General features: G+C 61.5%; 44 protein-coding genes and 15 pseudogenes (1 of these 59 only partly in view). 33 read left to right on the top strand and 26 right to left on the bottom strand.

Annotated elements, in window-relative coordinates; all coding sequences use genetic code 11:
• Positions 1-1,261 precede the first annotated feature (1,261 nt).
• Positions 1,262-2,179: a winged helix-turn-helix domain-containing protein gene (locus ACVWW1_RS00570; protein ID WP_456654447.1), complete on the top strand. Its 918-nt coding sequence runs from the start codon at positions 1,262-1,264 to the stop codon at positions 2,177-2,179.
• A gap of 660 nt (positions 2,180-2,839) precedes the next feature.
• Positions 2,840-3,268 carry a cytochrome family protein gene (locus ACVWW1_RS00565; protein WP_456654446.1) on the top strand — a complete coding sequence of 143 codons (429 nt, stop codon included), beginning with the start codon at positions 2,840-2,842 and terminating at the stop codon, positions 3,266-3,268.
• A gap of 24 nt (positions 3,269-3,292) precedes the next feature.
• Here ACVWW1_RS00565 and ACVWW1_RS00560 read toward each other — a convergent pair whose 3' ends face one another.
• Both ACVWW1_RS00560 and ACVWW1_RS00555 read right to left on the bottom strand, forming a co-directional pair.
• Positions 3,293-4,660 (bottom strand): sensor histidine kinase, encoded by a 1,368-nt coding sequence (locus tag ACVWW1_RS00560; protein WP_456654445.1) that lies wholly within the window; start codon positions 4,658-4,660, stop codon positions 3,293-3,295.
• A gap of 80 nt (positions 4,661-4,740) precedes the next feature.
• Positions 4,741-5,419 (bottom strand): annotated as a pseudogene (locus ACVWW1_RS00555) (response regulator transcription factor).
• A 379-nt stretch (positions 5,420-5,798) separates the two neighbouring features.
• Here ACVWW1_RS00555 and ACVWW1_RS00550 point away from each other — a divergent pair.
• From ACVWW1_RS00550 to ACVWW1_RS00515, 8 genes and pseudogenes are all read left to right on the top strand, one after another.
• Positions 5,799-6,734 (top strand): NAD(P)-dependent oxidoreductase, encoded by a 936-nt coding sequence (locus tag ACVWW1_RS00550; RefSeq protein WP_456654444.1) that lies wholly within the window; start codon positions 5,799-5,801, stop codon positions 6,732-6,734.
• A gap of 288 nt (positions 6,735-7,022) precedes the next feature.
• A complete protein-coding gene (locus ACVWW1_RS00545) occupies positions 7,023-7,268 on the top strand; it encodes a hypothetical protein (protein WP_456654443.1) in 246 nt (81 codons plus the stop codon).
• A 326-nt stretch (positions 7,269-7,594) separates the two neighbouring features.
• The gene (locus ACVWW1_RS00540; protein ID WP_456654442.1) at positions 7,595-8,071 is read left to right on the top strand and encodes a hypothetical protein; all 477 of its coding nucleotides are present in this window, start codon (positions 7,595-7,597) and stop codon (positions 8,069-8,071) included.
• 29 nt (positions 8,072-8,100) lie between these two features.
• Complete coding sequence (locus tag ACVWW1_RS00535; RefSeq protein WP_456654441.1) at positions 8,101-9,369, top strand: aldo/keto reductase; 1,269 nt, start codon at positions 8,101-8,103, stop codon at positions 9,367-9,369.
• Positions 9,366-9,773, top strand: coding sequence for a cupin domain-containing protein (locus tag ACVWW1_RS00530; RefSeq protein WP_456654440.1), 408 nt, complete (start codon positions 9,366-9,368; stop codon positions 9,771-9,773). The genes ACVWW1_RS00535 and ACVWW1_RS00530 overlap by 4 nt, the downstream gene beginning before the upstream one ends.
• A gap of 53 nt (positions 9,774-9,826) precedes the next feature.
• Positions 9,827-10,479 (top strand): annotated as a pseudogene (locus tag ACVWW1_RS00525) (2Fe-2S iron-sulfur cluster-binding protein).
• The gene (locus ACVWW1_RS00520) at positions 10,476-11,456 is read left to right on the top strand and encodes an FAD binding domain-containing protein (protein WP_456654439.1); all 981 of its coding nucleotides are present in this window, start codon (positions 10,476-10,478) and stop codon (positions 11,454-11,456) included. Before ACVWW1_RS00525 ends, ACVWW1_RS00520 begins: the two are co-directional and overlap by 4 nt.
• A gap of 12 nt (positions 11,457-11,468) precedes the next feature.
• A pseudogene (locus ACVWW1_RS00515) lies at positions 11,469-13,671 on the top strand (molybdopterin cofactor-binding domain-containing protein).
• A 482-nt stretch (positions 13,672-14,153) separates the two neighbouring features.
• Here ACVWW1_RS00515 and ACVWW1_RS00510 read toward each other — a convergent pair.
• Positions 14,154-14,339, bottom strand: coding sequence for a hypothetical protein (locus tag ACVWW1_RS00510; protein ID WP_456654438.1), 186 nt, complete (start codon positions 14,337-14,339; stop codon positions 14,154-14,156).
• Between the two features lie 307 nt (positions 14,340-14,646).
• On the opposite strand from ACVWW1_RS00510, the gene ACVWW1_RS00505 reads away from it, so the two are divergent.
• The 6 genes and pseudogenes from ACVWW1_RS00505 (at position 14,647) to ACVWW1_RS00480 (ending at position 22,023) form a co-directional block, all read left to right on the top strand.
• Positions 14,647-15,831 carry an efflux RND transporter periplasmic adaptor subunit gene (locus tag ACVWW1_RS00505; RefSeq protein ID WP_456654437.1) on the top strand — a complete coding sequence of 395 codons (1,185 nt, stop codon included), beginning with the start codon at positions 14,647-14,649 and terminating at the stop codon, positions 15,829-15,831.
• A pseudogene (locus ACVWW1_RS00500) lies at positions 15,828-18,949 on the top strand (efflux RND transporter permease subunit). The gene ACVWW1_RS00505 and the pseudogene ACVWW1_RS00500 overlap by 4 nt, the downstream one beginning before the upstream one ends.
• 165 nt (positions 18,950-19,114) lie before the next feature.
• Positions 19,115-19,897 (top strand): thiosulfate dehydrogenase, encoded by a 783-nt coding sequence (gene tetH / locus ACVWW1_RS00495; RefSeq protein ID WP_456654436.1) that lies wholly within the window; start codon positions 19,115-19,117, stop codon positions 19,895-19,897.
• 9 nt (positions 19,898-19,906) lie between these two features.
• A complete protein-coding gene (locus ACVWW1_RS00490) occupies positions 19,907-20,887 on the top strand; it encodes a substrate-binding domain-containing protein (protein WP_456654435.1) in 981 nt (326 codons plus the stop codon).
• Positions 20,888-20,906: 19 nt separating this feature from the next.
• Entirely contained in the window at positions 20,907-21,665 is a 759-nt protein-coding gene (locus tag ACVWW1_RS00485) for a TQO small subunit DoxD (RefSeq protein ID WP_456654434.1), read from the top strand.
• On the top strand, positions 21,568-22,023 hold the full coding sequence (locus tag ACVWW1_RS00480) for a TQO small subunit DoxA domain-containing protein (protein WP_456654433.1): 456 nt from the start codon (positions 21,568-21,570) through the stop codon (positions 22,021-22,023). The genes ACVWW1_RS00485 and ACVWW1_RS00480 overlap by 98 nt, the downstream gene beginning before the upstream one ends.
• 230 nt (positions 22,024-22,253) lie before the next feature.
• On the opposite strand, the gene ACVWW1_RS00475 is transcribed toward ACVWW1_RS00480, so the two are convergent.
• Positions 22,254-22,466, bottom strand: coding sequence for a hypothetical protein (locus tag ACVWW1_RS00475; RefSeq protein ID WP_456654432.1), 213 nt, complete (start codon positions 22,464-22,466; stop codon positions 22,254-22,256).
• A 362-nt stretch (positions 22,467-22,828) separates the two neighbouring features.
• Between ACVWW1_RS00475 and ACVWW1_RS00470 the strand changes: the two genes are divergently transcribed.
• On the top strand, positions 22,829-23,593 hold the full coding sequence (locus tag ACVWW1_RS00470; RefSeq protein ID WP_456654431.1) for an outer membrane protein: 765 nt from the start codon (positions 22,829-22,831) through the stop codon (positions 23,591-23,593).
• Positions 23,594-24,039: 446 nt separating this feature from the next.
• Here the strand turns inward: ACVWW1_RS00470 and ACVWW1_RS00465 are convergent.
• The 4 genes and pseudogenes from ACVWW1_RS00465 to ACVWW1_RS00450 form a co-directional block, all read right to left on the bottom strand.
• Positions 24,040-25,384: pseudogene (locus ACVWW1_RS00465) on the bottom strand (IS1380 family transposase).
• Between the two features lie 336 nt (positions 25,385-25,720).
• Complete coding sequence (locus ACVWW1_RS00460) at positions 25,721-26,794, bottom strand: DUF262 domain-containing protein (RefSeq protein ID WP_456654430.1); 1,074 nt, start codon at positions 26,792-26,794, stop codon at positions 25,721-25,723.
• A 46-nt stretch (positions 26,795-26,840) separates the two neighbouring features.
• Positions 26,841-27,548 (bottom strand): FRG domain-containing protein, encoded by a 708-nt coding sequence (locus ACVWW1_RS00455; RefSeq protein ID WP_456656580.1) that lies wholly within the window; start codon positions 27,546-27,548, stop codon positions 26,841-26,843.
• A gap of 279 nt (positions 27,549-27,827) precedes the next feature.
• A complete protein-coding gene (locus ACVWW1_RS00450) occupies positions 27,828-28,547 on the bottom strand; it encodes a DNA cytosine methyltransferase (RefSeq protein WP_456656579.1) in 720 nt (239 codons plus the stop codon).
• A 106-nt stretch (positions 28,548-28,653) separates the two neighbouring features.
• On the opposite strand from ACVWW1_RS00450, the gene ACVWW1_RS00445 reads away from it, so the two are divergent.
• The gene (locus ACVWW1_RS00445; RefSeq protein ID WP_456654429.1) at positions 28,654-28,791 is read left to right on the top strand and encodes a hypothetical protein; all 138 of its coding nucleotides are present in this window, start codon (positions 28,654-28,656) and stop codon (positions 28,789-28,791) included.
• Between the two features lie 298 nt (positions 28,792-29,089).
• On the opposite strand, the gene ACVWW1_RS00440 is transcribed toward ACVWW1_RS00445, so the two are convergent.
• Complete coding sequence (locus ACVWW1_RS00440; RefSeq protein WP_456656578.1) at positions 29,090-29,272, bottom strand: hypothetical protein; 183 nt, start codon at positions 29,270-29,272, stop codon at positions 29,090-29,092.
• A gap of 145 nt (positions 29,273-29,417) precedes the next feature.
• Here ACVWW1_RS00440 and ACVWW1_RS00435 point away from each other — a divergent pair, with 145 nt between their 5' ends.
• Both ACVWW1_RS00435 and ACVWW1_RS00430 read left to right on the top strand, forming a co-directional pair.
• Entirely contained in the window at positions 29,418-29,867 is a 450-nt protein-coding gene (locus tag ACVWW1_RS00435) for a hypothetical protein (protein WP_456656577.1), read from the top strand.
• Between the two features lie 3 nt (positions 29,868-29,870).
• The gene (locus ACVWW1_RS00430; RefSeq protein ID WP_456654428.1) at positions 29,871-30,596 is read left to right on the top strand and encodes an SOS response-associated peptidase; all 726 of its coding nucleotides are present in this window, start codon (positions 29,871-29,873) and stop codon (positions 30,594-30,596) included.
• A 52-nt stretch (positions 30,597-30,648) separates the two neighbouring features.
• On the opposite strand, the gene ACVWW1_RS00425 is transcribed toward ACVWW1_RS00430, so the two are convergent.
• Positions 30,649-31,101, bottom strand: coding sequence for a VOC family protein (locus ACVWW1_RS00425; protein ID WP_456654427.1), 453 nt, complete (start codon positions 31,099-31,101; stop codon positions 30,649-30,651).
• An 18-nt stretch (positions 31,102-31,119) separates the two neighbouring features.
• Entirely contained in the window at positions 31,120-32,208 is a 1,089-nt protein-coding gene (locus ACVWW1_RS00420) for a 2Fe-2S iron-sulfur cluster-binding protein (protein ID WP_456656576.1), read from the bottom strand.
• Here ACVWW1_RS00420 and ACVWW1_RS00415 point away from each other — a divergent pair.
• The 3 genes and pseudogenes from ACVWW1_RS00415 to ACVWW1_RS00405 all read left to right on the top strand — a co-directional run.
• Positions 32,188-32,370: pseudogene (locus ACVWW1_RS00415) on the top strand (ATP-binding protein); the annotation flags it as partial. The gene ACVWW1_RS00420 and the pseudogene ACVWW1_RS00415 overlap by 21 nt on opposite strands.
• A gap of 330 nt (positions 32,371-32,700) precedes the next feature.
• Entirely contained in the window at positions 32,701-32,964 is a 264-nt protein-coding gene (locus tag ACVWW1_RS00410) for a hypothetical protein (RefSeq protein WP_456654426.1), read from the top strand.
• 145 nt (positions 32,965-33,109) lie between these two features.
• Entirely contained in the window at positions 33,110-33,616 is a 507-nt protein-coding gene (locus tag ACVWW1_RS00405) for a universal stress protein (protein WP_456654425.1), read from the top strand.
• 370 nt (positions 33,617-33,986) lie between these two features.
• Here the strand turns inward: ACVWW1_RS00405 and ACVWW1_RS00400 are convergent, their stop codons facing one another.
• On the bottom strand, positions 33,987-35,222 hold the full coding sequence (locus tag ACVWW1_RS00400; RefSeq protein WP_456654424.1) for an NAD(P)/FAD-dependent oxidoreductase: 1,236 nt from the start codon (positions 35,220-35,222) through the stop codon (positions 33,987-33,989).
• A 310-nt stretch (positions 35,223-35,532) separates the two neighbouring features.
• Between ACVWW1_RS00400 and ACVWW1_RS00395 the strand changes: the two are divergent.
• A pseudogene (locus ACVWW1_RS00395) lies at positions 35,533-36,550 on the top strand (IS1182 family transposase); the annotation flags it as partial.
• Positions 36,551-36,553: 3 nt separating this feature from the next.
• Here the strand turns inward: ACVWW1_RS00395 and ACVWW1_RS00390 are convergent.
• Positions 36,554-36,670, bottom strand: a pseudogene (locus ACVWW1_RS00390) (branched-chain amino acid ABC transporter permease); the annotation flags it as partial.
• Between the two features lie 154 nt (positions 36,671-36,824).
• Here ACVWW1_RS00390 and ACVWW1_RS00385 point away from each other — a divergent pair.
• Positions 36,825-37,124, top strand: a pseudogene (locus tag ACVWW1_RS00385) (transposase); the annotation flags it as partial.
• Positions 37,118-37,288, top strand: a pseudogene (locus ACVWW1_RS00380) (DUF3363 domain-containing protein); the annotation flags it as partial. The pseudogenes ACVWW1_RS00385 and ACVWW1_RS00380, both read left to right, overlap by 7 nt.
• Here the strand turns inward: ACVWW1_RS00380 and ACVWW1_RS00375 are convergent.
• Positions 37,274-37,411: pseudogene (locus tag ACVWW1_RS00375) on the bottom strand (type IV secretory system conjugative DNA transfer family protein); the annotation flags it as partial. The pseudogenes ACVWW1_RS00380 and ACVWW1_RS00375 overlap by 15 nt on opposite strands.
• Before the next feature lie 141 nt (positions 37,412-37,552).
• Here ACVWW1_RS00375 and ACVWW1_RS00370 point away from each other — a divergent pair.
• On the top strand, positions 37,553-37,762 hold the full coding sequence (locus ACVWW1_RS00370) for a RidA family protein (RefSeq protein WP_456654423.1): 210 nt from the start codon (positions 37,553-37,555) through the stop codon (positions 37,760-37,762).
• Between the two features lie 100 nt (positions 37,763-37,862).
• Here ACVWW1_RS00370 and ACVWW1_RS00365 read toward each other — a convergent pair whose 3' ends face one another.
• Both ACVWW1_RS00365 and ACVWW1_RS00360 read right to left on the bottom strand, forming a co-directional pair.
• A complete protein-coding gene (locus ACVWW1_RS00365) occupies positions 37,863-38,033 on the bottom strand; it encodes a substrate-binding domain-containing protein (protein WP_456654422.1) in 171 nt (56 codons plus the stop codon).
• A 114-nt stretch (positions 38,034-38,147) separates the two neighbouring features.
• Positions 38,148-38,444 carry a hypothetical protein gene (locus ACVWW1_RS00360; RefSeq protein ID WP_456654421.1) on the bottom strand — a complete coding sequence of 99 codons (297 nt, stop codon included), beginning with the start codon at positions 38,442-38,444 and terminating at the stop codon, positions 38,148-38,150.
• 1,086 nt (positions 38,445-39,530) lie between these two features.
• On the opposite strand from ACVWW1_RS00360, the gene ACVWW1_RS00355 reads away from it, so the two are divergent.
• From ACVWW1_RS00355 to ACVWW1_RS00340, 4 genes and pseudogenes are all read left to right on the top strand, one after another.
• Positions 39,531-41,600 (top strand): FAD-dependent oxidoreductase, encoded by a 2,070-nt coding sequence (locus ACVWW1_RS00355; RefSeq protein ID WP_456654420.1) that lies wholly within the window; start codon positions 39,531-39,533, stop codon positions 41,598-41,600.
• Between the two features lie 2 nt (positions 41,601-41,602).
• Complete coding sequence (locus ACVWW1_RS00350; protein ID WP_456654419.1) at positions 41,603-42,565, top strand: hypothetical protein; 963 nt, start codon at positions 41,603-41,605, stop codon at positions 42,563-42,565.
• Positions 42,553-42,795 (top strand): annotated as a pseudogene (locus ACVWW1_RS00345) (NAD(P)-binding protein); the annotation flags it as partial. The gene ACVWW1_RS00350 and the pseudogene ACVWW1_RS00345, both read left to right, overlap by 13 nt.
• Positions 42,796-42,888: 93 nt before the next feature.
• Positions 42,889-44,658, top strand: a complete 1,770-nt coding sequence (locus ACVWW1_RS00340) for a hypothetical protein (RefSeq protein ID WP_456656693.1) — start codon at positions 42,889-42,891, stop codon at positions 44,656-44,658.
• 33 nt (positions 44,659-44,691) lie between these two features.
• On the opposite strand, the gene ACVWW1_RS00335 is transcribed toward ACVWW1_RS00340, so the two are convergent.
• Positions 44,692-48,660: an AAA family ATPase gene (locus ACVWW1_RS00335; protein ID WP_456654418.1), complete on the bottom strand. Its 3,969-nt coding sequence runs from the start codon at positions 48,658-48,660 to the stop codon at positions 44,692-44,694.
• A gap of 552 nt (positions 48,661-49,212) precedes the next feature.
• Complete coding sequence (locus ACVWW1_RS00330) at positions 49,213-49,503, bottom strand: helix-turn-helix transcriptional regulator (RefSeq protein ID WP_456654417.1); 291 nt, start codon at positions 49,501-49,503, stop codon at positions 49,213-49,215.
• Positions 49,504-49,565: 62 nt separating this feature from the next.
• On the opposite strand from ACVWW1_RS00330, the pseudogene ACVWW1_RS00325 reads away from it, so the two are divergent.
• Positions 49,566-49,805, top strand: a pseudogene (locus tag ACVWW1_RS00325) (IS30 family transposase); the annotation flags it as partial.
• Between the two features lie 885 nt (positions 49,806-50,690).
• Positions 50,691-51,866: an LLM class flavin-dependent oxidoreductase gene (locus ACVWW1_RS00320; protein ID WP_092117496.1), complete on the top strand. Its 1,176-nt coding sequence runs from the start codon at positions 50,691-50,693 to the stop codon at positions 51,864-51,866.
• A 299-nt stretch (positions 51,867-52,165) separates the two neighbouring features.
• Here ACVWW1_RS00320 and ACVWW1_RS00315 read toward each other — a convergent pair whose 3' ends face one another.
• From ACVWW1_RS00315 to ACVWW1_RS00280, 8 genes and pseudogenes are all read right to left on the bottom strand, one after another.
• A complete protein-coding gene (locus tag ACVWW1_RS00315; RefSeq protein ID WP_456654416.1) occupies positions 52,166-52,831 on the bottom strand; it encodes a trimeric intracellular cation channel family protein in 666 nt (221 codons plus the stop codon).
• Between the two features lie 200 nt (positions 52,832-53,031).
• The gene (locus ACVWW1_RS00310) at positions 53,032-54,150 is read right to left on the bottom strand and encodes an amidohydrolase (protein WP_456654415.1); all 1,119 of its coding nucleotides are present in this window, start codon (positions 54,148-54,150) and stop codon (positions 53,032-53,034) included.
• A gap of 14 nt (positions 54,151-54,164) precedes the next feature.
• Positions 54,165-54,260, bottom strand: coding sequence for a CDGSH iron-sulfur domain-containing protein (locus tag ACVWW1_RS00305; RefSeq protein ID WP_456654414.1), 96 nt, complete (start codon positions 54,258-54,260; stop codon positions 54,165-54,167).
• Positions 54,261-54,857 carry a CDGSH iron-sulfur domain-containing protein gene (locus ACVWW1_RS00300; protein WP_456654413.1) on the bottom strand — a complete coding sequence of 199 codons (597 nt, stop codon included), beginning with the start codon at positions 54,855-54,857 and terminating at the stop codon, positions 54,261-54,263.
• 710 nt (positions 54,858-55,567) lie between these two features.
• The gene (locus ACVWW1_RS00295) at positions 55,568-55,744 is read right to left on the bottom strand and encodes a DUF2934 domain-containing protein (protein ID WP_456654412.1); all 177 of its coding nucleotides are present in this window, start codon (positions 55,742-55,744) and stop codon (positions 55,568-55,570) included.
• 69 nt (positions 55,745-55,813) lie between these two features.
• A pseudogene (locus ACVWW1_RS00290) lies at positions 55,814-56,000 on the bottom strand (CsbD family protein).
• A 113-nt stretch (positions 56,001-56,113) separates the two neighbouring features.
• Positions 56,114-56,317: a cold-shock protein gene (locus tag ACVWW1_RS00285; RefSeq protein WP_456654411.1), complete on the bottom strand. Its 204-nt coding sequence runs from the start codon at positions 56,315-56,317 to the stop codon at positions 56,114-56,116.
• Between the two features lie 566 nt (positions 56,318-56,883).
• Positions 56,884-57,248 (bottom strand): annotated as a pseudogene (locus ACVWW1_RS00280) (VirB4 family type IV secretion/conjugal transfer ATPase); its annotated part runs 318 nt beyond the window's last position; the annotation flags it as partial.

Genomic DNA, 57,248 nt, shown 5'->3' with positions numbered 1-57,248 from the left:
CCAGCAAGCCAACATTAGTCCATTTTATGGAAGGAGTCCGGCCAAATTCGGCCACGATCCAGGCTCGATCCCGAAGCGCGGAAGTCGTCCATAGCCCATATGGAACGACGTCGAACCAAACACCGCGGTTCACCCGCAAGCCGCCTCTCCTGAAAGCTTGTACATCGATCGCAACCATGCGCAGTGGACGCTAGGTACCGGCAGCGTAACCAAGCGGTGGAGATCAAGCCGACCCGCGGGTTGGCACAGCTAAACCTCTGTTTAATTGAAATGCAGGTTGACCGCGCCCAGTCTTATCTCAAGCAGCATGGCCGCGCTTTCCTCCCTGGTGCGTACGCCTGTCTGCCAAACGGACGGTTTCACGCCCCCTCCCCGCCTCGGCGGGAAACCGTCCGCCCCTTCGCCAGTTGGCGGAGCCATTATTGCGAGCCTTCGGATTCTCTTCCTGCATCCTGCTCACCCGTCGCGGCCGGGCAAATCACGCGCGACAACCAAACGATCACGGGGCTTCTCCGCGCGCTACATCGAGCTCTCTCCGGCGTTCGGCAGCACCATCGGCTCCGCAACGCCATACGCGAGCCTTCGGCAAGCCAACTCATCGGCGGGCGCAAAGAGTTGGAGATTTTAAACCTGCGTATAATTCCTCCGACCCTTTTTGAATATCGAGCGCTTACCCGCGCACGATTGAGGCCACAATCCTTCCCGCATAGCCTCGCCATCCATCGATCGCCCGCACCGAACACCGACGGCGAACGAGCCAAGGCAACCGAGATCCACGCGACACGAAGAGGCACAGATGCACAACAATTCTCAACATCGCCGTGAGACCGCCACCGTGCGCTGCCCGATCTGCGATGGCAGATTTGGCCTTTTGCGGCACTATTGCTGGAAGACAGCGTTTTGTTCCGAACGGTGTGTTGGCCGCTTCAAGGCGCGCCAGAGTGACGATCGCAAATGGCTATCCTGCCCTTCGGGCGGCTCAAGAGCTCCCATCATTCACTTCAACTCAGGGAGAGGCGCGTGAGGTTCATCCTGGTCAATGGTCGAGTGCCCTGCACTCAGCCCATCTGCGTGATGTGCGAGAATCCGATCTCCCCAGGCTATCTGCGAGAAATCGGAACACGCCTCACCTACTGCAATCATGAATGCTACGCAGAGCATTGCAATACCGCCATTCGGCTGCTCGAAAGCCGAGCAGTGGTATCGTGAAATTTACTCGCCAACCGGCGGCGGAAGAGGACATCGCATGAGAGCTTGCACCATGACCCGCAACAAGCCCGGCTACGAGGACTCGGCACTTGCTGCTATCAAGCCAGGTATCCTGCAGTTGAAGTCAGGACATTTTCCAACTTCACGCCGGCGGCATCGGAGCTTTGCCTCGAGCGCCCAGACCGCGCCAAAGCTGCGGAATGAAGGCGCGCAGATTCCGACTGATTTCGACGGCCTGTCTGTGCCGGCACGCCTTCTCATCGCGGAGATAGCCGGAGAATTGCAATCCCGTGTTGTCTCCAATGAAGCAGGCATTCGTTCGCTCCTGTCGACTGCGGTGGTGAAACTGATTGATGCGATAGGTGCGCTGCCGCAGCAACGCTACGCCCCCTCGGAACAGGCGCTCGCAACTGCCGGATCGGCATCGAGCACGGAGTCTTCGGCTCGGCGTCCGCCACCCAATGACACCGTGCTGCGAGTTGGACCGCTTGAGCTCGACCTCCTTGACCGCACTGCGAAACGCGGCGACCGCCGGATCGAACTGAGACCGCGGGAATTTCAGTTGCTCAAGTACATGATGCAACGCAGCGACATGGTGCTTACGCGGGCGACCCTCTTGACGGAGGTTTGGAGCTACAGGTTCGTGCCGGAGACCAATCTCGTCGACGTCTACATGAGCAAGTTGCGCCGCAAGGTTGACGGCACGAATGAGGCCGCTCTCATTCGGAACGTGCGCGGCGCCGGCTTTGTACTGAGTGCAACGCCCTTTCGAGAACACTTAACAGCGACGATTTTCGAGGATGCGACGATCTCGTTGGACGAGGCTTCGCGAATGGAGCAACGGCGGTGCAATTGTGAACGTCTACGCCGGGCGTGCGGCACAGCGCCCGCAGCCACCAAGCTTGCGAGTTCGAAGAGCCTCCAAATCGGCGACGGCATCGTGCCATCGCGAAAGGCTGCAGCTTCTTGAAAGTTCAATTCCAGTTCTCCAGCAATGGCAATCCGCGAGATGAGCAAATGATTCTCCTGCCTCTTATGACCGTCTGGGTGTGGTTCCAGATCTTGACGGCGTCAGCGCTGCCCGCGCCAGCTTTGCAATCATGCCATGCGCACGGCTCACGGACAGTTCATTGGCAGACTCTGGTCAGCTGACCGGCCGTTTGTGCCATTCGCTGCCGTGCACCAAGCAGAACCGTCGTGGGCGAGGCGTTCAGATGGACGCTGGAGCCAACCGCTTCTGGCAAGCATCACGATGGCAATAAACGACGGACTTCTCGCGCTTACCGGCGGGATTTTCGTCGAACGCGCTCTGCACTTTTGGACAGAACTGCGCGAGCTTTCAATCCCTGAACGAGGTGGAGTGGATAGAATGGACACCGTGCGAACTCGAAAGATTATTGTGCGAGCGGCGACTACAACGTCAGAAGCCTAGCGCGCAACTAGGTCCGGTCGGACCGGTCCTCCCATCCGTCGATGACCCAACTCGCTTTCAATTGGCCTGCCCCGTTCGGAACGATCGCCATGGAACTCGGTCCGTCTTCTGCCATATCGAAGGGCACGGTGGTGCTTGGCCTGCTGTCGGCCTGCATTGTCGTTCTGACAACCGCCTTTGTGCGCCTGCCCGGAGCGCATGCCGGCGCGGCATGGTATCTCCTCCACGCAGCCGGCGGCGTATCTGCCGAGCATCAGCGATCTGATGATTGGCACGATTCAACCCAGGCACGAGCGGATGTGGCGAGCCGAACAGGCCGGCGACTGGGATTTCGCCGCCTACGAGTTAGGCAATCTCCGCGGTGCGTTCGGCCGGCTCGGACGCGCGCATCCAATGGAAGAGGACACCCCGTTTGCCGACATGATCGAGTCCGTTACGAAGAAACCGCTCGAGGGTCTGAAGAACGCGATCGATCGGAGAGACGACGCTGATTTTGGCAAGTCCTATGACGGCCTCAGCGAAGCCTGCAACTCCTGTCACCAGGCGCTGAATCACGGTACGATCCAGATCGGCCGACCCGCCGGCGCGCCCCAATCAGACCTGATTTTCGGGAAAGCTGGACGGTAGCACCAGATCTGTCCGGAGCACCGATCATTTTTGCGGCAAGTTCGATCCATTTGCCTTGTCAGGACAAACGATCTCGATTCGCCCTCCGGGACCGGGATTGATGACCAGCCGGAAGCCATGCAGTTTGATGATGGCCGCCACCAAGCTGAGCCCGAGCCCGACACCCGGCGTGTTGCGCATCTTGTCGGAGCGATAGAATCGCCGTAGCACAGCTTCACGCTCCTGTTCGCTGATACCCGGTCCCGTGTCGGTCACACGCACGATGGCTTCCTTCTCACCCCGCAAAAGCTGCAAGCCGACCCTCCCGCCAGCCGGCGTAAACTTGATCGCATTGTCGACGAGATTCGCCACAGCCTCGAAGAGGAGATCCCGGTCACCCCAAACGTACAGCTTGCGGTCGATATCCACGCCAAGCTCGATGCTCTTGTCCTCGGCGATTGGCTCGTAGACGTCACATACCTCTCGCAAGATTTCATGAAACGCAACATTGCCGAAGCCGGCCGAGCGCCGGCTGTTCTCAATCTCCGTCAGTCGCAGGAGAGCGGTGATGATCGCGAGTGACTGATCGATCCCTCCGATCGCCTTGTCCGTGACTGTCTGAAGCTGCTCCAAGGTGGTTGCATGTGTCCGCCCGCGCTCCAGAGACAATCGGGCGCGGGTCAGCGGAGTTCGCAGATCATGCGCGATATCGTTGCCAACGCCAGCGAGCGCGTTGATCATCGTTTCCATTTCATCGAGCATGCCGTTCACGATCACGGCCAGTCTCGAGAAGGGGTCGTTGACGTTATGATGCGGGAGGCGCTCGCGGAGATCACCGGCGACGATGCGCTGGACGCGCTCATTGACCTCCTCTACGCGTCGCTGCGCGCGCACGCTCAGCCAAGCTCCGGCCAGCAAGCAAAGGCAGAGCGCCGGCAAGAGCCCAAGCGCGAGGGCCTGCCCCACGACGCTGGATATCTCACGGGTCTCGTCGACGTTCCGCCCCATGACGAGGACTTCACCGCTTTCGAGACGTCTGCCTACCGCCCGAATCAGCGGATCACCACCCGGCGATCGGCCGAATGGAGCTACCCGCGCAGCCTGCGCAGTTCCATCGACACTGAAGTCATGCGGCAGCGCTTTGAGGTTGCCGGCAAGCCTATTGCCGGCAGCATCGAACATTCCCGCATACTGAACGCCTCGGGAATCCTGGCCAAGATGGTCCGCGATTGCATCGGCGCGGCGATCCCGCGGCAGGGCCGCCATGAAATTGAGTTGTTGAGCGATCATGCGATCGGATCGCGCAATCAGGTAGTCGTCGATCTTCCAATAGATGAAACCGAACAGCGCGATCATGAACACGGCGAACACGGCAGCCACCGCCGAGGCCCACCGGAAGGTGTTCGTGCGCATGAGTTGGAGCTGGCGCACCGATCTCGCTGGTTGTTGTTCGGGCCTCATTTCGATCGCCATACCTGCACCGGCGGCGCCTATTATTGCGCCCGCAGGATAAACCCTGAGCCGCGGACATTGTGGATCATCTGTGCTTCCCCGGGACCATCGACCTTATGCCGCAATCGGCCCATATGCACATCGACCAGATTGGGTCGTCGCCGGAACGAACTTGTAATTCCAGACCTCTTCCAGCAACATCGCGCGAGTCAGCAACTGATCACTACGCCGCATCATATATTCGAGCAGGCGAAATTCGCGCGGCAAAAGATCGATCACCCGTTCGCCGCGCCGGGCGGTACGCTCAATCAGATCGAGCTCAAGAGGGCCGACCCGCAAGGTTGTCCCTCGGCTATCCGTGGGACGACGGAGAAGCGCTTCTATTCTTGCTATGAGCTCCACTACTGCAAAGGGCTTCGTGAGGTAGTCATCTCCACCGCTTCGCAAGCCCCGCACCCGATCGTCGACGGCGCCGAGCGCGCTCAGCACCAGGACCGGGGTGCCAACCTGCTCCCTGCGCAATGCCTCGATAATCGTAAGCCCGTCCATGCCGGGCAGCATGCGATCGACGATCAAGACGTCGGGATGGAGCGCTCGGGCCTTGTCGAGGCCGTCAATTCCATTTGACGCCCACTCGACCTCAAACCCAAGCTCGCTCAGCTCGGCCACGATCTCCTCGGCCGTTCCGCCGTCGTCCTCGATCAGAAGAACCTTCATCATCAGCTCGATCTCAGATGTGCCAAAGTACCCGGCCAGCTGGCGCGAAATCATATGCTCGCTCGTTGGCAAAGTCATAAGCCACCGTCCAAATTGCCGGATTAGAATAGGCCGGGCCGCGCTATCCAACGACCTGGCTTAGCGCCGCCCGCCTCCGTCTAGCATGCCGCCCTGGCAAAGCACGGCAGAGGCTCGGAAAAAGACATAAACCCTCGGCCGAGGCCACGCCATTAAATAGCAATTTAACGAGCCGAGCGGATCGGGACCACCGACCAACGCGGCTCCGCCGCCGCGCTTCCGGCAACACTGAAATCGATTTTAGACGATATCCTCCGGCCGGCTGCCTACGTTCCCGGGTACACGATCAAGAGAACGAGCCACCATGCTGGACGACGTCGACGACGAACGAAACGCGAATGGACATCCGGGGGTGGACCCGCGGATGTCCGCCAAAATTGGATTTATCGGGCTCGGCCTGATGGGCACAGCCATGGCAGCCAATCTCGCGGCCGACGGGCGCAACGTATGCGCCTATGTACGCCGGCCAGAGCGCACCGGCGACCTCCAGGCGCTCGGCGTCGCGGCCACGACGCGTCGATCGGACTTGTTCGACAGTGACATCATCATCACCATGCTACCCGACGATGCTGCCGTGCGGAATGTCTTCTTCGGACCATTTGGGATCTCGGAGTCGTTGCGGCCCGGCGTGATCCATCTGTCGATGAGCACCATCAGCACCGAGGCCTCGACCGCGCTGCTGCTCGAGCACGAGCGTCGCGGTCAGAGCTACGTTGCAGCCCCCGTGTTCGGTAACCCCGACGCAGCCAGAGCGCGCCAGCTAGCCGTCATCGTGGCAGGCAACCCGGCGTCCTGTGATCGTTGCCGACCGGTGATGGCTTCGCTCGGACAGACGTTCGTCATTGGGACCGATCCCGCGCAGGCCAATCTGATCAAGCTGCTTGGCAACATGATGACGGCAACGACTCTCGAGGTGCTCGGAGAAGTCGTGACCGTGCTGCGGAAGCGTGGACAGGACCCTCAGCAGTTCGTGGACATCATGACTGGGACGATGTTCAACAGCCGCGTCCACAAGAACTATGGCAGCCGGCTCATTGCCGGCAGTTACAAGCCCGGGTTGACAATGCCGTTGGCGCTCAAAGACGTGCGCCTGGCGCTCGCCGAGGCAGAACTGGCCGGAGCTCCGATGCCATCAGTCGGTGTCGTTCGCGATCGGCTGATCACGGGCATTGCTCGCGGCCATGGCGGACTTGACTGGACGGCGCTCGGAATGGTCGCCTCGGAAGAAGCGGGACTATAGGCTCGCCGGTCCGCACGGCGTGAAGGCATCTCCGTCAAAGAACTGCCTCGCTCCAGCTTCGCGCCGCGCCGAGCGGACGACGAGCTCCGCTATCCTGCATTTTGCCTAGTTTGCGCCGACGCGCGATTCCTCGTGCGCGCCGCGAATTGTTTCCGCTTCTCCAATTCCTGAGTCACGCTCCATTGAACGCATGTGAGCGTTTCGTGTGTTTGGCTGATCCGTGATCCGTCCCACCTGCTCGGACAGGCCACTCGTTCACCGGCCTGCTGTCTTCAACGGAGAAGCTCAATGACGAATCTCAAGCTGCTGTCGACTGGACTGATTGCTGTGGCAATGCTGGCAACGCCTGCCATGGCGCGCGAAAACGCCCACCTTGCCCGGCGGACCGCTGTGGAAGCCAATGTTGCCGCAGCAGACGCGCCGTTCTACTCGGCTGACCACGCCTGCGTTCCGGCGCCGCGCGTCGGCGCGTTCGCGACGGCGCCGTGGACCGGCAACAACGTTCCCTGCGAACCGGGCACCGGCGCGTTCTGATCGCATACCGCGGTTTCGGCTTGTTCGACCGTTCCGCTTGCGCCTTGGCGCTTGTAGATCCTCGTCGATCGGCCCACCGACAAAAGCGGGATGGACACCGTTCCAGCCCGCTTTTTATTGATCACTCTCGCATCAACCGACCGTTTGTTTGAGCTCGACATTTCTCAACTTGCCGCGAGTGGACGTCGCTCCGGTCCTTGTGAAGCCAATTTTAGTGGGTGCGGCTGCCGCGAGTCCCTACTCTTCAAGCATCGCGAAAGCCAGGCCTTGCAGCCGCGTACCAACGCTGCGCGACCGGCGAAAATCCAAACACAAGGAGTATCCCAATGAAACGAATGATATTGATTTTGGCGACTGCCGCGCTTGCCTCCGCACTGGCTGTCGGCGCGGCCGATGCACGCGGCGGCGGAGGTGGTGGTGGCGGTCACGGCGGAGGTTTCGGCGGCGGCATGGGCGGTGGCGGGCACATGGGCGGCTTCGGAGGAGGCGCGCACATCGGCGGCATCGGCGGTGGAATGGGCGGCGCTCATCTCGGTGGCCTTGACGGCGGGGCGCATGTGGGCGGCTTCGGTGGAGGCGTTCATCCCGGCGGCATCGCAATGCGCGGCGACGTCGGCCGAAGCGGCGGCGATCATCTCGGCCTCGGCGATGGCGGCCATCCGGATGGCGCGGGCATCCACGACCACGGCATGCACCACTACGGCAGATACTCGCGGGGCTACGGCTACTATTACAGCGATCCCGACTGCTACGACTGGTACTCCCTGCATCCCGATCAGCCGCTGCCGCTGAGTTGCGGCTAGTCTGCAGCCTTGTCTTCGGTCCGGCTGGCTTGCCGTCCGGATCGAGGCCTTCCGAAACTCAATTCAAAGCGACGCTCTGTAGTCCAATCTGCCGGTGTCGCGTCGCCAGCGGTCATGCCTCGGGATTGGCAGGTCAATCCATACCGCGCCGCCAATGTGCCGCTCCGCTCTCGATCTCCAGAGACCGGCACGCAACACAACGAGGCATCGGTATCCGTTCGCGCGGCGATCCCGAATGTCGCCTCGAGCAATCAATTGGACGCAGAGCAAAGGAACAACCAATGAACACCGTCCCGAACAACAACATGGAATTCATCGATATTCCCGGCGCATCCATCCGCGCATCTCGCATTGCACTCGGGACGTGGGCGATCGGCGGCTGGATGTGGGGTGGGACCGATGAAAGCGATGCCGTCAAGACAATCCGGGAAGCGCTCGATCGCGGAATCAATCTCATCGACACCGCGCCCGTCTATGGATTCGGTCGCTCCGAGGAGATCGTCGGAGAGGCCCTTTCCGGCGGTCGCCGCAGGATGGCGGTAATCGCCACAAAGGCGGGACTTGACTGGAAGAACGGCAAGCCGTTCCGCAACGCGCGCAAGGCCCGCATTGTCGAAGAGGTCGAGAATTCGCTGAAGCGGCTCCGGACGGATGTCATCGATCTCTACCAAGTGCACTGGCCGGATCCGCGCATTCCGATGGCGGAAACCGCCGAAGCCATCAGCACATTGCATCGCGATGGGAAGATTCGGGCAGTCGGCGTCAGCAATTTCAGCCCGGCACAGATGGATGAATTCCGCAAGGTTGCGCCGCTTCATGCAGCCCAGCCGCCCTACAATTTGTTCGAACGCGCCATCGAGCAGGACGTTCTTCCCTACTGCCAAGAGAAGAATATCGCTCTCCTTGCTTATGGCTCGCTGTGCCGCGGCCTCTTGTCCGGCAGCATGACCAATTCGAGCCAATTCACCGGCGACGACCTGCGAAAGGGCGATCCGAAGTTTCGATCACCACGCTTTCAGCAATATCTTGACGCCGTCAGGCGGCTCGATCAGCTCGCGCGGGAACGCTTTGGCAAGCGAGTCATCCATCTGGCAGTGCGCTGGGTGCTCGATCGTGGTGAATTGAACATAGCATTGTGGGGTGCCCGGCGCGCCGATCAGCTTTCGCCGATCACCGACGTGCTCGGGTGGCGGATCGATGCGGAAGCAATGGCCGAAATTGATCGCATTCTCAAGGAGACAATCAAGGATCCCATCGGTCCCGAATTCATGGCGCCTCCGGATCGGGGGGCGGCATGATGGACACACGAGCCACAATCCAAATCGTAAGCCACGACCGGTTCGACGCGACGACGGCCCAAACATCGGGCTCCCGGCGCTTTGCTGCGATCGGACCGTCGCTCGGCATCAGTTCGACGATCTGGGGCGGCCTCTTCGAGGTTGAACCGGGCGCACGAACCGGAATCCACCATCATGGCGAACAAGACACGATCGCATTCGTGCTGTCAGGCCAGTGCGAAGTTCGCTGGGGCGACAAGGGTGAGTTCTCCGCACGCGCGAAGGTTGGCGACTTCATTCACATTCCTGCGTTTCTTCCGCACATGGAGATCAATCCGTCGCGTCTCCAGCCTTTTCGATGGGTCGTGGTACGCAGCACACCTCTGCCTATCGTTGTCAATCTGCCGGACGCGATCTGGCCATGAGCCGGGCCACCTTGCCCGACACCTTTGATCTACCCTGCAAATACGGGACACACATGGAAGATACACAAGGCATTTTTCCGACCATGGAGATCACGCGGCGTACCGTCATCGAAACCGGCACCACCGCGCTTCTGCTGAGCAGCCTTCCGCGGGGCGTGCTTGCCGCCGGGATCGATCAGGCTGACGCCTCCCCCATGACGATCGAGCTTAAGGTCAACGGCCACCTGCACAATCTTACGCTCGACCCCCGCACAACCTTGCTGGACGCCTTGCGCGAGCATTTGGCGTTGACCGGCTCGAAGAAGGGATGCGATCACGGCCAGTGCGGCGCCTGCACCGTTCTGGTGGAGGGACGCCGCATCAATTCGTGCCTTGCGCTTGCGGTCATGCACCACGGCCAATCGATAACCACCGTTGAGGGACTTGCGTTCGGCGAGGACCTGCATCCTATGCAGGCCGCGTTCGTCGAACACGACGGGTTTCAGTGCGGCTACTGCACGTCGGGCCAGATCTGCTCGGCGGTGGGCATGCTGGCGGAAAGCCGCGACGGAGTGCCGAGCTATGTGACCGAGGATCTCACATCCGGCCGGCCGTGGAGCTGAGCGATGAAGAAATTCGTGAGCGGATGAGCGGCAACATCTGCCGGTGCGCGGCCTACCCGAATATCGTCGCGGCGATCAAGCAGGCAATGGGAGAACAGACGTGAAGGCATTCTCCTACGGGCGCGTGCGATCCGTCGCAGATGCAGCTGCCGCGGCGAGCAAGCCCGGTGTCAAGATCATCGCCGGCGGCACTAACCTGCTCGATCTCATGAAGTTGCAGGTGGAGACACCAACGACCCTGGTCGACATCAACCGTCTGCCGCTCGACAAGATCGAAGAGACCTCGGAAGGCGGCTTGCGCATCGGCGCGTTGGTCCGCAACAGCGATCTCGCAGCAGATGTGCGGGTGCGGCAGCAATACGGCGTGCTAAGCCGCGCCCTGCTCGCCGGTGCGAGCGCCCAATTGCGCAACAAAGCCACGACGGCAGGCAATCTGCTCCAACGGACGCGCTGCTACTACTTCTACGACGTCACGAAGCCCTGCAATAAGCGTGTACCCGGCTCGGGTTGTTCGGCGCTCGCGGGCTTCAACCGCATCCATGCGATCATGGGCGGCAGCGAGTCGTGCATCGCGACCCATCCATCGGATATGGCCGTTGCCATGCGCGCACTCGATGCAAGGATCGAGACGATCGATCGCGAAGGCAGATCCCGCACGATCCCGATCGCCGACTTCCACCGGCTCCCAGGCCGCACGCCGGAAATCGAGTCGGCCCTGGGATCGGGCGAAATCGTCACCGCTGTGACGCTGCCTCCGCCGCCGCCCGGCGCCCAGGTCTACCGAAAGGTGCGCGACCGCGCCTCCTACGCCTTTGCGCTGGTTTCAGTGGCCGCCATCGTCGACAGCGTGCGCGGTCGAATCCGCTCGGCGCGGCTCGCCTTCGGCGGTCTCGCCCCCAAGCCGTGGTGCATCGCCGCCGCCGAACAAGGTCTCACGAATGCAGTTGCCGGAGCCAAATCGTTCGATGCAGCCGCGGACGCGATTCTCGAGGGCGCGCATGGAGCCGGCTCCAACGATTTCAAGATTCCGCTGACCCGCCGCACCCTGCATGCGGTGCTCGGCGACGTCACCCGCATCTGAAGGAACATCGAAATGGACATGGATGCACCAGTCGGGGCGAATGCGCTGGATGCCGAGAAGATTGTCGGCAAGCCACTCGATCGTGTCGACGGGCGACTGAAGGTCACCGGCGGCGCACGCTACGCTTACGAGATGCAACAGGACGCACTCTACGGGTTTGTCGTTGAAGCTTCGATCGCAAAGGGGCGGATCGCCTCGATCGAAACGGTCGCGGCCGAGCGGGCACCTGGCGTCAAACTCGTGCTCACCTATCGCAACGCTCCCAAGCAGGGCACCGGCAATCATCGAGAAGCGCATCCTGTGCTCACAGGCCCTGTCGTGTCCCGCTACGGCGAACCGGTCGCGTTCGTCGTTGCCGAAACGTTCGAGCAGGCCAGGGCTGCCGCCTTTCTGGTCAAGGCGACGTACGATCGGGAGGCGGGACAATACGCCCTGCCTCATCATCTCACGCTGGCCCGCGTCCCGCACCAGCCGGACGGCGCGCCGGCCGACAGCGAAGTCGGGGACTTCTCGGACGCATACGCCAACGCTCCCGTGCAGCTCGATCTGTCCTACAGCACACCGCTGCAGAGCCACGCGATGATGGAGCCGCATGCGACACTCGCGAGTTGGGATGGCGACAAGCTGATCCTGCATACCGCGAACCAGATGCTGAATCAGGGCCGGAAGGCCATCGCCCGGACGTTGAACATCTCGGTCGGAAACGTCCGGCTGGTCAGCCCCTTCATCGGCGGCGGCTTCGGCGGCAAACTATGGTTGAACGCCGATGCCATTCTTGCCGCAATCGCAGCACGATACCTCAAGCAACCCGTCAAGGTCGCGCTCACCAGACAGCAGATCTTCCATGTGACGACGCATCGCTCGGACACCATCCAGCGTATCCGCCTCGGTACCGACCGCGAGGGCCGGATCATCGCAATCGGCCACGACGTGTTCTCCGGCAACTTTCCGTCCGAACAGGTCTACGAGGCTGCCGCGCTTCAAACCCGTTCGCTCTATGCCGGCCCCAATCGGCTGACGCGGCATCGTTTGGTGCCGCTCGACATTCCTGTTGCATCTTCCATGCGCGCCCCTGGCGAGGCAGTCGGCCTGCTCGCGCTGGAGTGCGCCATGGACGAGCTTGCGGAAAAGCTGGAGCTCGATCCGATCGAGTTGCGAGTCCGGAACGAGCCTGCCGAGGACCCCGAAGAGCACATCCCCTACTCCAGTCGCAATTTGGTTGCCTGCATGCGGGAGGGCGCACGCCAGTTTGGCTGGGACGACCGCAATTCGATCCCCGGTCAGGTGAGGGACGGACGGTGGTTGGTCGGAATGGGCATGTCCGCCGGAACCCGAGGCAATCCTCTCCGGTTCTCGAGAGCCAATGTACGGCTCGATTCCGATGGAGTGGCTACCGTGAAGATGGCAATGACCGATATCGGCACGGGGACCTACACGATCCTGGCACAGATCGCCGCCGAGATGCTGGGATTGCCGATCGAAAGAATACGGGTCGATCTCGGCGATACGAACTTTCCGGAAGCGGCTGGCTCAGGCGGCTCGTTCGGCGCGGCGAGCTCCGGATCGGCGCTGTTCGAGGCGTGCCAGGCCTTGCGCGAGAAACTGGCAGTACGGGCCGGCATGAATCCCGATACCGCGCGTTTTGGCGACGGCCACATCGCAACGGCGGGGCGCTCTGTCGACCTCACGGAGATTGTCGGCTCCGGAATTGAAGCCGAGGGCGAAATCAGCCCAGGCCGCAACAATCAGGACTTCTCTCAGCAATCCTATGGCGCACATTTTGCGGAGGTTGGCGTTGACCGGGATACCGGAGAAGTGCGCGTACGGCGAATGCTCGGCGTATTTGCGGCCGGTCGCGTGCTGAACGCAAAGACGGCGCGCTCACAGGCCATTGGCGGAAATGGTATTCGGCGTAGGCGCGGCCCTGCACGAGGACCTGGTGCTCGATCCTCGCTTTGGCTACTTCGTCAACCACGACCTGGCCGAGTACCACGTGCCGGTGCATGCGGATATACCGCTCGACATAGACGCCATCTTCCTTCCGGAGCTGGACGAACGGTCGAATCCGCTGAAGAGCAAGGGAATCGGCGAGCTCGGAATTTGCGGTGCCGGGGCTGCGATCGCCAACGCGATCTACAACGCCTGCGGCGCGAGGATCAGGAACTATCCGATCACACTCGACAAGATCCTCACCAATTTGCCGAAGCAAGCCTGAGCATTGCTGCGCGCCCATTGAGCTGGCCGCTGCTGAAGGACGAGCGGGTCCGCCTCGGCTGGTCCTTCCGCTTGTTCCCTTTGGGATTGTCGCTGACGGAGCTCCTGCGATTTCCGTGCAAAGCCGCAAGGGCATCGGTCTGGCGATCGTCAGGTTCAGTGCATCGCTTCCCTGCAATGGAGCACACCCGTGAGATATCGCTTGATCGCCGCCTGCCTTGCCTTCCTCGCGGATGGCGGAGCGCTCGCACAGGTGACAGGAATGGCGCTTCCGACTCCCGTGGTGGGGGCAACTTCTCCACTCGGCAGCAGTACAGCGTCCCCGATTTCACCCCTTGGGATCGGCCTTGGGGCGACTGAAGTTCCCTCGCCCGGCATCAGCCCGGCCCCTATGGTCACCGGCAGCATCGCCGCTCCGTCCACCGGCACCGCATGCTCAACCCTCGGTCTCTCGCCGAACGGGATGTACGGCTCGACGTCGACCTATGACGGCGGCGGCATGGCGATGGCTGGATCGACACCAGTCACCGGCGGCGCAGCTGGGAACACAGCAACATCGTCACTGTCGACGACGTCGGAAATGACGCAAAGCTCCGGGATGTCGACCACATCGGGCACGCTCGATACCGCAGGTATGTCGAGCATGTGCGGCTCCGGCTCGAGCAGCATTGCCGCATCTTCGAGCCCCCGAGTTCGACGGCGCCGACAACGCCCGGCGGCAGTGCCAGGACCGGCATTCCTCTCGGCTCGACGGAGATTAGCAATCTCGGTGTCAGCTCCGCGGCCCTGCTTCCGACGCCGGCAGCACCGCTCGTGACAGGCAGCATCGCGCCAATCGTACCGACAGCGCCGACTGTAACCGCGCCCTCCATGGCGCCCGCTTCGATCGCCTCATCTGGATGCTCGTCCCTCGGCATGTCCGCATCCACGGCTTTACCAGGCAGCTGCTGAGCCGCTGTCTTCCGGAGCAACGTCCATGAAAATGAAGATCGCCGTCTCTGCCGCCGTATTGGCCGCACTCGCCGCGGGTGCCGGCCTGCTGCACTTTACCCATCTCTACCCGATCCAGAAGGCAGCCGCTGCGTCTGCTCCAGTGCCACCCGTTCCGATCGTTGCCGGCACTGTAACCCAGCATGATGTTCCGATCTATCTGACGGGCGTCGGCACAGTGATTGCTTACAATACGGACATTGTCCGGGCCCAGATTCAAGGGCAGATCACCAGCATCAACTTTACCGAGGGTCAGCAGGTCCATGCGGGCGATCTGCTCGCACAGATCGACCCGCGGCCCTATCAGGCCTTGATCGATCAATATGCCGCCAATCTGGAACGCGATCAGGCGCAGCTCGCAAATGCGCGGGCCAATCAAGTCCGTTACAACCAGCTCGGCGACAAAGGCTGGGCCACGCCTCAGTTGATTGAAACGCAAAATGCGCAAGTCAGCCAGCTGCAGGCGGCGATCAAGGCTGACCAGGCCCTGATCGATGCTGCAAAGGTGCGGCTTAGCTTCACGCGGCTTACGTCTCCAATCAACGGGGTGGTTGGCATTCGCCAGATCGACGTGGGCAACATTATCAGTCCGTCGAGCACGAACGGCCTCTGTGTCGTGACCCAGTTGGACCCGATCTCGTTGATCTTTACCCTGCCAGAGACCGTTCTTCCGCAGATCCAGCAGCAGCAGCGGAAATCGAAGACGCCTCTTTCCGTTCTGGCCTACAACCAGGACAACACGATTCGGCTTGGCGAGGGGCAGCTCGGACTCGTCAATAACGAGATCCTGCAGACCACCGGCTCGATCCAGCTCAAGGCGAACTTTCCCAACAAGGAGAGCAGCCTCTGGCCCGGCGAGCTCGTCAATGCAAGACTGCTGCTCGATACGCGGCACAACGGCCTGACGGTCCCGGCCGCCGTCGTCCAGCAAGGACCGACCGGGCCATATGCCTACGCCGTCAATCCGGACGACACGGTCTCCATCCGTCAAATCAAGGTAGCGCAGGTCAGCGACGGACAGGCGCTGATTGATTCCGGTCTCGAAGCCAACGAGCAAGTCGTGGTTGACGGACAGTACAAGCTGCGTCCGGGAACGCACGTGGTCCTGCTCCATGGCAAGGCCGCCCAGGAAGCCGCCGCTCAGGACGCATTGCAGGCACCCATCCCATGAACATCTCCGCGCCCTTTATCCGGCGACCGATCGCGACCGCGTTGCTGATGATCGGATTGTTGGCTGCCGGACTTGTGGCCTATCCGTTGTTGCCAGTGGCTGCACTGCCGAACGTCAACTATCCGACGCTAACCGTCACCGCACAGATGCCCGGCGCCGACCCGCAAACGATGGCCTCTTCGGTCGCCTCGCCGCTCGAGCTCCAATTCGGGGAAATACCCGGTCTCACGCAGATGACGTCGGCGAGCGCACTCGGCTACACCCAGGTCACGTTGCAGTTCGACTTGAACCGCCAGATCGACGGCGCCGTAAGCGATACGCTTTCGGCCATCAACGCGGCAAGCCCGTATCTGCCCACCGGCATGCCCTATCCGCCGACGATCCGGAAGGTCAATCCGGCCGACACACCGATCCTCGTGTTGGGTCTCACCTCGGACAGCCTGCCGCTTACCACAGTCGACGCGTATGCCGAGAACATCCTGCTGCAGAAGATTTCACAGATTCAGGGCGTGGGCCTTGTCGGCATCTCCGGCGGCCAGCAGAAGGCCGCGGTGCGTGTCCAGGTCGATCCGCAGGCGCTGGCCGCACGCGGCATCAACCTGGAGGACGTTCGTACTGTCCTTGGCCAGGCCAATGTCGATTTGGCCAAGGGAACGCTCAACAGCCCACGCCAGACTTATACGCTCAGTACCAACGATCAGTTGTTCCATCCGGATCAATATGCCGATCTGGTCATTGCCTATCGCAACGGGTCGCCGGTTCGCATTCGCGATATCGGACGCGCCGTTAGCGCTGGTGAAAACGATCTGATCGCGGGCTGGTACAACAACAAGCGCGCCATCATTCTCGCCGTGCAGCGTCAACCCGGGGCCAACGTCATCGAGACGGTCCAGCGGATCAAGGCAACGATGCCGACCCTCCAGGCGTCGATCCCAGCCGCCATCAAGATAAACGTCGTTTCAGACCGCACTCAGACGATCCGCGCTTCGGTTGCGGACGTGCAGTTCACGCTACTCCTGACGATCGCACTCGTCGTCATGGTGATCTTCATATTTCTTCGCAGCTTCTGGGCAACCATTATTCCAGCCGTCACGGTACCGCTCTCGCTGATCGGCACTTTCGCGATCCTCTACGAGATGGGCTATAGCCTCGACAATCTGTCGCTGATGGCGCTGTCCATCGCCGTCGGGTTCGTGGTCGATGACGCCGTCGTCGAGATCGAGAATATCACGCGGCACATCGAGGAGGGTTTGTCCCCGTACGATGCCGCGATGAAGGGATCCGGCGAGATCGGCTTCACGGTCATGGCGATCACTTTCTCGCTTATCGCCGTTTTCATTCCGCTCTTCCTGATGAGCGGCTATGTCGGCCTCCTGTTCCGCGAATTCGCAATCACCGTGAGCGTCGCACTGGTGCTCTCCCTGATGATCTCCAGGACCCTGACGCCGATGATGTGCGCTTACCTGCTCAAACCCGAGAGCCATGAGCACGGCCGCCTCTACCGCTGGTCCGAGCGCGGGTTCGATCTGCCCCCCTGCTCAATGCCTACGAAGCAGGTCTGAAAGTCGTGCTGCGGCATCGCTTCATCACCTTGATGGTGATGATCGCCACCATCGTGGTGACCGGATATCTCTATGTCATCATTCCCAAGGGCTTCTTCCCTCAGCAAGATACCGGCCTGATCCTGGGTCAGTCCGAAGCCGCTCAGGACATCTCGTTCCAGGCGATGGCAGAGCGCCAGCAAGCCATGCTCAATGCGGTCATGCGAGACCCTGCCGTTGCATCGGTGGGCTCGGCGGTCGGCGCCGGCGGCGGCACCTACACCGTTAACGACGGCCGCGTATTTATCCAGCTCAAGCCGGCCGATCAGCGCGACCCGATCGCCAAGGTAATCGCACGACTCCAGACCAATCTTGCCAATATCCAGGGCATCACTCTCTACATGCAGCCTGCGCAAGACATCACCGTCGGCGCGCGGCTGAACAAGACCCAGTTCCAGTACACCATGAACGATGCCGATCAGGGCGAGCTCAGCCATTGGGCGGGCCTGTTTCTCGACAAGATCAAGACGCTGCCCACGGTTGCGGACGTCACGACCGACCAGCTCAATGCCGGACCGCTGCTCGACATCACGATCAAGCGCGAGGTGGCCTCGTCCTACGGCATCCTGCCGTACACGATCGACAACACGCTCGACGACGCATTCGGTCAGCGGATCGTCTCGACGATGTACACGGCCCTGCAACAGTATCACGTCGTCCTGGAGGTCAACCCGAAGTTCCAGTATGGGCCCGAAGCGCTCAACGGCATCTACGTCAAGTCGTCGAGCGGGCAGCAGGTGCCGCTTTCAACGCTGGTCGACTCGGTGGTGAAGGTCTCGCCGCTCGTCGTGAACCACCAGGGACAATTTCCCTCCGTGACGATCTCGTTCAATCTGGCGCCCGGAGCCGCAATTGGTGAGGCGGTGAGCGGCATACAATCCATCGAAAAGGAGTTGCATCCGCCGCTGTCGTTGCAGACAAGCTTCCAGGGCAACGCCCAGGCGTTCGGCGCCTCGCTGAAGAGCACGCCGATCCTGATCGCCGCGTCGCTGTTCGTGATCTATCTCATCCTCGGCGTGCTCTATGAAAGCACGATCCATCCTGTCACGATTATCTCCACGCTACCCTCGGCGGGCGTCGGCGCACTTTTACTCCTGATGGCCGCTCATTTCGACCTGAGTGTGATCGCGGTGGTCGGGATCATTCTGCTCATCGGCATCGTCAAGAAAAACGGCATCATGCTTGTCGATTTCGCGATCCAGGCCGAGCAAGCCGACGGCCTTACACCGGAGCAATCGATCTACCAGGCCTGCATCAAGCGCTTTCGTCCCATCCTCATGACGACGATGGCAGCGCTTCTTGGTGCCGTGCCGATGATGATCGGTACCGGCGTCGGATCGGAGATCCGTCAGCCTCTGGGCTACGCGATCGTTGGAGGTCTCGCATTGTCGCAGGTGCTCACGCTCTACACCACGCCAGTCGTCTACCTTTACCTCGATCGGCTACAGAATTGGCTGTTCGGCACACGACGGCGTCAAACGGCATCCCGCGACGTCCATCCGGCGCCTGCGGAATGAACGAGAGCCAAGCCAATCGCATTGTGTTCATCAGATCTCGTGATCGGATCGATCTGAAAAATGCGTTGGTGTGCCATCGTAGCGCTCCTACCTCATAGGCAGCAAGGCGGGCCTTTCGAGCAATGCTCGATCGGTTCACCAGCAAGCAATTTGAGGAGATCCTGAATGTCGCTCGATAGCTCACGCCGCTCCGCCCTTGTCAGCTTGGGCGCATTTGCAGCCGGGACCGCTGCGCTTGCAGCCGGTCCCTCGCGTGCCGCCACGACCGCGCAGATCATCCCGACCGGCGCCCAGGAGCTCGCCGATTTGATGGGCCGGCTGCGCCGCGCGCCGCGCCGACGCGATTTCAAGATGGTGCCGATGATTCTCCAGCAATCCGCATTCTGGGACAGCGACGCGCTCAAGGAGATCATCACCTATCGCGGCGCCCGCAAGCAGGTGTGGGACAACACCAATCTCGCGGGTCCCTGGCTCAACTTGATGCGTAACTCGATCAATGCGCAGATCTTTTCCTTCGCACACAAGGACTTTCTGGCGGTCTCCGCCACGCATGGTACGGCGCACCTCGCGTTGTTCGACCAAGCGATGTGGGAGAAGTATGAACTCGCGACGCTGACCGGCAACGGCTTCAAGACCAACACACTGGCAATGCCGAAGCCGGCCCCGAGTGCTTTCGCGCAGAGCGAGAATCCCGATAGCGTATTCGGACCGATCGGCGATACCATCCCGGCGCTGCAGGAGCGCGGCGCTGTCTTCCTGGCTTGCCACAACGCGATCTGGGAAGTGACGGCAAAGCTGATCACCTCCGGCAAGAACCCGGATCATGCCTCGCACGAGGCGGTGGCTGCCGAGCTGACCAATCATCTCATCGATGACGTCGTGCTGACCCCCGGAATAGTTGCGACGATTCCGGAGCTGCAGCAGGCCGGCTTTCACTACGCCACGTGATCAAATCAAATGCGCAAAGCAGCCATCGCCACCGCACTTGCCGCCGCCCTGCTCCTTCCGTTCGTCGCGCGGGCCGCGGAGCGGGTCCAAAACGATTCCATCTTTCCTCCCTGGCAACACGGCGAAAACAGCGATGCTGCACAACGCGGGCTCTCGTTTACGGTTCCGGACGTAGATGATCTCGCCGATTTCCATGGCGACGTATCCAACCCGAAACTCGTGCTGTACGTCGGCGGCAATTACTTTTTCGCTATGGCGCCACTGGTCGCGGCGTTTGAGCAGCTGCATCCCGAGTTCGGCGGCAGGATCTATTGGGAGACGCTTCCGCCCGGCGTCCTCGAAAAGCAGATCGAGGCCGGCGGGACCGTTACCTCCGGCAACATGACCTGGACGGCGAAGCCGGATGCCTATCTTGCGGGGCTCAAGAAGGTCCAGAATCTCATCGATCGGGGCCTGTTGACAGGCCCAGCCGTTCCCTACGTGACCAATTCCCTCACGATCATGGTGCCGTCCGGCAATCCCGGCGGTGTCAAGACTCTCTCCGATCTGGCGCGGCCCGACCTCCATGTCGTGATGCCCAATCCGGAATTCGAAGGTATCGCCCTCCAGATCGAGGCCTCATTGAGGAAGGCGGGCGGCGAGGCGCTGGCGACCACCGTATACAAAACCAAGGTCGCCGACGGCGGTACGGTTCTGACCCAGATCCATCACCGGCAGACGCCGCTCTTCCTGATGCGGGGGCGCGCGCAGGCGGGCGTGACCTGGAAATCGGAAGCAGCCTTTCAGGAGCAAGCCGGCAATCCCATCGCCCAGGTCGACATCCCACGAGCGCAGAATACAACGGCGATCTATGCCGGTGCCGAAGTGCGGAGCGCGCCGCATCCGGAGGCGGCACAACTCTGGCTTTCCTTCGTCCGCTCGCCCGCGGCGCTCGCGATCTTCAAGCGGTACGGATTCAAGCCGTTCACGGGCACTACATCGGCGGGCTGACGATCAAGGAGATGCACTCATGGCCACTCTGTCCCTCACACCTGCTTCCAATATCGTGCGTTCGGTTGACAACGCCGCGGGCGTGACGGAAGCGCAGGACTTATGGCGAACGGCCTCGCTCGCCATAATGTCGGTCCGCATCATTCAGGGATTCATCTATTGGGGCGGCGGATCCCGGCGCTTCATCTATGCGCCCTCGAAGCTCAACCCGGACGCGCCCACCTGGATGGCCAACAAGTTTCAGACCGCAATGCCTGGCGCGCTGTTCGGAACCGATCACCTGATCAGTTTCATGCTGCACCACTTCTGGCTGCTCTATGCCGGCGTGATCCTGTTCAGCGCCGCCGAACTGATCGTCGGAGCGATGCTGATGGCAGGCGCCCTGACCCGAGCGGCCGCTTTGATGTCGATGGGATTTTCGGTGCTGCTGATGGCGATGTTCGGCTGGCAGGGCGCGACCTGCATCGACGAATGGACCCATGGCGGCGTGCAATCTCGCGATGGGCGCAACACTCCTGCTGGGCGGCAGCGGCGCCTACTCGATCGACAACGTCCTGATCCGGCACAATCCCGCGCTCGCCAAGAGCCGATGGTTTCGCTGGATGGCCGGAAGCCTGCCGTTGCCGCTCAAGGATCTCGCGTTCCGCAATCTCGCGCTCGCCGTGCTTGGCTTTGTCCTGGTGTTCGACATCGGCACCTACAGCTACTACCGCGGCTCGGTGGTGACGCCGTTTCATGGCGGACCGGTCAGCCCGACGAAGCATCATCTCACCGTTAGCGACGCCAGATTGCTGGCCGATGGCTCCATTCGGTTTCACGTCTATCTCGATGCCGGCACGCCAGAAGCGCCGGAGCATGTCGTCGCAGCCGATCTGATCGACACGGGTAACGAGCCCGTCGCGCGCTACGACGCCGCCGCCCTCTCGACCTTGCCAAAGACTGCTTTCGTCAACGATTTTGCCTACAACAAGTTCGCGCCTGGACCCTTCGGGATCCGGGCATCGATGGGAGCAGCAGCGTCGGTGACACTGCCCCCGCCGGCCTCTGCCGCCGCTCTCCAGGCGAGATCGCTCCGGCTCACGGACGTCGACGGACGAAGTTTCTCGGCCCCGCTCGGTCCGGCGGTCACGGATTAACTCCGGTGATTCAGCAGGCCAAACTGGACAGCCCGTCAACTTGAGGATGAGGCGCCGTCAAAGTACCTAGGCAGGTCCAGTGGGGCGGTCAGCTGGCGATCGCCGGACGTTCACCATTCCGACGGCGTCAGGGCCGATCCGGGTGCGGGACATCGAGAGCTTTGTGACCGTTCGCGCCGGCAGATATTTCTTCCTGCCAAGCCGTTCAGCCATTCAATATCTGGTAGACATCAACCGAACACATGCCACTGACGTAGGTCGCTGAAGCTGCACGGGCAGCCAAAAAAGATGACCGGCTTCGTCATGTTCAGCGAGTTGGTCCCGTCGTTGATGAGGCCTCCACATTTCGCGGCGGTGTCGGTCGCGTTGGCGTCCACCACGGTGGCGTCTACCACGGTGGCGTCTACCACGGGGGTGCTTACCGCGGTGCCGCAGTACGCCATGTGGTTGCCGTCGGCGTCGGAGCCGCTGCCTATGGAGCATCCCGCGCTTATCGCTGTGGTTACTATCCCTATCCAGCCTGCTACTAGTGCCGGCGCAAAACCCGGCTCTTCGGGGCCGGGGCGCCGCCACCGAGCCTGTAACGCAAGGCTGGTCCTGTTCCTCTCGCAAGCCGGGTCAACGCAATTCAATTCTTAAAGCTAGATTAAGAGCTTACCCCGGGAGTTGGCTGGCGGGTGTGGCTTTTCCGTTACATGCCGTTGGCAGCATCTCGCCTACAATTACAACTGGAATTGTGAAGTGGGCGCTCTTGCCTTGGCAGAAACGCTTCGGGGACTACGGAAGCGGACTTGGAGGAATTCACATGAACAAAATCATCTTGATTGGTGCGATTAGTGCAATGGCGCTGAGCCTATCGGCTCCGGCAAGCGCTGCGGATTTAGCGGCCCGTCCTTACACCAAGGCGCCTCCCCCGATGGTGGCGCCGATCTATGATTGGACCGGTTTCTACATCGGCGCCAACGGCGGATGGGGCCAAAGCCACAACTGCGTGGATTTCATCACTGTTGCGGGGACAGTCGCAAGCGGTTGCCGTGATCGTTCCGGAGGCGTTGTAGGCGGCCAAATCGGATATCGTTGGCAAGCCAATCAGTTTGTGTTCGGATTAGAAGCACAAGGCGACTGGGCCGACCTCAACAATACGCGCGTCAGCCTGTTCGATCCGACGATCTCAACCCGAGTGAAAACTGACGGCATCGGCCTCTTCACCGGCCAACTCGGTTGGGCGTGGAACGCGGCGCTACTCTACGTGAAGGGCGGCGCGGCCGTGACCAGCAATCGCCTTGACATATTCGACACTTTCACCGGGCTCGGTCTGGTCTCGGCGAGTAACACGCGTTGGGGCGGCACAGTGGGTGTCGGCTTCGAGTATGGCTTCACTCCAAATTGGTCGGTCGGGGTTGAATACGACCATCTGTTTATGGGGCATGCGAACAATTCCTTCTCCGTGGCCGATCCGCGTCTTGCGGCCGTACTCAACGACCGCATCAGTCAAGACGTGGACATGGTCACTGTGCGGTTTAACTATCGCTTCGGTGGCTACGGCGCCCCAGTCGCGGCGAGATATTGACCTCGTCTAGTTACGTTTTCTCCCGTGAGTTGGGCCGGCAGAGATGCCGGCCCTTTTTGTTGGCGAGAACGATCTTTCAGGCCACCAATCCGCCTCCGTCCGCCTCTTCACTTCGAAATCAAGGAAAACGGTATGGCCCTCCTAAAGCGACGGTCGGTCCGGAGGGAGCATAGGCAAGGGCTCGTTCCGCGGTCAGAAACACCGCCTGAAGAGCCGTCAGAATTTCTTCTCCGACGTCGTAGACGACCTGCTGCCGGCCTTCCGTTGATTTCGACAATCGCCCCCTAGCCCGTCTTATTCATGATTGCCGGGCGGGGCAGCTGGAACATTTCCGGTCGGGGTGAAGGCGCGCGCGAACGCTTCGGCTTTTTCGCCGCTTTTCGACCCGACTTCGTGAACGCGTTGGAGGACGGCAGCGGGGTGACCGGGGGCTCATGCCCCGCGCGTCAGGGTGCTTGCGGGACCAGAGCGTTTGCCAAGCGGCGGAACAGGTCGGCGTCGGGGCACGCCGCAGCGAAGGCGAGACGGACGCGGGTGGCGGTCTCGATGACGCGGGCTGCGATCTTGAGAAGCCTGAGCCTGATCGTGTTGAACTCGGCCGTTGCCAGATCGCGCGGCTTTGGGATGGCATCGCGCACGGCGAGGATGAGCCAATAGGCGGCGGTGTGGAAGACGAGGCGGACCTGGTTGGCGAGCGCCGAGCGGCAACTGGTGCGATCGGAGGCGAGCTGGGTCTTGTGCAGCTTGATCAGGTTCTCGGCCTGTCCGCGAGCGCAATAGAGGCTGTCATAGATCCACTCAGCCGAGCCGATATCCAGGCTGGTGACGACGTAGCGGACGTCGAGCCCTTGTTGGGTTGCCTCGATGCGGGCGACGACGCGGCGCTCACGATGCCAGGAGCCGGCCGCGTGGCGGGTCTCGGTGTAGCCGCGAACCACGATCTTGTTCTCGATCGCACGTTCGGTTCGAAATGCATCACAGACCTCGTCGACCTTTCTGGCGAGCGGCTTCGTGCCGGCTAGCGCGAAGATGTAATCGACGCCGTTTTGCTCGCAAAAAGTCATCGCCTCGGGGCCGGCGTAATGGCTGTCGCCGCGGAAGGTGATACGCGTATCGGGCCAGCGCCGGCGAATGCGCCGAACCAGGCGGCGCAGGTGTGCCCGCACCTCGCGGCCGCTCGGCGTCTTGCCGGGGCGCAGGATGACCGCAACAGGCCGGCTGTGCTCGGTGTCGTAGACGTGGATCGGCAGGAAGCAGTGTTCATCATAATTGGGCGTTGAACAGCGAGAGTTGCTGACGGCCATGCACCACGTCGACCGTGTCGTCGATGTCGAGCGTGATTGCGCTCGGCGCTCGCGCGTAGCTGTCCATCCATAGGTCAACCAGCACAGAGCTCAGCCGGATCACCTCGCGCAGGTGTGGTGCATTCTCCAGGCGCGATAGGGTCGGCTGCGAACACAGATCCCGGCCAGTGTCCGGCAGTCGGCCGCAAGCCAGCTTGAACGCCGGATCGCCGCGTAAACGATCGAGATCATTGCCATCCTCGTAGCCACACGCGATGGCGAAGATGCGGGCGCGGATCATATCCGCAAGGCTGTGCACGATGCGTCCCGGATCGCGCCGCTCGGGGAATACGCAGGACAACTTCGCGGCCAAGCCGAGGCGCCGGTCCGCCATGGCCAGAAGCATGACGCCGCCATCCGACGTCAGCTTGCCGCCGTCGAACGAGGCTGTGATCTTCTTGCGGGAAACGGCTGGAAATGAGAACGGCAGACTCGTATCGTCGGTCATGGCGAGTGTGGCGGCCCGGATGCGCGGAGGGTGGGTGTCAGCAACCGAATCCTACGCCATCTCAGCGGCTTACGCCACGCTCGCCAGCCTCTCAACAAGCCGCTGATGAATAAGACGGGCTAGGCGTTTTGGTGTTGTCAGCAATCTTAGTGGGATTTTTCGCGCCGGAGTATAGCAAACAGGTTGATGGCCGCCAGGATAGAATGGGCAGTGCAATTTCACGTTAGCCGGCTTCGGCCTTTGTTGCCCTATCCGGCAGGGGCCGGCTGGCAGGGTGGATCTCGCCCTCCTCCGTCACGAATAACCAAGGCAAACTGACCACAGTCATTCAAAAAACTATCCCGGCGAAAACCGAGAAAACCGCTTCTTCAGAATTTCGATACGGCCTATGTGACTTGTAAGATCGTTCGTGCTGCGATTAAATTGGTCGTACTCAACGAGTTGCTTATCCACACCACTCCCTCCGCTGCCAGCATCCATCTTCCTGCGGTTTGCCTTTCTTTCCTCTTCGAAGCGATTAAGAAACTCCCTTACCAGTGCATATTGAGGCGGCCTAAGCTGCCGTATGAACCAGTAGTAAACTGGCAGCACTCCCGCAGACCCGAGCAGTCGGTCTTTCGGAAGAAAGATAGTGGTCAAGTCTTGAAGCGCTTCAAACGAACGCCTGGCCGCTAATTCTAGCTTTGCATGTTCCCTTCCAGCCAGCTTCACAAACGAGTCTAGAGTGCTCTTCTTGGTTTCTTGAGGCTTGCCATAAAACTCGAACAGTAAGAGCTTTACGGCCGCATTCAGGTCCTGCCCACGCTTCACCTGAAAGCCAATGAACTCTGCGAAAAAATCATGCTTCGCCATCTGCCGAATTATTTCGGGTGCCGGCCCGGCCATAGCATTTCGGATCTCGGCTCCTGTAAGAGGCTTGCTGCGGTTTAGCCGAACGAACAGCTCATTGATCATTGCCTCACTGTTGGTGATGACGCTCATCACAGCGAGATGATAGTTATCAAAAATCTCCGAAATATCGCCGTAGTTCTGAGTTAAATCACGATAACCCAGTCCGCCCAGCTTGAGAGCTTGATTCTCAAGAAACACAAAATCTTCGTTCAGCGTGATCCTTCCCTCAAAAAAATCGAAGATAGCTTCAAACCGTTGTTTGCCATCAATTATCGCATACGGAAGTTTTTTCTTGTTCAACGTCGAATCCGCATACGTAAAATCCGCCAAGTAAAATTTCGGTACGTCGAAGCCGTTCAAAATTGAATCGATCAGATAGGCTTTGTCCGTTGGCGACCATAAGCGGCCCCTGCGTTGGTACGTTGGCTCCATATCAATCTTATTTTTTCGCGCGCGCCACCACACAAGCGTCTTAGGTTCGTGGATCTTTACATTGAGCGCTGGAAGAACGTGACTCATTTATCCCTCAAAACCAAAAAATCGCTTTGTTTCTTTCGCTAGTCCTTCAAGATCGGGAAATACGACGTGTTTCTGTTACACCTTGCTGGAGCAAGGATAGACGCATAGTTCTTACGCGAATAGCGCTAACGACGATTGCGGCAAGTGATTGCTTGGGAAACAATCCTTTCGTTACAAGTTCTTCCATCGGATTTTTGTTGACACCAAAAATCGTGAAAACGCCTTGCTGGGCAACAATTCGTGGGCTGTTATGAGCGCCGTACAGAGCGACTGGAAAATTTCCCAGCGCCGAGGCCTTCGGCGCATATCCATTCAGGTCTTCGTCGCCGGTCGTCAAAGGTCCACTGTCATAGGATACGTGCGCAAGCGCAGACTTATTCCAAGCGAATGGATCTAATACCCAAATAATGCAGGGCGCCGGCGTGGTACCAGTCGCTGAACGCTGCGAAGACATGAGCGCAAAGTGCAGGGCTACAAGCGGATTTTCTGTCCAATCAAGCAATCGCGTGGGCACACCATAGTGTTGCATGAAGAAGAGCGCTTCCCAATCATCGCGCAGATCACGGGAATGGTAAGGCATACTACGCTGGCGGAATCGCGCCATTAGTTGCCGCTCAAGCGTCCGGAATCCATCGTTGGAAGGCTTCTGCTTATGCCGATAGAGTGAGGGCACGAGCTTATGCTTAAGGTGCCCGTTTCCTCGAAACCATAGGGAATGACGAGCCTGCCGCTGGAGTTTTTGCACTATTTCCATGTAGCGGGGCAAACTGGTCGGGCGGTAGATCGATATCTTTGGCATATAATATAAACCGAAAAATGGGACTGGTGCAGCTTTTGGTTGAACGTAGTGCAATTGTAATAATAGTCAAAATGCAACTGTTGTGCTGCAGATGCTCACTCTGGTCTAGAGGGCGTCGCCCCTTCCACGCCGTCGGGATCGTCCTACGGCCGGTCTGGAGCCTTACCATTTTCTGATTTGGCTCGAGATCACCGCCTCGTCCTTCCCCCCTCCGCTTGCGAGATACAGGGCCGGTTATCTGACGCCTGATCGAAGCGGGTCTGCGCCGCGCTTCCTAGCGTGGACGAGGAAGGCCTTTCCGATCGCCTTGGCCATCAGCGGCGGGACGGCGTTGCCAACCTGTCGCGCCTTCGACTCGTGCGTGCCAAAAAATCTGTAGCGCAGTGGAAAGGTCTGGAGACAGGCTGCTTCGCGGATGCTGATTGCCCGATGCTGTTGCGGATGACCAAACCGGCCGTTGGAGTAGCTTATGCAGCGCGTGGTGAGTCCCGCTGCGGGTCGATCCCAAGCCAGCCGACCATAGACGTCCGTATGACCGTCAAACTTCTTGTGGCAGTCTAGCCAAAGCGACTTCGGCCATGCGTCCCGGCCGCCTCCCTCCGGAGTAGCCGCAATTCGCCTGAGGTTGAGCTTGGAAAGCCCCGCAGCGCGGTGATCGGGATCGACCGGGTAAGCTTCGCCAGCTTCTATCGCCGGAAGGCTTCCGATCCAATCCCTGACGGTAGCGGCGCGCCGCCTCGCCGTGCCGTGCGTCGGACGTGGAAACTTGAGCCCTGGCCGCCTGCTTGCCATCAGGATGAGCCGCTCACGTTTCTGCGGGACGCCGAAAGACAGCGCGGGAAGTACCTCGACGACGTAGGAGTATTTCATCTTGTCGAGCAGCGCGATGAACTGACCTAGCGGCCCTTCGCTCCTTTCGACATGCTGCAAGCCCGGCACGTTCTCTACAAAGATGTAGTCGGGCTACGAGCCGATCGCGCTGGGGTCGCTGGACGCCCTGCCCGGAATCATCCGGGGCTCTATCGGGATCCCGGCGGACGTTCTGTCGCCGATCCTGCAGATGCTGATCGCCAAGGAGCTCAAGTTCATTCTGATGACCGGATCGAAATTCCGCCACCGCAGCGCCAGGCTCACTGGACTCCGGCTCGAGATGAAGCTGGACGAGGACGACCTGCCGGCTCTGGACGCCCTGGCCTGAGGACCGCCCCCTCCCCGGAACGCCCCGGCGGCAGTTGGCGCCCGCGTGGCCCCATCGCCGGTGCTGCCGGCCCCTTCGGCCAAGCTGGCCTCCCCCGGCGGCCTTCCGGCCGCGAAATCCTGTGGATCTGCGCCCGCCGGCGCCGTGCCGGCCGGCGTCGCCGGCGTGACGCGTTTCGGCGTCAAAAAGGTAGCAGGCCAACTATGACCAGAAACACAGGCGCTTTGACGCAGGCATATCATCGAACTCGCAAATCAGACGATTCGGACCAGCTACGATAACTGTCTTTGGCGTGGGTTCAGATATTCTTACGCGCCCAACGATCGTTCCGCGCGGCTTTAATCTCGTCGATGCTTAGCGGTGGATTCCTTGTATGCGCCACCGAGTGGCAATTGGGACAAAGCGGGACAAGATCGGACTCAGGGTTGATCATATATCCCGGGCCCAAGACATGAACTGGAGTCGTATGGTGAACTTCAATCAGGGTTGCGGTCGCGGCCCGACCGTCTGGAGGCGGTCACCGCGCATGGTTGATATTGTTACGCCGAAGCAAAAACACCAAGCCGGTGGCCATCGTTCGAGTAGTCGCCGGCGCGCCGTCAGCCGCCCGTTTCCAGGATGCCCGGATGGCGCCAAAACATCATCCCACGCCCCTCTCCGGAGGCGACCGCAAGGCCCTGAACAAGGAGCTCGGCAAGGCGCGTGCGATGACCGGCATCCTGGCCGCCCAGTCGGCCGAGATGCGGACCAAGGCCGAGACCATGCTGCAGCAGGCCGACCGGCTGCTGTGCGAAAGCTGGAACGAACGGATGTGGTCGGACGGCGAGCCGATCGATCCGTCGCCGACGATCGACCAGGCTATCAATGGCGGTTTTCCGTGGCTGGAAATCCGATGCTCGCGATGCAAGACGCCGAGCGACGTCGACTTGGCCGGCATGAAGCACCCGCCGACCACTTTCGTGCACGACCTCGCCAGCCGGCTGCGCTGCCGGAAATGCGCCAAAGCAGGCCGACGGCCCGCGGCGACCCTGCTACAACTGGCTTGGCAGCCGCGGCATCCCAAAACCGAAACCTGAGCAATGTGCAATCTGTACTCGATCACCACCAACCAGGCGGCCATCAGCGCGCTATTCCGCGTGGTCAACCGGTACGTGGGCAACCTGGCTCCGATGCCGGGCGTGTTTCCGGACTATTCGGCGCCGATCGTTCGCAACGGAGCCGGCGGCCGGGAGCTCGCGACCGCGCGGTGGGGCATGCCGTCGTCCTCGAAGGCGCTCATGGATGCGACCAAGAAGCGCGCGGAAAAGCTGCAGGCGAAGGGCAAGACCGTGGACTTCAAGGAACTGCTCCGGATGGAGCCGGACGGCGGCACGACCAACATCCGTAACGTGAAGAGCAAGCACTGGATCCGCTGGCTCGGCGCCGAAAACCGCTGCGTGGTGCCATTCAACTCCTTCAGCGAGTTCAACAAGGCCGAGGGCGGCGACATCTGGTTTGCGTTCGACGAGTCCCGGCCCCTCGCCTGCTTCGCCGGCATCTGGACCAACTGGACCTCCGTCCGGAAGGTCAAAGAGGGCGAAACCACCAACGACCTTTACGCATTCCTGACGACGGAGCCGAACGCCGAGGTCGGCGCCATCCACCCGAAGGCGATGCCCGTGATCCTGACGACGCCCGAAGAAGTCGAAACCTGGATGACGGCATCTCCGGAGGACGCTCTGAAGCTGCAGCGGCCGATGCCGGACGGGGCGCTCCAAATCGTCGCCCGCGGCGTCAAGGAAGACCCGGCCGGAACGGCGGCGTGACAGACGAATCCAATGGGCAGGTGGGGGACCGCACACCACCAGTGCAAGATCATCAACGTCTATAACCACGTTCCTGCAGCACCCAACTATTGCCGTCGGGGTCCGAGAAGCCGGCGAAGCTGGCATAGTCCCTGCGAGTGGCGTCGAGGCCCGGCGCGAAATTTCCGTCCCAGGCATCGATCGGCACTTTGTGCCGAATTTCGTCGACGTCGACGCCATGTTCGAGCAGGCGGCTCCGCGCAGCCTCAAGGTTGGGGACGACGAGGTAGACGTTGCGCACCGACCCCGCGGCGGCGTCGGTCAATCCTATGCCGAATTGTATCGAGCAGCCGGAGCCCGGTGGCGTGAGTTGCACGACACGACACGCGTCGTTCGGCGAATAGTCGACATCGAGCGAAAAGCCGACCCGATCGACATAGAACCGCAGCGTCCGCTCGATATCGCTGACCGGCAACGTGACCACTTCGACTGAGAAGTTTACGACCGCTGTGTTGGTTGTATTCATCGCTTCACCCCTTAGGATTCACAAATCGATGACGACGTCACTCGTCGGCTGCGAGCAGCAAATGAGGAGGCTCCCGTCGGCGGGCCGATCGAGCGGCTTCGGTCCATAAGCGACCGCGCCCGAAACCAGACCGCTCTCACAGTTGTGACAAACACCGGCCCGGCAGGACCAACGGACCGGGACGTTGCAAGCTTCGGCCAGTTCCAGAATGCTCTGGTAGGCCGACGCCTTCCAGTGCGCGGCGATGCCACTACGCGCGAAGGACACCAGCGGCCCGGTGTCGGCGTCGTCATCGGGCAGATGCGGAGTTGGCACTGCTGCGCCGACGACGCCGGGAGTCAGCGACTCGCCGCCATCGAAGATTTCGGCATGTATCCGCTCCGACGTCACGCCTAGCGCTGCAAGCGTCTCCTTCATGTCCACCATGAAGCGACTGGGCCCGCAGATGTAGACATTGGCCTCTCGCGGGACGCCGACCTCGTCGAACACCGAGCGCGACGGGTGACCGGCAGCATCGAAATCCTCACCCATCCTGTCGCGCGAGGCCGGCCTGCTGTAGCAGACAAAGTGGCGGCCGTGGGCGAGCGCGGGGATGAGGCTTCGGACTTCGGCGGCAAATGGATGATGCTGCCCGTCGCGAGCCGCATACAGCCACAACACCGGCCGCGCGGAGCGGACCGCCGCAAGCGCGTGCAGCATCGCCAGAACGGGCGTCGCTCCAATTCCAGCGCTGAGCAACACCACCGGCCCCTCCCCAGACTCCAGAATAAAGCTTCCGCGCGGCGAGCTCACGTCCAGAACATCGCCAGGGCGGACGTGTTCCCGCAGCCAGCTTCCGGCCACCCCGTTCGGCTCGATCTTCACGCTGATCCGATAACGTTCCGTCGAGAGCGGACCCGAGAGCGAATAGCTGCGAAACAGTGGCGGCCCAGCGGCGGCTCGCCGAAGACGCAAGACGACGTACTGACCTGGCAGAGCCGGCGGCAGCGGCTCACCGAGCCCGGCGAGGGCCGGCGACCGACGCTGACGTTCCCCCGGGAAATCCCGATCGAAGGCGATCCCGCCGACGTAACTGCGGCCGTCACGCCCGGAGTCGGCAAGACGCACTTGTCGATCGCGCTGGGGCGAGAGGCGATCCTGGCCGGGTACACGGTGCAGTTCACCACGGCGACGACACCGGTCGCAGGCCTTGCCAAGGCGCATGGCGAACGGCGTCTGGATGAGAAACTGCTCGCGCTGTCGAAGCCAAAGCTGCTGATCGTCGAAGAGTCTCACGTGGAGCGGCGGAGTAAAGCAGATTACTGCTTGGTACACGCGATCGCTGCAGTTCTTGAATACAGGGTGTTTGACCACCCGGACTTCGAGAGGTTCGCAAGCGGGGTCATGGCCTCGCCTTTCGCGCCTTGTCACATCTTGGATGATGCAAATCTCAAAATGAGATTTTGCCCTCGCCCGCTCAAGGGATTGGGCCCGGGCTTGATCTGGTCACCGCCCGCGGGACCAGCAAATACTGTCGCGCAAGGTGAAAGGATTTCTAGCTGGCCCTCCCCAAGCTCTCGGGCTGCCACCCCCCGTATAAGGCGCTCACGGTAAAGCCCGTTGCGCCTCCGACTGGAGCTTGTGCGCCGGAAGGTCGGTTTTGACGGCCTGGTGCGGATCAGCACCCAGACGTTGCTCGACACCCTGGAGGTCCCGCAGCGTGATCGCACCGCCGGCACGTACCGGCACCTTGCCAAGGTGATGGCTGAGTTGGGCTGGGCAGCGATCGAACCCGTGGTGGTGCTATTTGGAACAGGTTCGTGGCTACGTCCGGGATGGTCGCGCCGTTTCCTAAGTTGGCCAAGCACGGCGACCAACGTGTGACCCTACTGGTGTCACCTCTCCACCTGTATCGGCGCTTCTTACCGGGGATTGTCGCCACGCAGCCCGGTCAATATTGTGATCCGTCTTAATCGATTAGTGATAGTATCCACCGGCTGGTCTTCGCGGCAACCGATGGGAGCGCCTCATGTATAGGAAGGTTCTTCTCGCTTATGACGGTTCAATCGAAGGACGGCGGGCGTTGCGAGAGGGAGCCAAGCTCGCGCAGCTCTGCCGAGCCGAGGTTTTCCTGTTAGCTGTTGTAGAGCTACCTCCCATCGTGACCCCTGATGCTGGGCTTACCATTCCGATAGACGAACAAACGACAAATTACAGAGCGATCCTTGCGGAGGGCGTGGAGCGTCTCAAAGCGCTGGGTTTTTCACCGACCGCCAGATTGGAAACGGGAGACCCCGGGCATGAAATTGCAGATGTCGCTGAGGAAATAGGAGCGCAGCTCGTCGTCGTTGGTCACCGCCCGCAAGGGCCACTGGCCCGATGGTGGTTCGGGTCTGTCGGCAGTTATTTGGTCAAGCGTCTCCGCTGCAGCGTCCTGGTCGGTCAAACGGACATCAGCGACGATGAATTTGAGCGACTGAAGCAGCCGGGTGAAAAGCCCACCTCAGATACCGCGTCCATACTACCAAGCGAGTAAGGTGTTCCACACTGCGCCGAACCAAAGCCATCAAGCGCGATCGCCGAATGAATTGTAGCAAAGTGCAAAGGTGGAACGGTTTCGTCGCGCGACAACTTAATTTGTTCCGGCGCATCCTGTTCATTCTGGCTGTCCCGCCTTTCGGAAGGAGGCCCACTGTTTCTCTCTCTAACTTCTGGCGAACGTGTGGGTCCTCGATAGCCCTTCATCCTGGAGAAACTCCACTTGGGATGAAGCCGGAGAATCTCATTCACGTCGCTTTAGCAGTCGGTGGGCCACTTCGGTCGGTCTCCCGCCATAAACAGACTTAGTCAGCGTCCATCGGTAGGTTTTCAACGTGCCAGAAGCTGACATTTTCGGAATGCTGACTTCAAGCCGCGAACAGCTTTTCAATTGTCTCTGGCAAGAAGGCTTCCGGCGGCAGACGCTCGGGACCGATCAGCACAGCCGGGTAAGGGGACAGGCGACGCTCGGCTGCACGCATAGTCACGAGAGCCCTGCGCGCTTTCGCGTCCGGACCGAATTCCACCCGGAGTTGCCTTGCAAGACGGGCCGCGATCCTCAACCGGCGCATGCGTTCACGCCGTTCCTCGACATAGGGTGCGAAGTCGCTCTGGCTCCAGTCTCCGCCGCCGGAGAGGAGAATGTCCCTCGTCAATCGCACGTCCCGTAACGTAATCGAGACACCCTGTCCGGTGATGGGATCGTTGTGGCCGGCAGCATCGCCGATCAGCACGACGCCAGGTGCCGTCGGATCGTCGATCCAGTGATCCTCATTTGAAACTCCGTTCAGTGGTCCAATCGGAGTGCCGGCTGCAATCGCCTCGCCGAGCGGCAGACAGTTCAACCGAAAGGCACGGAGCATCTGGGCTTGCTTGTCGGGGTCAGCAAATCGCGCGCGGTCAGAAAAATGGTAACAGGCATAGAGGCGAACTAGATCCTTGCCCTGCGGGAAGACCAAATAATGGAGCCTGTCCTCGGTTCCGATCGCCTGCACATCGCGGGGCCAATCCGGTACATTGGCCACCAGCATGCCGCAGATAATACTGTGCGGCGGATCGGCTTCGACGCGAAACTCGAGCCGCTTCCTGACTTGCGAATTGCGCCCGTCGGCCCCGATGACGAGACGGGGCGACAGTGTTGTTGTCACTCCGTCGTGGACAAAGGACACCACAGGCCGAGCGCCTGGGGTCACCTCGATGTGCTCGACGCCCCTGATGAACCTAACGCCGCACTTAACGGCCCCGTCGTGAAGGATATTGCACATCAGCGGATGACCAATGCACAACGCTCCTGGCGCTTCGGGATGCATCACGGTCATATCCATCGCGTGCCGCTCGGCGGCATCCGACGACCAGATTTCGTCGTACAGAACGTTGCGCGAGATGCAGAGGCCGCCGTGCTCCTGCAGCAGATTGAGAAGATCGAGCCGGTTTGCCTCCGCGACGCCCCAGGGAGCGATCCATTCGCCGCGAACCCGATCAGGAAAGACGGTCTCGCGTTCGAGCACGACGATCTCGATGCCCTCGCGGGTGAGCACGCTCGCCAGCGCACCACCGCCAATGCCTCCACCCACTATCACAATATCCGGCGATGCACTGGTCATCATAATTTCCCGTTTTTATCGACAATCGATTGCGCAAAAATAGGACTATGGATGAACTTTCGACGATTGACGAGAGGTAACTACTCCGGCCCAGATCAGAAGGACGAAGAAAATATTGCTCTTATACCAATGAATATACGCTTCCAGCGTCCGCTAAGATCACGCTCGGAAGTTGAGCGCCTTCCGTTGACGTCCGCTAGGTCCCAGTGATTAGACATCCGCGGACCGCCCGATGAGGCCGAAAAGGGCCCAGGCCGTGTGAAAACTCCGCCTCTGCTATTATTCTCCAATGAATCGGCGGGGACGAGCGATGGCGGAATTCGTGGAAGGGGTCGATCGCGGACAGAGCACGTTGTTCCCCGCGCTGCTCGACGACTATGTGACCGAAGATAACCCGGTGCGAGCGGTCGACGTGTTCGTCGACGGTCTCGATCTCGACAGGCTCGGGTTTGTCGGTGTCTAGCCACTCGCCACCGGCCGACCCAGCTATCACCCCGGCATGATGCTGAAGCTCTATATCTACGGCTACCTCAATCGCGTGCCGTCGAGCCGACGCCTGGAGCGGGAATGCCAGCGCAATATCGAGATGATCTGGCTGACCGGGCAGTTGGCGCCGGACTTCAAGACCATCGCGGATTTCCGCAAGGACAATGGCAAGGCCATTCGTGAGGTCTGCCGCGCGTTCGTCGCGCTGTGCCGCAAGCTTGATCTGCTTGTTGCGGCGAGCGTCGCCATTGATGGATCGAAGTTCAAGGCCGTCAATGCGCGGGACAAGAACTTCACCGAGGCGAAGATGAAGCGGTGCCTGGAGCGGATCGACGAGAGCATCGCCTGCTATCTCTCGCAGCTCGCGACCGCCGATCGGCACGGCGACGCAGTGCCGGCGGCGAAAGTTGCGAAGTTGAAGGGCAAGATCGAGAAGCTCAGGGAGGAGACCGTCCGGCTTGATGCGATCAATGCGGAGATGATGAAGAGCGAAGACAAGCAGATCTCGCTGACCGATCCTGACGCGCGCTCGATGGCGACAAGTGGCAAGGACACCGGGATCGTTGGCTATAACGTGCAGATTGCGGTCGATACGCAGCATCATCTCATCGTGGCTCACGAGGTGACCAACGTGGGCACCGATCGCCACCCAACTCACCAATATGGCCGGCCAGGCGCGCGACGAGATGGCTGTCGAGACGCTCGAAGTCGTGGCAGACCGCGGCTATTACGATGGAGGGGAGATCAGGGCCTGCGAGGAAGCCGACATCACGGTGACGTTGCCGAAGCCGATGACTTCGGGCGCCAAAGCTGCTGGCCGCTTCGGCAAACAGGACTTCGTCTAGAACGGCGAGGAGAAGCAGCAGCACCACCAGCGAGGTGCCGGTGCCCAGCGTCATGGCCCGCTTCGGCACGGCCTCGACCGCCTCGTGGCCCTCGACGACGTCTTCGACTGCGCTCATGATCAAACTCGCTTGAGATATAATGACATGAAACCCTTCGAACAGCACAAAGCCCATTCGTTGCAAGAAACATGGCACAGGGAAGCCTTGTTTCGCGCCTGGTGGAAGGAGACGGCCGATGCAAATGGCCGTCCATTTGGGCTCGAGCCTCGCCGCCGACGATGTTTATCGCTGTCCCGCCGGCGAGCGCCTAACTTATCACTATACGAACGTAGAGGACGGAAAGACACTGCGCCGCTATTGGACAAGCGCCTGCAAAACCTGCGCGCTAAAGGCTCAGTGCACGACAGGCCCCGAGCGCCGCATCTCACGCTGGGAGCACGAGGCCGTTCTGGAGAAAGTTCAAGATCGGCTCGACCACAACCCCAATGCAATGGGGCTCCGCCGTCAGACAGCGGAGCATCCGTTCGGTACGATGAAGTGTTGGATGGGAGCAACGCACTTTCTCACGAAAAGGTGGCGGGCACGTATCGCCGGCTGCTGACGCTCACCTCGGGGCGTTTTGCGATGATCGACAACGGTCTTGGCTTCCAGCTCGTGCCCTGGTCGCGCGAACTCGAAAAGAGGCTCGGTCAACACGTGACTGGTGTCGTCAAGGACGGCGGTGGCATTGAATGGCGGCGTACCTGCCACCATGACAATCTCGTCCATCGGCGGAAGCTGCATGACCTCGCCAGGGGTCAAAAGCGGCCTCGCCGTCTCCTGGCGCGAGACCATCAGGTGGCCAATTCCCCCGCTGAGAGGGTCTCGATTCGACCCGGCCGCGCGCACACCGCGACCATCGCCCCCACCGCGTAGAAAAAGGCCCCATATAAATAGATTCCTTGGAGGCGGCGGGCTTACCGACGACCGTAGCGACATGAACACCGCGTAGGCGGAAGCGTGTCGGATCTGGTGTCGATCACCGTCTACGTCAACGACCCACGAATGAATCAAGCGGAGGCAGAGGTGATCAAGGAAGTGTTCAAGGATGGCCCGTATCCGGGCTCGGCGCTCCTCACTATCTCTAATTTTGCGCGTCCTGGAATCGTCGTCGAGGTTCAGGGAATCGCGGTCATCAAGGACGAGCTGAAGCGGCCTCCCGCGAAATAAGCCCGCGGCCGACGGCGAGATCGCCGACGGCTCCCTGACAGAAGGAAGGCCACGCCGGCGCCGGTTTGATGACCCGCCCGGCGAAGCAGCCGGCAGATCTCTAGGCTGCCGGTTGCGTGGATTTCCTGACGACCAGCTCAGGAGGAAGCACGACGTGCCGGATCCCGGCTGACCCGCTCTGGAGCATTTCGATCAGCATCCTGGCAGCGATCCGCTCCATCTCGCGGTGCTCGATACGCACCATGGTGAGCGGCGGCGAGACGACATCCATGAGTGACATGTCGTGTGACCGACGAGCGAGAGATACTCTGGGCACCGCAGGTGCCGCTCCTGCAGGGCGTCAGGGCGCCGATCGCCAGCAGGTCGTTCGCGGCAACGATCGCAGTCACCTGATGCAGCTCGCCGACGAGATGCATCGCCGCCAGCGAGCCGCCTTCGCGCGTGTATCCCGCGGCTTCACGTATGACCCGGTCAATCCGTGCCGCGCCATCGCGCGCCAGCGATTGAGCAGCTTCAGCAAGGCGTTCTCGTCCACGTCAAGCTTCTTCGAAGGCTGGCGCTCGACGCCAGGCACAATCCCTGCAACGAGCCAGCTCGACAGGCTCATCTCGATCACGGCGATCAGCGTGCCGTCCGGTTTGAGGGGCGTGAGGGATCGGCTCAGGTCGTTCAACTTCTGCATGGGGGGCTCCATCGGTTCACATCAGCGCCGATGAATGCCATATTCTTACCTTCCTCACCGCCGCCGTCTGCCGCATAGCATCTCCCTTGGAGGCTTTCGGACGCCGGCCGCCGAATACGCCGCGCTGTCCCTCAAGCGGCCGGCATCCGAAACCGTCACAACAGCGGAAGTCGGCTCACCACTGATAGCGGACGACGCCCTCGCCGGCAGAGCTAGATTGTCAGGGAAACACGGACATCAATGCCAAATCGCCAACCGTGTTTCCAGGAGACAACGCGGCAGAATAGATCGCACCCAACATACACATAGCTAATCCGAAATAGCCGAAAATGAAGCGCAGATCTCTTCCACTGGAGCTAACTTCGTATGATGTAGCGCTTCAAGGATTTTCATTGGTTTCCCTTTTTGACGGGCGGCCGAAAAGAGGGTTCGATATCTGCCTCAGCTTCCTCCAAGGCTGAGAACCCCAACTACCGCAAGACGGCGAGACCTCACCCCCGATGGCCCCCAGCCCCGAGGTCTCGCTGCGGCGTGGCCAGCGAGGAACGAGGTTAACCGCGATCGGTTGGGGCCAGCATTGACAACATTTGGCTGGGCATCATCATCGCATGCCTGATCATTCTGGTGGCGTCGCTCGTCTGGGCGGTTTCACTGGTCTAGCGCGGAGCGCTCGCTACCCATGTGAGAGCACTCGTATTCGAATCTGTAGCTTTTTTGCCAGTTCAGCGCTTTTATTTCGTTCGTGGCAGCCTCGAAATATGGCTTTGCGGTCGAGTGTTCGAGCCCGATCTCTCCGATCACCACGTCGAGATTCAGTACCTTTGCAAAGTCGCGTTCAGTCCATCCGGGTTATCGCTCACAACGCGCATATTGCTTTCCGTATCGCGCTTCTTAGCGACAGACGGTGCTGATGGCCGCTTTTGCGGGCACTCCAGACATTGCGAAGTATCGATCTGATCGTCGATGTGAGAAGATAATCCGGGCACGGTACAAGGCGGGTGCGTCCTCAGAAATTCCGGACCCATGGTGATACCACTTGAAATAGTGTAAGTTCCGAAACGGATCGCCAGGGCGGGAGCCAGTCCAATGGGGACCGATACAGAATTGCGACCGGTCAAAGTTGCCGTGCTGGGTGGAGGTGTGGCCGGACTGGCAGCTGCTTTCGAACTGTCCGACCCTAGGCATGAGGGTCGTTTCCAAGTCACGCTGCACCAACTCGGCTGGCGGCTCGGTGGCAAATGCGCGAGCGGGCGCGATCTTGATACCGCGCGGCGCACCAAAGAGCATGGGCCACACATTTTCTTCGGCTTCTACGACAACGCATTCGCCGTGCTGCGCGAAGCCTACGAGGCGCTCGCGGCTGACCCCGCGCGGGTATTTCGGACCATCGAGGCTGCGTTGGTCGCCCACAACAGCCTGGCCACGATGGAACAGCAGGACGACGGCTCCTGGCTACCTTGGGTGATCGACCTCCCGACCTTGCCCGGCCGACCTGGCGATAGCTTGCCCCAGCCCCAGGCGCAGGCGCTCGACGCGCTGATGGGCATCATCGAGCGAGACTCGACCCGGCTGGCGGCGCAACAAGTGCCAAGCCCCGACGCGCTTCATGCCAACGCCTTGATCGTCTCGACGCTGGCCGAGGTGAAGCAGACGGCGGACGCACTGATCAAGGCCAGCCCGGAAGGACGCGACGCCGTCACCGCGCCCTTTGTTCACAGTCTTAAACGACTGCAGACTGCCATTCAGGCGGCAAGGCCAAGGCCGAGGCTCGCTGGCCAATCGGTCTCATGGCGCCGGCTGAAAATACTGGCGGACCTCGCCGTTGCCACTGCCCTGGGCATGGCCATAGACAACCTGATCTGGCCTACGCGCCAGTCGGTCGCCGCGGCCAACGAGATCGAGTATCGCGCCTGGCTCCTGCGGCACGGCGCAGCATCTGAGACTGCCAACTCTGCGATCGTCCGGGCGATGTACGACACCGTGTTCGCCTATCCTGCCGGAGACGTCGCTGCGCCCGGCAATGTCGAGGCTGGTTCGGCGGTTCTCACTCAAAAGGGGCTGATCTCCTATCGCGGCGCGCCCAGCTACAAGATGCGCACGGGCACCGGCGATGTTACTGCCGCGCCGCTTTATCAGGTGCTTGTCAAGCGCGGCGTCACCGTGAACTTTTTTCATCGCGTCGATGAACTCGTACCGGCCACCGACGGCACGATCGAGAGCATTCGCATCGGTGTTCAAGCGACCCCGAAGCCGGGCGGATATCAGCCATTGATTAACGTAAAAGGCGTGCCCGCTTGGCCGGACCGTCCGCTTTACGACCAGCTCGTCCAGGGCGACGCGCTACGGGACGGCCACATCGACCTTGAATCGTTCTGGACGCCCTGGGTGGACCCCGTGCAGCCGATCGTTCTGTCGCGCTCTGCCGGGGATTTCGATGCAGTCGTGCTCGCAATTCCGGTCGGAGCACTTGGCCAACTCACGACGAAACTCACGCAGCCCAACTGGCTTGCGATGCTAGCCGGCTCAAGCACCGTGCGGACGCAGAGCGTGCAGGTATGGCTGGACCGCGACACCGGCTGGAGTTCGGGCGTCGCGCCCGTCGTCACCGGTTACGACCGCGCCGCGATCGACACCTGGCTTGATGCAAGCGAGGTGATCCCGTTCGAGGACTGGCCCCCGCCTGCGCCGCTTCACATGGCAATTCTCTGCGGCCCGCTCGTGCAACTGGGCGCCGCGCCGCCACCCACCGATCACGCTTATCCCGGAGCCGAGGCCGCGGTGGTGGCCAATGCCGGTCAGCAATTTCTCGACGCCGCGGCCCCGCTCTGGCCCGCGCTCACCAATGCTAACGGCTTCGACTGGTCGGCGCTCAGGGCACCCGCTACCGGCTCCGGCCCACTGCGCTTTCAAGCACAATTCTGGGTGCCGGCGATCAACCCCGGTGATCGCTATGTGCTGACGCTCGTTGGCTCAAGCAAGACGCGGCTGCAGCCAGATGCTAGCGGTTACGCCAACCTCTTCCTTGCCGGCGACTGGACAGACTACGGGCTAAATCTCGGCTGCTTCGAGGGCGCGGTCACTTCCGGGTTGTTGGCGGCAAACGCTATCACCGGTAATCCGCGTCCGATTCTGCGCAACCCATTCGACGAGAGCTGACCATGCCCGACCCGCAGCCGACAGGCTCGCTGCCTGCCTATGTCGATTATCCGAGCGTCCAGACGCTGCCAGGGCCGATCGCGTTTGCCAACGTACGAATGTCCGCGTTCTACCTCGCTGCCGACGGCAGCGCGTTGCAGGCGCTGTGCGGCCGCTTGATCGCCGCGCCCAGCGGTGGGCGGGTGCAGTTCGCGCCGATGCCCAGCGTCATCATGAGCTTCACCGAATTTCCACATTCGGTCTTCGTCAACTACGCCGATCGCGGCATCGCGACCGAGCGCGAGCTTTCGTTCGGCATCCCCGGCGTCTTCACGCGGTTCGATGGGCAAATTCCGGTCGAGATCGGTTTTGCCCTGTTCATGCCCTTCCTGTTCCTTGACAATCCAGTGGCGCTGATGACGGGGCGGGAGAACTACGGTTTCTTCAAACAGACTGGACAGATCCGCCTGCCCGACGACCCCGGTAGCGCGGGATTTTCCGCCGATGTCTATGGCTGCCCCAGCTTCAGCCCGGCCGCAACGTGGGGCCAGCAGTGCCTCGTCACGTTGCGGCGCGTGGCCGGGCCGGCACCCCACCCGGCCCTTGGCCTGCCTTGGCATGATCCGATGGCGGCCGCGCGCAGCCTCGCCGCGGCGATGCAGGCGGCGGCTGGCGGTGCAACGCCGGCCCCAGCCGAGTTCGCCGATTTTCTCACCGGCAGCCTTCCGCAGATTTTCCTCAAGCAGTTTCGTGACATCGCGGATGGCACGCGCGCCTGCTACCAGGCCGTCACGCTGGCCCGCTACAACGTCACCAAGCTGATCAACGTCAGTGTCGAAGATCAGTATTCGATCGACCTCAAGGCGCTCGACAGCACCCCCGTTGCCGCGGCGCTCGGTCTCGCGCCGGCGACCCAGACTGGTCTTGGAATGCGGGTCGAGATGGACATGCAACTAGAAAACGGCAGGGTGCTATGGCAGGCATAGGCAACCCGGCGACGCCGCAAAAAATCGCTATCGTTGGCGGCGGCATGGGCGCGCTCACCGCCGCATATTGGCTTACTGATCCGAGTCTCGGCGGACGGTACGAGGTTACGGTCTACACGATGGGCTGGCGGCTCGGTGGCAAGGGCGCCAGCGGCCGCAACCAGAATCGCAACGGCCGCATCGAAGAGCACGGACTGCATATCTGGTTCGGCACCTATCACAACGCGATCGCGCTGATGCGGAGCTGCTACGCTGAGCTCGGGCGTCCGCCGGATGCGCCGCTGGCGACGTTCGATGACGCCTTCAGGCCGCAACGACGCCTCGTGCTGCTGGAGGAGATTGAAGGAGTGTGCCACCCCTGGACGATCGATTGTCCCGACCTGGCTTCGATCGACGGCCTCACCGTGCTCGGCTTGTTGCGCAAACTGATCGGGTGGTTGAGCGGGCACGTCGCCGGCATCCCCGGGTTCGAGCAACTGCGCGTCGCCGATTTCGCCAAGACCGCGCACCCCAAGGAAGCTGCCGCGATCGCAGCGATGGCCGGGCCCGCCGGGGTGACAAATCAAACGGCGCAGCACTTGATGGATTTTACGAGAGGCCAGATCCAATTCCTCGAGCCGGGGACGGAAGACGCCAGCCGTCAGGCAGGGGTGCTCTCGGGCGCAATGCGGGTTGTCGCCCGCATGTTGTTTCCTTTGCTGGAGCTCGATCTGCCGAAGGATGACGTAGCGCGGCGGCTCTGGATTCTCGCCTATCTCGGCATCACCTTCGCCCGCGGCATGCTCGACGATCAGCTGTACGAAAAAGGCTTCGACGCGGTCGAAAACGTCGAGATGCGCGACTGGCTTGCCAAGCACACCTCGTTCGACCAACCCGGCGATTCACCTCTCGCCGACAAGCTCGCTTTCTTCTCGGCTTGCTTGCAAGCTTTCTACGACGCGTCGTTCTCCTATGTCGAAGGCGATGCGACGAAGCCGAACGCTGCTGCCAGCGTGGCATTGCGCTGCATTCTACGCATCGCGTTCGACTATGTCGGGCCGATCATCCTGGAGATGCAGGCCGGAATGGGTGACACGGTCTTCACCCCGCTCTATCTCGTACTCAAGCAGCGTAACGTGCGTTTCGCCTTTTTCCACCGCCTCACCAATCTGCAACTCGATGCCGGCCGCAAATCGATCGCGGGCATGACGTTCAGCCGCCAGGTCCAGATCCCCGACGCCACCGCGTACAAACCGCTGATCACCGTCAACGATCTTCTCTGCTGGCCCTCCGCGCCGCTGTTCGGGCAAATCACCGACGGAGCCGCGCTGAGCGCATCCGGCGCCAATATCGAGCATTGGAACAGCAGCTGGACTGACACCGGCGGAGAGTTTTCTCTTGCGCGTGGCGTCGATTTCGACCATGTCGTGCTTGGCATCTCGTATGACGTCCTGCCGGACGTAACGCACGAACTCAGCACCGATCCTCGCTGGAAGGCCATGATCAGCGGGCTCGATAGTGCCGATACCCAGGCTGCGCAGCTGTGGTTTGCCGCCGACCGTGCCCAGCTCGGCATGGATGCAACGCCGGAGATTTTCGGCGGCTATTTTGAGCCATGGTCGAGCCTCGTCGACTTCTCCCATCTGTTGCCGCGCGAAACATGGCCCGCAGGTAACGCGCCGCGCTACCTGAACTATACCTGCGGTCCGCTGGCCAAACAGGCCACACCCGGTGACGACGCGGTCTATGTCAGGCTGCGCGATTTCCTCAACGCCGAGGCTGCGCCGCTCTGGCCGAACGCCGTCGACGCCGCGGGTTTCAAATATGATCTCCTCTATGCCGACCCCGCGGTGAGCGGTGAGGATCGGCTTAAAGCGCAGTACTGGCGCGCCAATACCGACCCGACGGAGCGCTACGTGATCGCCAAGGCGAACACCGCATCGGTTCGCCTGCAGCCCGGTCAAACGGGTTTTGACAACCTTTCGATCGCCGGCGAATGGGCCGATTCCGGCGTCAATATATCGAGCATCGAGGCAACGGTGATCACCGGTATGCGCGTCTCTCGTGCGCTGACGGGCCAGCCTCAGCGCATCGTCGGCGAGAAGGATCTCTGATTTCGGCGTGGCCAGAAGTACCCTCCCGTCCGATCATGCTTTCAGACGTTCCAGCGCGGTTCGCGCCGCCAAGCCCGCGGCAGGCAGTTGCAAGCGCGTCGCCTCAGCCGCGGCCTGCTCCGTCAGTGCCATCGCCTGGGCATCGCGGTCGCGCAGCTCGGCGTAGCGCGCAAGCAGGAGCAGCGTTCGAGGGCGCGTCAACGGCTGGCGCATGCCGAAACACTTGACCCTGCGCATCATCCGCCGAATTTCCAGGCGCTGCGCAAAGCCCAGCCGGCCGCCCGTGGCGAGCCGCTCGAGGAACACCTCGGCGGCGCCATATACGCCGGCTTGCACGTAAAAACCGAGCGACCGCCAATCGGCTAGCGCGCCCATCACCTGGCGAGCGAGCGCCAAAGCCTCGTCAGTCCGGCCACGACGCAGATGCACCAGCGCGAGCAGCCCCAGCGTCCAGATCCGCTCGTTCCGTCCGACATTGCTGAGCAGATCGCTGGCGTCGAACAAGCGGCGCTCCGCCGTGGCGATGTCGTCGCCGCAGAGCGCAAGCCCGGCCGCCTCAAGTCGCGCCCAGCAGCGCAATTGCGGATCACCCGCCTGATCCGCCTCAGTCTCGAACCCGGCGGCGAGCTCCGCGCCGTCGGCGTAGGCGCCAGTTTCCGTAAGCGTCAAGATCAGCAGCGACGTGGCGTCGAGTTTGCGACGGCGGTTGTGGGACGCCGCAGCCAGCGTCAGCATGTCGCGCAATTCGGCCTCGGCCTCCACGAGCCGTCCGGCGGTGAGCAAATACAGCGCGATGTATTCGATCGTCATCAGCCGGTCGTGTGGCTTTTCGAGGCCCGGACTCGTTCGCCGTGCCCGGGCGAGATAGCGTTCGGCGAGGCCCGGCATGCCGGACAGCAAGAACACGAGGGAGAGCAGCCCGGCTGAGCGCGAGTAGATCGCGCCGTCGCCCGCGCGCTGCGACAGGTTGACCGCCGCCAGCGTTGCTGTCGCCATCGCTGCCAGCTTCGATTGGTGGCCGAACCCCTGCCCCAGCGTTTCCAATGCGAGCGCCGATTGGCGCGCACGGTCAGCGGCGACGTCCTGCACCACAAGCCCCGGCAAGACATCCCTTGCATCCGCCGGCCGGCGCCATTCCACCATGATCTGCATCAGCGCGTGGCGCGCAAACGTGCCTAAGCTGCCGATGACGCTGTCGGACCACCGGAAGCCGAACTTCGCAAGAGCGATGGTCAAGTGATGGATGCTCTGCGGAACCTCGCCGGCAAACATCAGCGCCTCCCCGCGCAGGCGGTGCAACTCCCCGGCACGATTGGTATCGATTGCCTCCGCACCCGATGCCGCCTCGATGGCCGCGATCGCAGCCAGCGCCTCGCCAAGCGCCATGATGGCTTCGCGATAGGCGCCGCGCGCAAGCGCGGTGGTGCCGGCGATCTCCCAATAGGGCAGCGCGCGGTCGGGCCGGTTCGCCCGGCTCCAGTGCAGGCCGAGCAGCGTCGGCGCCGGACGATTGCCCTCGGGCTCGGCTTCGAAGAAGTCGGCGACGGCCGTATGCAGCCGGCGCCGCTGCTCGAAGGGCAATAGCTGATACACGGCCTCCTGCGTCAGCGCGTGGTCGAAGCCGTAGAGCGGATCGGCGCCAGGACGCAGCACGCCGATTATGCCGATCTCGACGAGTCGCGTCAGGCACTCGTCGGCGTCCAGATCCGCGGTACCGATCGCAGCGGTCAGCGCGCGGTACGAGAAGTTGGTGCCGATGACGCTCGCCGCCTTGAGGGTTAATTGCAGCTCGGCCGGCAGACGATCGAAGCGCGCGACCATGGTCCGCTGGATCGATTCCGGTATTTGCAGCGAGGCCGCGTCGGCCGACTGCGCGGTGAGTCGACAAACCCCATCGCGCAGGCTCAGTGCACCCTGGTCGCGCAGCGCGAGCGCGAGCTGGCGCGCGAACAGCGGATTGCCGGCAGCCCGGTCCTGAATGAGCCCAAGCAACTCCGGTGCGATCTCCCGGCAGCCGAGCACATCGGCAATGACGTCGGCCACCGAACCGCGGTCGAGCGGCGCTAACGCCAGCCGCTCGACCGCGATACTCGCCGCCAACGCCCGCATGCCCGACAACGGGCCAGCCGCGTCCGATCGCGATACCAGTACCAGTAGTACGCCCGGCATCAGCCGCGCGACATGGCCCGCCAGCAACCAGGAGGCGGAGTCCATCCGGTGCACGTCCTCGATGATGATCAGCACGTCACTGCCGATCCGGTCGCGCAGCAGGGCCGCGAGCGTCTCGCAAGTGACCCGCGCCATATCCTCGGGCGGCAGGTAGGGCGCGGCCCGAGCCGGAGCGCGCATCGCCGGCATTACGGCGCCGGCGAGCGCCGCATGGTCCTGGGGCAGCCCCTGCCGCCCCAGGGCGGTGCGCAGTTGCGCTTCGCACAGCTCCGGGCCGATGACCTCGGCGGCAAAGGCGGCGGCGAACACCGGGCTCCAGGCCGCGAAAGGTTCAGCAATGCCGGCCAGCGGGTCGGCGGCACCACGCAGACAGGGGAACTGGCCCTCCGTCATCGCTGCGAGCGCCCCGACCAAAGCCGACTTGCCGATCCCCGGCGGGCCTTCGATATGCAGCACCGGGCGCTGAATCGGAGTACCCAGCTGGCTAAGCCGTTGTCGCAGCCAGGCCCGTTCGCCCACCCGATCAATCAACGCTCCGGCCATCGGCGCTGCCACGTGCCGATACTCAATCGGGCGGAACAGTGCCGCGCCGTCCGGGAGGCTCCCCTCGACCTTCTCAAAAACGACGCGCTGGCTTGTCATCCGCACGATCGCCGCGTCGCAGAGCAGTGCCGGCATATCGTACCGTTCAAGCAGCTTCGCGGCACGGTTCACAGCATCGCCCATCGTCGTATAGACGTGCCGGTCGCGGTTCCCGACCACGCCGCAGTAGGCAAGGCCGAACGTCACTGTGCACCGCGCATCCGACCCTTGCCGAGCAAGCGCCAGCTGAATTTCTTGTGCGGCCCGCACCGCGCGCACGGCGTCGTCATCGTGGGCCTGGTCAGGCAGGCCAAAGGCGATCATCGCCATCGGTCCTTTGTCGCTGGCCGAGACGCGGATCAGCGCGCCCTCGAACCGAGCGACCTGATCCTGGATCGACTGCACTGCCTGCTGAGTGGCCGCGAGATCCTCGGCGGCGGTGTAGCGCAGCCCGGGCATCCCGACGCAAAGCATTGCTAACCAGCGGAATTCCGCGAGCCAATCCGAACGCAGCAACTCGCGACGGCGCAACGCTCGAGGGAGGAAAGCGTGCAGCAGTGCTGCCTCAGCTGCAAGCGGCGCGGCCACACCTTCGGTCTGCATTGGCGATGCGTCGATCAGGCCGCTCAGTAGCCGCGGTGTGGCGATCTCCGGGACGAGCGGCAGCGCGGCGCGGATCGCCCCGGCAATGCCCACTTGCCCTGGCTGGGCGAGCCGAAGCAACGGCGGAATCTCGCCGAGACAATCGCCGCCCAACATAAAAATCCACTGCCCGTCACCTCCGCCCGCCTGCACAGCGCAGAGATCGCCCGCTACGACCGCGGCGCGAATGCGTAACGCGACGCCACCCGGCGCGATGTGATTGTCGTGCCGGCCGACGATGTCGGCGGAGCAGCCGAGCGCCAGGCGCATGGCCGCTATCGGGTCAGTCGCGGTCTCCGGCCAGAATGCCAGGATCGCGTCGCCATAGATGTTCTCGATATCGCCGCCCCAGGCGAACACGCAATCGATGAGACGGCCGAGATACTCGCTAATGATGAGCGAGAGCTCTTCGACCCCCTCATCGCCTTTGTCCTGGTAGCTTCGCATCAGCCGGCTGAAGCCGGAGATATCGGCGAATAGCGCCGTGGCGCGCAGCGATCTCATCCATGGCCGCAACGGCTCGGCTTCGCCGGACGCCACCTGCAACAGCCATCGTGGTATGTGCGCGTCGAGGCTGTGCGGCAGCTGTGCCCGCGTCGGCCCGGACATGACCGGTCCCCCCGTGTCCATCTCCCGCAACCATAGGAACTATAATTGCACGAAAACGGGTCGCCAAGCGGAGTTTCTGGCTTCGCGTTTCGACGAAAGCAGGCTAAAGGCTCCCGCGAACCGATCGGGAAGGACGTCGGCGGAGGGCGGGAAGTCCGCTACCACGTCATGACGTCCTCGACACGCGAGCTGGCATCGAGTTGGCCGCTGACTTCCGCGAACAATTAGTCTTCGGTCACCGCGATCGAGCGATGGCCCGTCCTGACTTTACGAGGTCATCTCTCGAACGCCATATAGTCCTTCCGATCCGCCGTAAAACGGCTTCGCCACCGACACGGAGGAAATCAACCTGTGTTGAAGTTTCGCTCCGCGGCGTAATGGCGTGCCAGGAGTCGGCCGACTGAGGCGGGCGACGGCATCAAACGCCCTCTCTCAGTGCGCGAATGCGTCCCGACGATTCGACGGCGCATCTCGGTGGTCGCGAAAGTCTACCCACTGGGAAGAAAATCACGAGCACAAGTATCCAACTCGTCGTCAGACCGGTCTAACTCACTAGGAGCCGTTCAACTGAGTCATTGATCTTATAGTGCGACCTAGAGCACTCGAATTCCTTTGGACACCGTTCCTTCGAATTGGAAGGAGATTCCCGCGGCTTCGAAGGCGTCTCGTATCTTCGCAAGGGCTGATCTCGTATGGAACGGAGAGCTCCGACTCGTATCTGGCAATTGATTTTTGAGAGACTCCCGATCTTCGGGCAAGTTCATCCTGAGTCCAGTTAAGCCACGCTCGCGCGGCGCGGATTTGGGCCGCCGAAAGATGGGCCTGTGCTTCATAACGTCTCATGGTCGGCGGGCTCAATTGGTCAGCGCAACACTCTAATCTTCTAGCAAAGATGGGGTGTGGACATGAAACAGCGGCGTCGCATTTATTACTCGGCCGCCCAGCGGTCCGAGATCTGGGATCGCTGGCAGGCCGGCGAACCAATGAGTTCGATCGGACGCCGGTTTGACCGAGAGTTCTCGTCGGTCTTCTCGGTAATCTCGCCGACCGGTGGAATCCGTCCTCCGGATCGGCACCGTGCCAAACGTGCGCTCAGCCTTTCGGAACGAGAGGAAATCTCTCGATGGCTCAGCATGCGCTGCTCGTGTGCATTTGCCCTGCGTGTCGGACTGCCACCGCGGTTCGTACGACTCCGATGGCACAATGCCTCGGCTTGGCCGGACATCTCCGGCGGGTCTATAGTAAGAATAGGCGTGTGCTCATAAAGGTCCGGTCTGAGGCGAAGCAGAAGTCGCTTGACTCGGCTGTCATCGACGACTTTTGACCCAAAGCGCCATAGGGGCGGCAGGCGGAGCTACCCAGCAGGTTCGCGTCGGCTCGTGATCGTTACGGTCGTTGATCCCAGGGGCGGCGGGCTAGCAGCGGTATGAACGTTCCACGTGACGCATCAACACTCCTGAATTACGCTGCAGTAGGGGGCTCGCTTGATCCGTTGGAGAGCAACGTGGCCTACGCGATCATTCACTACTTTCCCGGCGGCACGAAGATCAGTACGAGAAGTCGATTGCCGCAGTACATCCGAGCTCGGGCGGGCTCCCGGCTGGTCAGATCTTCCACACCGCCGGGCCCGCGCCGGGTGGTTGGACCGTTATTGCGGTGCACGACACGAAGGCGAGTTGGGAACGGTTCCGCGAAGAGATCCTCATGCCGCGCTTGAAGCAAGGCATCGCAGGGGGATTGGCCGGGCCGCCGCAGGAAACTGTGTTCGAGACACACACGCTCAGCATGTAGTGTCGCTGTCAGTCGGGCGGACAATCTAGCACCGGGCGCCCCAGAGGCTTTGCGCGGCAGATTGGTCTGTAGTCTGGCGGACGGCCTGCGACCGCCGCTTTTGACCCGGATGACAACACTGCGGGGAGCGGTTATTGTGTCGATCCAATCCCCTGTCAGGGAACGGCGGATCAAGCGGCAGCTTGATTCGGATCAGGAGGCCAACGAAGGCCCCATCATAAAGGCGGAGGAACGTCTCAATGAGCCAGCGCCTGCGCTTCGGCATTTTTCTCGCGCCCTTCCATAAGCCCGGCATCAACCCAACGCTCGCATTGCAGAGCGATCTCGATCTCATTCAATGGCTGGATCGCTGCGGCTATGATGAGGCCTGGCTCGGCGAGCATCACTCCGCTGGCACTGAGCTCTCCGCCTCTCCGGAAATCATGATAGCGACGGCGGCCGAGCGCACGCGTCACATCAAACTCGGCACCGGGGTGACCAGCGTTTCGTATCACAACCCGCTGTGGGTCGCTGAGCGCATAGTCCTCCTTGACCATTTGACGCGCGGGCGTGCGATGCTCGGCCTCGGCCCTGGCTCGCTTCCCACCGACGGCGTTATGATCGGGCTGCAGCAGAGTCAGACACGTGGGCTGCTCGAAGATGGCGTTGCCATCATCACGAAGCTTTTGACCAGCGACGAACCGGTCACATTCAAAAACGATCGCTGGGACCTGCGCGAGGCGCGGCTGCACCTGCGACCTTACTCCAACCCACTCTTCGACGTTGCCGTCGCTGCCGTAGCGTCCCCTACCGGCGCCAAGCTTGCCGGCCGATATGGCCTAGGCATGCTATCGGTGGGCGCCACCACCGCCGCCGGCTTTGATGCGCTGGCGCTGCACTGGGATGTGCTGACCGCCGAGGCGAAGGCCGATGGCAAGACCGCTGACCGGAGCAAGTGGCGACTTGTTGGCTTGTGCCACATCGCGGAAACCAAAGAGCAGGCATATCGCGACGTGGAATACGGCATCGAGCATTGGTTCCGCTACTTCCAGCAGGTCGCTGCATTCCCCCAAATGGCGGTGGTCGGCAACTCGGTTGCCGAAATGATCGAGTTCATCAACGGCTCAGGTCTCGGTGCTATCGGGACGCCGGACGCGTGCGCCGCCCAGATCGAGCGGTTGTGGCAACAATCAAACGGTGGCTTTGGCGCCTATCTCCTGCTGGCGCACAACTGGGCCAATCCTTCAGCAACAATGCGCAGCTACGAACTGATCGCACGCGAGGTCATGCCGCAGTTCCAGGGCCACGCGCAGGCGACGCTTGATGCCGCGCGCCGCGCCAAGGAGGTCCGCGAAAGCCTCGCGGCGGCCCAGGCGCAGGCCGTCGAAGATGCCCGAGCGCGCTATGGCGCGGAGGTGGCCAAGCGGCCGGCTTGAGTTGTTCGGCAGCGTTGGTTCCGCAGTCCGACGCACCATCCGCCGGATCTCTAGCTAGGCTTCCCACACGGTCGGAGTGGGGGTGGTCAGAACTCCAGAATTTGATCTCGGCCGACCGGCTTCCCTGGTTCACGCGCAAAATCGTGGAATTAAATACAAAAAGCCCACCTCACACTTTAGGCCGTCGAACAGTTTTCCGCAGATAACGACGGCTTTCGCCATGTGAATTTTCCTCTGCTGGAACTGAACCTACTGACGGCACTGGGCGTCCGCCATCCTTCCACAGAATGCATCCGGCGCTAGGATTTCTTCGGGCCTTTCGAATTGATTTTTTCGGCACTAGGATCGTATCGATCCCCGAACTTCGCAACCGGAAGCCGCCAGCCGCGCTTCATCGCCATGACGCGCAGCGAGAAACATGAAATGAGCGCCACCGCCGTGACCGGCGCGACTGGCAACTGCAGCATGTGCCCGACTACCACGATGGCCGCAGCCGCCAATGCCGCGACGGCATAGAGTTCAGCCCGGAGTACCGTCGGAATTTCCGCGAGCAGTACATCGCGCACCATCCCGCCGCCGATCCCGGTGACCATGCCGAGCACTATCGCCATGAGCGGATTCAAGCCGTGGGCCAGCGCTTTAGAAGCACCGGTGACGGCGAAGAGCGCGAGACCCGCCGCATCGAAAAGAAGTACCGAGTTCGACATCCGCACGATCAAGGACGAGAAGTAGAAAGTGACGATGCCGGCGAAGAGCGACACACCGAGATAGCGCCAGTCGGCGACCGCCCCGGGCGGGACGACGCCGATCAGCAGGTCCCGGGTGATGCCGCCCGAATTCGCCGCCGCGAACGACAGCACGAGTACGCCGAACAGGTCCAGCTCTCGCTTGACCCCGGCCAACGCCCCGCTGAGCGCGAAGACGAAGGTGCCCGTCAGGTCAAGCACAAGCGGAAGCTTCTCCATGATGCCACTTTCCGGCACTAGACGATCGCCACGAGTGAGATGATCATACTCATGCCGGCAACCAGGCGCGGGTCGCAACGACTAGCGTTTCCACGCCGGTTCGCAAGGTGGGGTGAAGAACCGGCGCGAATTTCTGGCTGTGGTTCACCGGAAGCTCGGTGAGCTTGTTTGCCCCTTTCGCCTTGGCGTAAGTTTCCGGATCAGTGCCGCCGACGAACCAGAAAACCGACGGTACGTGCCATTCGGTTCCGAACGATCCGAAGTCTTCGCTCGCAGGGGCCGGCCCCGTTTCCCTGACGCGCTCGGCGCCGAAATGTCCCCGGAACGCGTCGACCACCCGCTTGCTGGCCTCCCGGTCGTTCACGTTGAGAGGGTAGTGATCCAGCGACGTGATCTCCGGTTTGCGAGGGGCGCCAGACGCCGCCGCCTCGGCATTGACGATCCGCTCGATCGCTGCCAGTACGCGCGTCCGGACGCCGGCATCGAAAGTCCGCACATTCAGTTTGATGATGGCCTCGTCCGGAAATGACGTTTTCTTTCGTCCCCGCCTGCAGCACGCCAATGGTCACGACCGCTGCCTCCGCAGCGGCAACCTCGCGGGAGACGATGGTTTGCAGCCGCAGCACGGTCGCGGCCGCCATCACCACCGGATCGATACTGGCCTGCGGCATCGATCCGTGCGCGCCACGGCCGAAGAGACGAATCTGCAAGCTGTCCGCCGCCGAGGTGATCGCGCCTGCCCGTCCGGCAACCGTTCCCGACGGCCCCACCATGACGTGCTGGCCAAGGACCACGTCCGGCTTCGGGAAGCGCTTGAACAAGCCGTCGTCGAGCATGGCCTGAGCGCCTTCCGCCGTCTCCTCGCCGGGCTGGAAGACCGCCATTACGGTTCCTCGCCACGTCGTTTTGGCCTCGGCGAGCAATTTGGTGGCACCGACGAGCCAGGTGACGTGCATGTCGTGCCCGCACATATGACCGACCGGGACGGCGTTTCCCTCATGATCCTTCGCCGTGATCCTGCTGGCATAGGGAAGACCGGTTGCTTCCTCGACGGGCAGCGCGTCCATGTCGGCGCGCAGCATGACGGTCGGCCCATCACCGTTGCGAAGCAAGCCGACGACGCCGGTCTTTCCGACGCCTGTCGCGACTTCGTAGCCGGCCGCACGAAGATAATCCGCCGCCAGTCCCGCCGTGCGCGTCTCCTGCATCGACAACTCGGGGTGCGAATGCACGTCCTTGTAAAGGTCTTCCAAGACTGGGAGGAGTTTTTCGAGATCGCGCAGTGCTAGATCGGGAGAACTTTCCTGATTCAAAACCATGGCCTACTCCACTGTTAAGAATCCGAGAACTTGATTGCTGCGTGCGTCCCGTCGCAGAACGGCTTGTTCTTCGATTCTCCGCAACGGCAGAGTGTGACGCGATTGCGCACCTAATATTCGAATCTGTCAGCGGCGACGACCGGTATCCCACCTCGCAACCACAGGGGTCCGCTGCATTGCTGCTCGGGATCCTCGATCAAACCGATCGATACCGGCAACGCTTGTTCGACCGGCTTCCCGGAGCTTTTGTCCCAAGCCACCAAAAGTCCAGAGGGACATTCGTTCACCTGGCGGACGAACATCGTCCGGACTCCGCGATCGGCGGTCTGCGAGACCTGACTCCAAACATTGCCGTTCGGGTCGCAGGAACGCCCGAACGCACAGAGGCTTTCTGCGTCGGTGAGTTGAAGGATCGGGCCGTTCAGCAGCTTCGCTTGATCGAGATAAGCGTCTCGACTTGCAGTCTCGGTACCGACGAAGCCGATTTTGAGATGTGAGCCGTCGCAGAACGGCTTGGTTTGCGATGCACCGCAGCGGCACAGCGCATAGGTTTCTCGATGCGCGACGGCCGGACCTTCCTGCCACGCCTCCGACCCGTCCTCAGCGTTCGTCATGATGGTTTGTTTGGCGAGAGGGATGTCGCCGGTGACCATGTAGGGGCCGTTTTCGGAAACGGTGACTCGAGCCTTGCTCTTCTCGGAAGTCATGGTTCAGTCCTCCGACGCCGTGGACTTATTCTTCGGGCAGCCGGCCCTTAGAAGTGGTTTCACCGTGCCATCTACAGTCGACCGAGGTACGAAATCGGCACCCGCCCGACCCGCGATGTCCCCGAAACATCCAACGCCTGTTTACGAACCGCGGCAAGTGGAGTTTCCGGACCGCTCGACCGTCAGAAACGTGATCGTGCCAGGCGCAAACGATACGGATCCCGCAGCGGTCGCCGCTGAGAAAACCTCGTCCGTTGCTGACCGAAGCTTATGAGCTAGCGGACTGACTCTATCTGTCTGCCTCCTCACGGCTCGCTCAGCTGATAAGCTTTCTCTCAAAACCTTATCAGTTGCCGGACCGACTCCACCTGCGACCATATCCTATCCGTCCAGCTACTCCACTTGGCGCTCTGACTTGTTTAGATGTTTACCATAGGTGAAGGCAATCATTGGAAACGGAAGGTATAGAGGGTGATCAGGATACAGCTCGATGCTCGCCATCTCCTACCTTTATGGATCGGATACGCTAAGCTAAAGCGGACGGGACGAATTACGAGTACACGCTCCAGAAGCGGCGCACTGTTGGTTGTCGCTGGGGTCGCAGTAGCTTGAACCGGTTTCGCAGCGGCCGAGAGGCAGGAGGTTCCCCTGCCGGCCACACTGCTACTCTTCGGACACTTTTAACGACCTGGGCTCGATTGTTGATCAGCTTAGATTGGCAGATTGTCCGTCATACCCGGTGGTGGTTCGCCAAGCTCGGAATCTCGCCTAAGCAACTCGTTCTCAGCTTGATGCCAGAACGTGTCGGCTTGACCTTCCGGCTCGCCCGCCTCCTGCCAGAGTTGATAAGCCCTGGCACGGATCTCTTCTTCGCTTGGGCCGGACATCAGTAACTCCGCAATAATCTTGGCTTTGGAAGCTAGAAGGACCCTGCCTTACACAGAGCCCTTCGAGGATTACCACTTCTGACGACCGTACCAGTCGTTCACTTCCTTTTGCGCTTCGTCTTTCGCGTATCCGTAACGCTCCTGCAATCGACCTTCGAGTTGGTCGTGCTTGCCCGCAATGACATCAAGGCGTCATCGGTCCCAGCTTGCCCCACGGCTCCTTGACCTTGCCCTCGACTTCGAACGACCCCGGCACGCCGCGCGCGCCGAGGTCGCCATTCCAAACTCCCGACCTGGGGGTATGGGGTGTGTGAGAGCCGGGAGTATTTTCCATGACTCCTGGCGTTGTCACTTGTTCCTTAGCCCGCGTCAGCCTACCCGCAGGTTTTCGGCCGAAGTCTTGCCCCGATTTTCCCGCTCTTCGTAACTAACCTTTGCACCCTCATTGAGGCTGCTCAGACCGGCCTTTTCGACCGCAGAGATGTGCACGAATACGTCTCTGCCACCATTGTCGGGCTGAATGAACCCGTACCCCTTGGTGGGATTAAACCATTTAACAGTACCTGTAGCCACGTCGTCTCTCCAATTGAAGTAAGGCGCCTAGCCTAGCGTTAGCCCTGGACATCGCAAGCCGGAACCAGCAGCATAGGCCCTCCTCGACGAAACCGTTTCCAAGACCCGTTAGCAAACCAGCAACCGGATCGGCGCAGGCTTCTTCGTGGGACGGGACCGTTGGGACGTAGCGGTCGCGTTTCGGGTAGGAGCTCGCGCTCGTCGACGCCAATAAAGTGGCGATGGAAATCAGAACCCGGTTTGCTCATAGTGTCACTCCTTACCGCATCGTGAGTGGTCTCCGAAAGGGCTTGCCAATCCAACAGGTCGCCAAATCTCACTCGCTCGCTCCTCGCATTGTGTCCGCTGCATGCGACGTAGGGCCGATCGCACGAGAGCCGGACTCGGACATTATAGTACGTCGCATCGGCAGTATGCGGCGCGTGCAATGCGTAACAGAGATATCGGCAAGAGCTGCCGTGGTTCACCAGCGCTACTCCGTTCGCAACGTTGTCCGTTGACAACCAGTATCATCGGGACGGTCTTGCAATCGCGGCGGCGGGGGCGACTGAGGCTCCACTCATCGCAAGAGAGAAGCGGAACGGGGTCGCGCCTTCCGTCTTGCCATAGAAAAGGGCCGGCGCGTTGAAGTGGCGATCCCGTGGCTCTCCGGCCCACACTGCCGACAACGGAATCAGATGGGCCAGGTTGAGCGTCGAGACCGGCGGCTGCCGGACGTTGGCATAGACATGCCCGGGCAGGCTGCCGAGCCAAGCCTCGACGACATTGACCGTCTCGACCATGCAGGTGAAGTCGCGCCCTGGATGACCTTTTCGACGAGACGGAGTTTTTCGTCGGCTGCTCGTGGATCGGTATCCCAGACCGTGACCGTTGCCGTGACAAACGCCTGGCCGATCTGGTCGGACCCAAGTTCCTGAAGCGCCGCATCGGC

It is taken from the genome of Bradyrhizobium sp. JR3.5 (assembly GCF_054057015.1).
The sequence above is the reverse complement of the archived record's forward strand: the minus strand, read 5'-3'. Positions and strand labels throughout refer to the sequence as shown.

What these genes read in the sequence shown, in the direction of transcription:
- ACVWW1_RS00330 (WP_456654417.1), bottom strand. Translation starts at nt 49,503, where the DNA reads ATGAGACGTTATGAAGCACAGGCCCATCTTTCGGCGGCCCAAATCCGC.
- ACVWW1_RS00355 (WP_456654420.1), top strand. Translation starts at nt 39,531, where the DNA reads ATGGGGACCGATACAGAATTGCGACCGGTCAAAGTTGCCGTGCTGGGT.
- ACVWW1_RS00310 (WP_456654415.1), bottom strand. Translation starts at nt 54,150, where the DNA reads ATGGTTTTGAATCAGGAAAGTTCTCCCGATCTAGCACTGCGCGATCTC.
- ACVWW1_RS00300 (WP_456654413.1), bottom strand. Translation starts at nt 54,857, where the DNA reads ATGACTTCCGAGAAGAGCAAGGCTCGAGTCACCGTTTCCGAAAACGGC.
- ACVWW1_RS00560 (WP_456654445.1), bottom strand. Translation starts at nt 4,660, where the DNA reads ATGCGCACGAACACCTTCCGGTGGGCCTCGGCGGTGGCTGCCGTGTTC.
- ACVWW1_RS00430 (WP_456654428.1), top strand. Translation starts at nt 29,871, where the DNA reads ATGTGCAATCTGTACTCGATCACCACCAACCAGGCGGCCATCAGCGCG.
- ACVWW1_RS00570 (WP_456654447.1), top strand. Translation starts at nt 1,262, where the DNA reads ATGACCCGCAACAAGCCCGGCTACGAGGACTCGGCACTTGCTGCTATC.
- ACVWW1_RS00545 (WP_456654443.1), top strand. Translation starts at nt 7,023, where the DNA reads ATGACGAATCTCAAGCTGCTGTCGACTGGACTGATTGCTGTGGCAATG.
- ACVWW1_RS00435 (WP_456656577.1), top strand. Translation starts at nt 29,418, where the DNA reads ATGGCGCCAAAACATCATCCCACGCCCCTCTCCGGAGGCGACCGCAAG.
- ACVWW1_RS00405 (WP_456654425.1), top strand. Translation starts at nt 33,110, where the DNA reads ATGTATAGGAAGGTTCTTCTCGCTTATGACGGTTCAATCGAAGGACGG.
- ACVWW1_RS00475 (WP_456654432.1), bottom strand. Translation starts at nt 22,466, where the DNA reads ATGGCGTACTGCGGCACCGCGGTAAGCACCCCCGTGGTAGACGCCACC.
- ACVWW1_RS00565 (WP_456654446.1), top strand. Translation starts at nt 2,840, where the DNA reads ATGCCGGCGCGGCATGGTATCTCCTCCACGCAGCCGGCGGCGTATCTG.
- ACVWW1_RS00530 (WP_456654440.1), top strand. Translation starts at nt 9,366, where the DNA reads ATGATGGACACACGAGCCACAATCCAAATCGTAAGCCACGACCGGTTC.
- ACVWW1_RS00460 (WP_456654430.1), bottom strand. Translation starts at nt 26,794, where the DNA reads ATGAGTCACGTTCTTCCAGCGCTCAATGTAAAGATCCACGAACCTAAG.
- ACVWW1_RS00320 (WP_092117496.1), top strand. Translation starts at nt 50,691, where the DNA reads ATGAGCCAGCGCCTGCGCTTCGGCATTTTTCTCGCGCCCTTCCATAAG.
- ACVWW1_RS00425 (WP_456654427.1), bottom strand. Translation starts at nt 31,101, where the DNA reads ATGAATACAACCAACACAGCGGTCGTAAACTTCTCAGTCGAAGTGGTC.
- ACVWW1_RS00350 (WP_456654419.1), top strand. Translation starts at nt 41,603, where the DNA reads ATGCCCGACCCGCAGCCGACAGGCTCGCTGCCTGCCTATGTCGATTAT.
- ACVWW1_RS00540 (WP_456654442.1), top strand. Translation starts at nt 7,595, where the DNA reads ATGAAACGAATGATATTGATTTTGGCGACTGCCGCGCTTGCCTCCGCA.
- ACVWW1_RS00335 (WP_456654418.1), bottom strand. Translation starts at nt 48,660, where the DNA reads ATGTCCGGGCCGACGCGGGCACAGCTGCCGCACAGCCTCGACGCGCAC.
- ACVWW1_RS00400 (WP_456654424.1), bottom strand. Translation starts at nt 35,222, where the DNA reads ATGACCAGTGCATCGCCGGATATTGTGATAGTGGGTGGAGGCATTGGC.
- ACVWW1_RS00315 (WP_456654416.1), bottom strand. Translation starts at nt 52,831, where the DNA reads ATGGAGAAGCTTCCGCTTGTGCTTGACCTGACGGGCACCTTCGTCTTC.
- ACVWW1_RS00295 (WP_456654412.1), bottom strand. Translation starts at nt 55,744, where the DNA reads ATGTCCGGCCCAAGCGAAGAAGAGATCCGTGCCAGGGCTTATCAACTC.
- ACVWW1_RS00490 (WP_456654435.1), top strand. Translation starts at nt 19,907, where the DNA reads ATGCGCAAAGCAGCCATCGCCACCGCACTTGCCGCCGCCCTGCTCCTT.
- ACVWW1_RS00510 (WP_456654438.1), bottom strand. Translation starts at nt 14,339, where the DNA reads ATGCTGCTCGAGCCGGAGCCGCACATGCTCGACATACCTGCGGTATCG.
- ACVWW1_RS00550 (WP_456654444.1), top strand. Translation starts at nt 5,799, where the DNA reads ATGCTGGACGACGTCGACGACGAACGAAACGCGAATGGACATCCGGGG.
- ACVWW1_RS00445 (WP_456654429.1), top strand. Translation starts at nt 28,654, where the DNA reads ATGCTGATCGCCAAGGAGCTCAAGTTCATTCTGATGACCGGATCGAAA.
- ACVWW1_RS00365 (WP_456654422.1), bottom strand. Translation starts at nt 38,033, where the DNA reads ATGGATGTCGTCTCGCCGCCGCTCACCATGGTGCGTATCGAGCACCGC.
- ACVWW1_RS00470 (WP_456654431.1), top strand. Translation starts at nt 22,829, where the DNA reads ATGAACAAAATCATCTTGATTGGTGCGATTAGTGCAATGGCGCTGAGC.
- ACVWW1_RS00485 (WP_456654434.1), top strand. Translation starts at nt 20,907, where the DNA reads ATGGCCACTCTGTCCCTCACACCTGCTTCCAATATCGTGCGTTCGGTT.
- ACVWW1_RS00505 (WP_456654437.1), top strand. Translation starts at nt 14,647, where the DNA reads ATGAAAATGAAGATCGCCGTCTCTGCCGCCGTATTGGCCGCACTCGCC.
- ACVWW1_RS00455 (WP_456656580.1), bottom strand. Translation starts at nt 27,548, where the DNA reads ATGGAAATAGTGCAAAAACTCCAGCGGCAGGCTCGTCATTCCCTATGG.
- ACVWW1_RS00360 (WP_456654421.1), bottom strand. Translation starts at nt 38,444, where the DNA reads ATGCAGAAGTTGAACGACCTGAGCCGATCCCTCACGCCCCTCAAACCG.
- tetH (WP_456654436.1), top strand. Translation starts at nt 19,115, where the DNA reads ATGTCGCTCGATAGCTCACGCCGCTCCGCCCTTGTCAGCTTGGGCGCA.